Origin of the sequence: Pseudomonas sp. JAI120 (assembly GCF_014207255.1) — a bacterium.
Taxonomy (GTDB): Bacteria; Pseudomonadota; Gammaproteobacteria; order Pseudomonadales; family Pseudomonadaceae; genus Aquipseudomonas.
This window is the reverse complement of record NZ_JACHCZ010000002.1, coordinates 1,164,511-1,206,058: the sequence shown is the minus strand read 5'-3', so window position 1 is coordinate 1,206,058 and position 41,548 is coordinate 1,164,511. Positions and strand designations below refer to the sequence as shown.

The following is a 41,548-nucleotide window of genomic DNA, read 5'->3' as shown; positions in this document are numbered from 1 at the left end:
TTTCCCCATGTGAGAGTAGGTCATCGTCAAGATTAAATTCCGAAACCCCATTTGCGAAAGCAGATGGGGTTTTGTTTTGCGCGGTCGAAAAGTGCGGAAAGACGCACGACAAATTTGCACAGTTATTTCTGAACCAGACCACTAGAATAGCCACCTAACCTTTTTTAAAGTTTGAGCCCTATCTATGCCGGATCCGGTTGACGCCCTTGAGGTGTCGGATTTACCACTGGAGAACTTGGTGGCATGCCATGAGTGCGACTTGCTGATGCGCAAACCCGTGCTCGCCCTCGGTGAAAAAGCCCAATGCCCGCGTTGCGGTTATGAGCTCTACGCTCACCGCCATAACGTCGTTGAGCGCAGCCTCGCCCTGGTACTCGCCGCGCTGTTGCTGTACGTCCCCGCGAACTTTCTGCCCATTATGCAGCTCAATCTGCTCGGGCAGTCCTCAGAAGACACCGTGTGGAGTGGCGTAGTCGGCCTATTCGATACCGGGATGCAAGGCGTCGCCGCCGTGGTGTTCCTATGCAGCATGGGCATTCCGCTGCTCAAGCTGCTTTGCCAACTGGCGGTGCTGCTCAGTATTCGTTGGAAAATAGGCCGCAGTTACGGGTTGCTGTTGTACCGCATCTACCACCACATGAAGGATTGGGGGATGTTGGAGGTCTACTTGATGGGCGTACTGGTGGCGATCGTGAAACTCGCCGACATGGCCTCAATCACCATCGGCCTGGGTTTGGTCTGCTTCGTCAGCCTATTAATGGTTCAGGTTCTGCTTGAGGTGGTGATGTCGCCGCACCAGATCTGGCAAGCACTGTCAGGAGAAGATGATCATGCGGGCGATTGACGCAGGCATTCTGATTTGTACCGAATGTCATGAGCTGAACAAACAAGAGCCGGACACCGATGAGCAAACCTGCACTCGATGCGGTGCACTGATCCACGCCCGTCGCCCCAACAGCCTCGCGCGCACCTGGGCTTTACTGGTCACGGCGGCCATTCTGTATATCCCCGCCAATCTGTTGCCGATCATGACCGTCAACTCCCTTGGCCAGGGCGAGCCCAGCACCATCATGGCCGGTGTGATCCAGTTGGTGCAGCACGGTATGTTCCCGATTGCGGCTGTGGTGTTCATCGCCAGCATCCTGGTGCCGACGTTCAAGTTAGTGGGCATTGGCCTGTTACTGTTTTCCGTACAGCGTCACCAACCGCTTTCCGCGCAGCAACGCATTATCATGTACCGCTTTATCGAATTCATTGGCCGCTGGTCCATGCTGGATATCTTCGTGATCGCCATCCTGGTGGCGGTTGTAAATTTTGGACGGCTTGCCAGTGTCGAGGCTAACCTCGGTGCTGCAGCGTTCGCCAGTGTGGTGATCTTGACGATGCTTGCCGCAGTAACTTTTGATCCCCGACTGATTTGGGATAACACGGAGTCGGACGACGACCATGAGTGATTTGCCTAAAGCTAAAACCCGCCCGGCCTCCAACTGGTCAGCCATTTGGGTTCTTCCCCTGATTGCCTTGATCATTGGTGGTTGGCTGGGGTGGCGTGCCTATTCCCAGCAGGGTATTGAGATCCAGGTGCGCTTTGAAAGCGGCGAAGGCATCCAGGCCAACAAAACCGAAGTAGTCTACAAAGGCATGCCCGTGGGCAAGGTCAAGACCCTGGCTCTTGACGATGAGGGTAATAATCGCGGGGTGATCGCCACCATCGAGATGAACAAGGATGTCGACCAATACCTCAAGACCAACACCCGTTTCTGGCTGGTCAAGCCCAGCGTCAGCCTTGCCGGTATTACCGGCCTGGAAACCTTGGTCTCCGGTAACTACATCGCCGCGAGCCCTGGTGATGGTGAACCTACCCGTAAATTCAAGGCGCTCTCCGAAGAGCCTCCGTTATCTGACGCCAAGCCCGGTCTGCACCTGACCATCAAGGCCGACCGCCTCGGTTCGCTCAATCGCGGCAGCCCGGTGTTCTACAAGCAGATACAGGTCGGCCAGGTCAAAAGCTACTTGCTCTCCGAGGATCAGAGCACCGTCGAGATCAAGGTGTACATCGAGCCGACCTACGCCAGCCTGGTGCGCAAACACACGCGCTTCTGGAACGCCAGCGGCATCAGCATCGACGCCAATCTCTCCGGCGTGAAAGTGCGCAGCGAATCTCTTTCCAGCATCGTCGCCGGTGGCATCGCCTTCGCCACCCCAGAGAACCGCAAGGACAGTCCACCCACTGATCCGAGCCTGCCGTTCCGCTTGTACGAAGATTTCGACGCGGCCGCTGCCGGTATCAAGGCCAAGGTCAAGCTCACGGACTTCGAAGGTCTGCAGGCCGGGCGTACACCGGTGATGTACAAAGGCATTCAGGTGGGCAGCCTGAAAACCCTGAAGATCGACCCTGACCTGTCCAGCGCCAACGCCGAGCTGACCCTCGACCCATTGGCCGAAGACTACCTGGTTCAGGACACTCAGTTCTGGGTGGTCAAACCTTCCATCTCGCTGGCCGGTATTACCGGCCTGGAAGCCCTGGTCAAAGGTAATTACATCGCCATTCGCCCTGGCGACAAAGGCAGCGCCCCGCAACGCGAATTCGTCGCCCGTGCCAAGGCGCCGCCGCTGGACCTGCGCTCCCCAGGCCTGCACATGGTCCTATTTACCGACAACCTGGGCTCCCTGGATGTCGGCAGCCCGATTCTCTACAAGCAGGTCAAGGTCGGCTCGGTGCAGAGCTACCAGTTCTCGCGCAAGAACAAGCAACTGGTGATCGGCGTTCATATCGAGAAGGAATACGAAAACCTGGTCAACGGTTCGACACGTTTCTGGAATGCCAGCGGCGTCACCCTGACCGGCGGCCTTACCGGTGGTATCCAGGTGAAGAGTGAATCCCTGGCCAGCCTGATGGCCGGCGGTATTGCCTTCGAAACACCGCAGCCGAACGTACCGCTGAAAAAACGCATTCCACGTTTCCGCTTGTTTGCCGACCGTGAGGCTGCCAATCAGCATGGCACCCTGGTGACCATCAAGGTCGACCGTGCTGACGGTATGCGTCCAGGCACACCGGTACGTTTCAAAGGCCTGGATGTGGGCAAGATCGAGAGTGTGGACCTCAGTGCCGATATGCAGTCGGTGCTGCTCAGCGCACGTATCACCCAAGTGGCAGACCGCATCGCGCGCGTCGGCAGCCAGTTCTGGGTGGTCAAGCCAGAGCTGGGCCTGATGAAAACCTCCAACCTGGAAACACTGGTCACCGGGCAATACATTGAGGTGCAGCCGGCTGCGAAAAACGCCGGCCCGCAGAAGAGTTTCGTCGCACTGGACCAGCCCCCTGAAACTGTCCGTCAAGAGGCTGGCCTGAGCCTGACACTCAGCGCCGCACGCCGTGGCTCGTTGAAGGAAGGCGTACCGGTGACCTACCGTGAAGTCACCGTGGGCAAAGTGACCGGCTACGAGCTTGGCCAGACCGCCGACCGCGTGCTGATCCACATCCTGATCGAACCCAAGTACGCGCCGCTGGTACGCAGTGGCAGCCGCTTCTGGAACACCAGTGGCTTCGGCCTCGACTTCGGCCTGTTCAAGGGGGCGACGGTGCGTACCGAGTCCCTGGAGACGCTGGTGGCCGGCGGTATCGCATTTGCCACGCCAGACGGCGAGCGCATGGGGAACGCAGCGCGGCCGCAGCAAACCTTCCCGCTGTTCGACAAATTCGAAGAGGAATGGCTGACGTGGGCGCCTAAAATTCCACTCGGCAAATAAAGCTACAAAAAAGGCCGCGATCCAATGGATCGCGGCCTTTTTACATTTCAGCGCAAAGCGTCAGACTTCATCCAACTCCGGCTCATCCGCCTGCACATTCACCGTCGCCTTCACCCCATCATGGCGGCGGATGTACTTCCAGTCCGCCTCATCGATGTAGATCCCGTTCGGCCCGCTGCCGCCCTCCAGGTCGATTGCCACCTGGGCAGACACCTGCGGCTTCACACTGGCGAGGATCGGCACAAAGCCCAGTTGCAAGCTGGTCTCCAGCAACGCTGCCTGGTTCTTCTCATCGATATCCGCCGCCTCGTCGAGGTAGTACGGCAGGCGCACGCGGCCAGCCTGGTCGCGGTCCATCAAGTGCAGCAACAAGTACATGTTGGTCAGCGCCTTGATGGTCATGGTGGTGCCGTTGGACGCCGCACCGTCGATGTCGGTGTGGATCACCGGCTGACCGTGCACCTTGGTGATCTCGAAGGCCAGCTCGAACAGGTCCTTGAGGCCCAACTGGTTATGGTTGGCGGCCACCAGGCGGGCCAGGTATTCCTTGGCCTCTTCGTTCTTGTTGTCCTGCTCGGCACTTTGGCTCAGGTCGAACACCGACAGGGTTTCGCCTTCTTCGTACTGGCCAGCACTGTGGATGATCTGGTCGATATGCTTGAGGGCTTCCTTGTTCGGCGCGAGCACGATACGGAAGCTCTGCAGGTTGGACACCTGACGCTTGTTGATCTCGCGGTTGAACAGCGCCAACTGGTGTTCGAGGCTGTCGTAGTCGCTGCGGATATTGCGCAGGGTCCGCGCGATATCGGTGACCGCCGCACGGCGTGCCTTGCCCAGTGTCAGCGCCTCATCGGTGCGGTGCGCATAGGCGTTGATCAGCAATTGCAGGCGACGCTCCACGTCATCCTCGCTGTCGAACTTGGCCACGCCCTTGAGGCGCACCTGAGCGTACAGCGCCTCGATCTGGCCATCGGCACGCAGCAAGCCCTGCCAGCTGTCCTGATAGTCATTGAGCAGCGGCAGCAGGTTGTCCATGGAGTCATCGACCGGGTCCATGAACGGCGTGCCGAATGGCAAGTCGGCCGGCAACAGCTGCCGGCGGCGCAAGGCGTCATCCAGCGTGCGTTGCTTGGCTTCCATATCGCCGATCTGCCGGCCCACCAGTTGCAGCTTGGCGGACAGTTGCTGGACGCGTTCGGTAAAGGCGTCACTGGAACGCTTCAACTCATCCTGGGCCGCTTCCATCTGCGCCAGGTTTTCCAGTTTTTCGCCTTCCTCGGCACTCAGGGTTTGCGCGCGACGGAAATCTTCCAGCGCCTTTTGCGCGTCGAGCACTTGCTGGTACAGCGCTTCGGTCTGGGTCTTGCTTGCGGCACGGTCAGAGGCCACGGCTTGCTGGGTTTTCAGCTGCTTGAGTTCTTTTTCCAGGCGCTCTTTCTGGTCGCGCAACGCCGCACGATCCGCCAGGGCCTGCAACGCCGGTGGTTCGATGTGCGAGATGTCGATGGACAGCCCCGGCACTTCAAAACGCTCGCCCTTGAAGCCATCCAGGATCTGCTCCAGGGATTTGACCCACTGGCCGTCCTCGTCCAGCGTGATGCCGTGTTCACCCAATGGCAGGCTGAACAACGAGCTGTTGAACAGGCGCATCAGGCGCTCGACATCCTGCTGCGAAAACTCTTCGCGCAGCTTGGCGTAGCTGTTGTTATCCGCGTGATCAAGCTGCTGCTTGACCGACTTCAAGCGCTTTTCCAGGTCGCGCAAACGCTCGTCCAAATCCTCGGCGCTGAACTGTCGCGACTGCGCCAGGGCGCCCGCCAGTTCATCGTGAGCGTCCTTTGCCGCCAGCAGTTGCTGCTCCAGCACCTTGACGTCATCCACCAGGGCAAAGCGATGCTTGAGCACCGACAACTCGCCCAGCCAACGCTGGATACCACTGATTTCCCGCTCCAGGCGCATCAGCTCCTGGGTGCCGCCACGCTGATCGTTCTGCAGCGCATCCTGCTCGTTGCGGTAGTGCTCGGCCTGGATGGTCAGCTCTTCTTTGCGCGCACTCGCGTAGTCCGACCAGGTGCCCAGCAGCGAGTCCAGCAGCGGCGACAGGCGATGCAGCTTGCCGCGCAGGGCGTCGCGCTGTCGGACGCCATTGGCCAGGGCTTCGACCAGCGGGCCGGCAGCGACCAGGGCGTTGTAGTCCTGCTCCATACGTCGTACATCGCGGAAGGCCTCTTCGCACGCTGCGATGTAATCCACGCTACCCGAACGCAGGCTGTGCTCGAACGCATCGAGGAACAACTGCTTGAGCTTGGCCGCGGTGATTTCGCGCATGTGCAGCAGGTTGATAAACAACGCGCGGAAGGTCTTCAGGCTTTGCTCACTGGTGGAGCGCAGTGGGATCAACGTCAGGTCCAGCGGGATCGACGTGTGACCACCCACCAGCAAACGGCGCAGTTCATCCGGCTTGAGTTCGTAGGCTTTCAGGCCTTCGCGTTCCAGGTTGGTGAACAGCTCTTTCTGGCGCAGGCAGGTGTCGTTTTTCTGGTAGTGGGCCAGGTCCAGCTTGCCAGCATAGGCAAAGAACTGGTGACCAAAACCGCCGCCCGGGCCACGCCCGACCACGCCGATGACATGCGGGCCATGGGGCAGGGAGACTTCCACGAGGATGTAGCTGGTGTCGGTGGCGAAGTAGAATCGTCGCGATTGCTCCAGGGTGTACTTGCCGAAACTCATGTCCGACATGCGCGCCAGGATCGGGAACTGCAAGGCGTTGATCGACGCGGATTTACCCAGGTTGTTGGCGCCATACACCGACAGCGGTTCTTCCAGCGGGAATAAGCCCAAGCTGTAACCGGCAGTGTTCAATAGGGCGAAGCGGCGGATGCCGTAGCGTTCCTTACTCATGCGTCGGTCTCCTGTTCTTCGGCAATGGCGCGCGCCAAGGCGTCTTCTTCGCTTTCTTCAGCGAAGTCACTCAAGTCCAGCGGGTCATCGGTCTTCAGCAGCTTCTCATCGCTGTCTTCGTCGATGATCACCGGTGCCGGCAACGGCAACACGCTGTGCACGCTGGCCGCGAGGTCACGGTCTTGCTGCACCGACAGGCACACGTCGAGGAAGCGGTGCATCGGTGGCAGGAAGCGGTAAATGCCGTTGTCTTCGCTGGCAAAACCCAGTTGGGTCATGCGGCGCATGATTTTTTCTTCGAGTTCTTCCTGGGTCTGCACTTCGGCCTGGATAAACAGGTCGCGGTACTTTTCCAGCAGGGACGGCAGTTCATCACGACCGAGGCTGCCACCGTCGAGCACGGCAATCGGGTCGCGGCCCTGGTCGGCCAGGTGCTCGACGATGATGAAGGTGAACAGCGCCAGGCGCTGGGCGGTCTTGTTGACCTGCGCACTGGCAATCGCGGAGTCCGGCACGAAGTAATAGAAGCCACGGGTATCGCACACCAGCTCAAAGCCCAGGGCCTTGAACAGCGTGCGGTACTGGTCCTGGAAGTTCGACAGTTGCGCGTACAGTTCGGGGTCGCGGCGGCTGACGTGGTAACCCTTGAACAGCTCGCGAAAGATCGGCGCCAGCTGGGACAGTTCGGATAGATCAAGATGCATAAGGTGTACTCGCAGGATGCTCGGCGGCGTCGGTGCCGGCCGGGAGCAGGGCGAATGAGCGCAGGCTGACCTGGTGCTCGTGTGTGTGGTAATCGCGGCGTTCCAGGCGCTCGCGCTTGAAGCGTTTTTCGCGCGAGAGCCGTGAGAACCAGTACAGCAATTCGTCGGTGGCGCCGTCCGGCTCCTGCTCCAGCAGCCACGTCATCAGGTCCGGCATCGGCAGCGCGTCTTCGCAGCGCTCGAGCATTTCCTTGACCGTACGTGGCGCGCGCTGGGCTTCGCCCTTGTGGGATTTGTGCGCCTTGGGGAACCGTGCCGGTTTAGGCTCGAAGTTCGCCAGCGCATACACATAGGCCTCGACCTGGCTGGCACTGCCCAGGAAGGTACTTTGCGGCCGGGTGAACATCGGCATCGCCGCTTGCGGCACCGCGTCCAGGCCTTTACGGCGGATGGCCGACAGCGCGAGCGCCGCGCCACGGGTCACGGCGTTGTGCCGGCGTGCCTCTTCGCGCAGCGGCAACAGCAGCTCGCGGGCGTGACGCAGGGTCAGCTGGGCGCTGGTCTGCATTTCGAGGATGCGCGCGTGGGTGCGCAGCAGCATGTCGTCGTCCACCAGGTGGCCGAGGCGCTGTTGCTCGGTGAGCATGCGCAACAGCACGTTTTCTACCTTGCGCACGCCTTGTTCGAAGGCACCGTCGGCGTTCACCAGTTGAATCATCGGTTCGACGTATTCGTCCCAGGTCGCCAGGACTTCGGCGTAACGCTGGCGCAACGGGATCTGCCGGTCGCTGGTCTTGGCACGGTCGGCCACGGCCGCGAGGGCCTGTTCGTCGTTGGCGAGTTTTTTCAGTACGTCGCGTACGCGCATGTCGAGCAGGCGCAACTGGCGGGCCAGGTCGTGGCCATCACGGATGTCGAAGGCGTCCTGAATATAACCGGCCAAGCGCTCCAGATGGCGCAGGTAGGCTTCGATTTCCAGGCACAGGCCAAGCCGGTGCTCCTTGCGAAGATAAGCCAGGAAGTCGTGGATCTGCGCGTTGAGCTCGAAACGATTCGGGCTTTTGGCGACAGGCACCAGGATGTCCAGGCGAATCCACACGTCCAGCAGGCTGGTGATGTCCTGGGGCGTGCTGTCCAGTTGTTGGGCGGCCAGTTGTGCGCGCAACTCGCTCAGGCTGAGGGTGCCTTGGTCGAAGTGTTCGCACAGTGGCTCAAGTAAGGCCCAGTGTTCGGCGAGGGCGCGCAGGACGCGCTTGGGTTCGATCATGGGAATGGCCGGCTGGTTGGCTATTAAAAGTCGCGATTGTACTGCATCAGGCGCGGGATTTATCCACAGCCGGTCAGTGCACAGTGGGCGATTGTTACCGAACAGCGGTAGAATCCCCGCTCTTTACTTATCCACAAGTGGCCGAGCTGTGCTTATCGAGTCCCGACGTCGCGCTTACTTGACCGCCATGCAGGTGGTCAACTGGCTGCCCCGCACCGAACTGCCGTTCGCCGCCCCGTCGCGGCCCGAGCTGTTAGAAGCGCTTGAGCCCTATGAGGCGTTCGAGACCTCGGGCGAGGAGGCCGCCGCCCCGGTGGTGGTGGCCAAGCCCGTGCCGCCAGCGCGGCCGGCGGTCGAGCGGGCCAAGATCGAAGTGCCCCGCCCCTCGCCCATGGCCAAGCCGGTGGTAGCCGAAGAGGCAGCCCCGGTGGTCAAGGCCCCGGTGGTGCCGCCACCGCGTTTCGCCCTGCAACTGCTGCGGGCCGGGCGCTGCCTGCTGCTGGTGGAACTGCCCACCGGCGAGCGCTTCCAGACCCGCGACCCCGCCTACATGCTGCTCAAGGACATGCTGCGCGCCGCCGGCCTGCCCGACAGCCCGCAAATCGTCGGCGACCCGGTCCGTTGGCCGCTGCTGGTACGCGGCACTATGGACCAGGGCCCGGAAGCGGCGCGGGATTTTGTGCAAGGCTTCGTCTCGGCGCGCCTGGAAGACGAACCCTGCGTGTGCCTGTGGCTGATCGGCCTGCCCGCCGTACGGTTTGCCGGCGAAGCGAACGCCGAAGCCTGGTACCGCGAACTGCAGGTCGAGGGCCTGGGTGCTGTATGGGCCCTGCCGGGCCTGGAATTATTAATGGAAGAGCCACAGCGTAAGGCTGATGTCTGGCAAGCCATGCGCCGGCTGATGGCGCGCTGGAAAACAACCGATGAGTGAGGCTTTATCCTTCCGCCCGATGACCGAGGCCGACCTCGACGCGGTGCTGAAAATCGAATACGCGGCGTTCAGCCACCCCTGGACTCGCGGGATCTTTCTCGACGGGCTGGGCAAGTACCAGATCTGGCTGATGTTCGAAGGCGAGCAGCAGGTAGGCCACGGCGTGGTGCAGATCATCCTCGATGAAGCGCATTTGCTGAACATCACGGTCAAGCCGGAGAATCAGGGCCGTGGCCTGGGGTTGGCGCTGCTGGAGCACCTGATGTCCCGTGCCTATGCCGCCAACGCGCGGGAATGCTTCCTGGAAGTGCGCGACAGTAATACCGGTGCGTTCCGTCTGTATGAACGCTATGGCTTCAACGAGATTGGCCGTCGTCGGGATTACTATCCGGCTGTCGGTGGTCGTGAAGATGCGGTGGTCATGGCTTGCACCCTGGTCGACTGAGCACACAAAACCCATGTGGGAGAGGGCTTGCTCCCTCCCACATTCAGCTGTGCGGTGTGTCAGCGGTTACCGTCTACCGGGTCGATATCAGCCAACTCGGCCTCATCCAGCCCGTTCCCGCCGCCAATGTCATCTTCATCCACAATGCTCAGGTCAAAATCCGCCGGGTTGTCTTCACCCGCCTCCCGAGCATCCCGCGCACCATCTTCATGGATTAGCGTTTCCGGGCTCATATCATCATCGGTCGACTCATGATTATCGGTCGAAGCCCCGGTCATTCCGGCCTCGCGCACCCGTTCGTCGGGCATCAGGTGTTCACGCTCGCCACGCGGAATCTCATTGCCAATCTCCGCCGTCGGTTCTTCCTCGTCAAAATCCAGCTCGCGCATCGAGCCCATGCGATCTTCGTTGTCGTCAATCGGTTCGGGCTGTGTAGCGCCGTAGGGACGTCGTGATTCAGTCATGGCCAATCCTCATACTGTGGGGCTTATAGTGTGTGGACAGGCATATCCCCCCAAGATTCAAGTAATTGCCCGCCGGCTATCTTTATGATCGGCGTGACCCGGACGGGCGGTCGTCTGTCAAAGCTGCGCATCATTCCTGAGGCTTTCCCTGATGAACGAACTACAAGACCTGCTTGATAACAACGAACGCTGGGCGGATGCGATCAAACAGGAAGATCCCGAATTCTTCGCCAAGCTCGCCCGCCAGCAGACCCCTGAATACCTGTGGATCGGTTGTTCCGACGCCCGGGTACCGGCCAACGAGATCGTCGGCATGCTGCCCGGTGACCTGTTCGTGCACCGCAACGTGGCCAACGTGGTGCTGCACACCGACCTCAATTGCCTGTCGGTGATCCAGTACGCCGTCGATGTACTCAAGGTCAAACATATCCTCGTCACTGGCCACTACGGCTGCGGCGGCGTGCGTGCCTCGATGCAGGACCGCCAGTTCGGCCTGATCGACGGTTGGCTGCGCACCATTCGCGACCTCTACTACGAAAACCGTGACGTGCTGGCCCAATTGCCGACCGAAGAGGAACGTGTGGACCGCATGTGTGAGCTGAACGTGATCCAGCAGGTGGCCAACGTCGGCCACACCAGCATTGTGCAAAACGCCTGGCACCGTGGGCAGAGCCTGTCGATCCACGGCTGCATCTACGGCATCAAGGACGGCCGTTGGAAGAGCTTGAACACCACCATCAGTGGTTTTGAGCAGTTGCCGCCGCAGTATCGCCTGCGTCCGCTGGGCGAAGCCTAAGGCCGTTTGCGGTCGCGCCAGCGGGTCATGAATGCCTGGCCCTCGGCGTTCAAAAGCTCTGTGCTGCCGGTGATCCACCCCCGGCAGTTCAGCTCGCCGCATTGGCAGGCGAACTGCCGGAACAAGGCGTCCTCGGTGCTGGCGTAATCCAGGGTCAGCGGGGCGCCGGCGGCTATGGGCTGCACGGTCCATAGTTCCAGGTAGGTGGTGTCGAAAAACACATTCGGGTTGCAGGAATGCCGTAGCAGGCCGCAGAACCAGCTGTCGTACAGGTGGATGCGGGCGGACAGCTGCAACGTACGTGTGCGTCGCTCGTTCACGGCGTAACCGGACACTCGGGCAATGCGCACGCGGCCGTCGAAACTCACGCGAGCCCTGACGCCGCCGTCGTCGCGCTCAACCTTAAAGTGCTTGGCCGAGGGATAGCCCTGTTCAACGAGCAGTGTCTTGAACGGGTACAAACAATCACCCACAGCGGTTTTAGCCGGGTCCATGGCTTGAGTTTTCATAACTCTCCTTGGTGAGGCTGCATGGACCTGCGGGTGGTGGCTGACTACCAGTCTTGCAGCGGATGTGCCCGGCTCAAGACTCGCTGAACATGGAGCCGATTTCTACTGTCAACTTTGACAGTAGAAATCGGTTTTTTTTGGCTGTCTACAGCACAGGCGCCGTGATGGTGGGGGCGGGCGCTGTGTTCTTCAGCTGTTTGAGCTGCGTTTTGATCGCGGGCGTGGCGCATTTGGCGTTCGCCTGTTCCGGCGTCAGATTGCGCACCGAGGTGTAGAACAACTCACAGGTCTGCTCTTTGCGCGTGACCTGCCAGGTGTTCATGCAGGCCTTGAGCAGTACATTCGGATCGCTCGCCGGTTTCTGGCCCATTCCGGCCTGCCAGCAGGCGGCGCTCAAGTCCTGGCCCATCACTTTTAAACCCGCATCGTCGGCTTGCTGCTCGTTACCGTCATAGGTGTCCGGGCTGGCCGCGTACCAGATGTAGCTGGGGTGGTTGGCGCCCAGCACCGAGACGGTCTTGCCCGCGGCAGGGCTGATCTGCGCCAGGCCCAGCACACCCACGGTTTGCCCGTATTGTTGTTTGATCCAGCTGCGCACCGGCGCGCCGAACGCGACCATTGGCAGCGAGCCGTTGGGGTGCAGGCTCAGTTCGCTGACCATGCGGGTCTGGTAGTCGGTGAAGTAGCTATAGACGTTCTCCAGGTCCTTGCCCGCATTGGAAGGGGCGGCGATGGGCGCGATATCGATGATGGTCTGGTAGGCCGGGGTTTCGGTGGCCGGCACGCCGTTATCGGTAAGCAGGCTGGCCCAGCGGTCGGTGGTGGCCGACTCCAGGTAATCCTGGGCCTGGGTCAGCGAATAATCCGGCGGAAAATGCAGCAGCTCGATGCTCTTGCGGTTTTCCAGGGCCATGCCCAGTGGCAGGAACAGGTACCAGTTGTAAGCCCACTTGCCGTCGCTGTTGAGTTTGCTCGCGCCCTGGTAGGCCAGGTCAGCGGTATTGAGCAGCGCGGTCAGGGGCTGGCCGTAACTGTCGGGTACACCGCTGAAGGTCGCGGCGAGCTGCCCTTCATGGTTTTTGACGCTGACCTTGGCTCGGCTGTAGCCGTCACGCTGCAGGCTTTGGTTGAGGTAGTGCTCGGCGGTCTGCTCCAGCGTCCATGGCCGAAAGCAGACCACATTGCAGTTATTGGGGTAAGCGAACAACTGGGTGACACGTTGCGTGCTGCCCAGAGGGACTTCGATGTCGGCGTGTACGACCGCACTGCTCATCAGTGCGGCCAGGGTGAAGGACAACCTGGTCGGTTTGAACATACTCGATTCCTTGTCAGCGAAAGCCCGTCTGCGCGGGATGAAAGCCCACCCCCTCACAGTAGCGGTTGACCAGGAAAACCGCGTGCTAAATCGCCAGGCATGTCGCTATTGGATAAGCGTCCTACACGCTGAACTGCAACGCGTTGCTCAAATCCCCCATGGGTTTCTGGCCGCGGGCAATCATGGCGTCATCGCGTTGCTTGAGCCCGTCCAGGGTCTCCAGCTGGAAGACCCGCGTTATCAAGCGCAGGATCGACGCGGTGTCGTACACCGTATGGTCCACGGTGCCTTTGCGCGCGAAGGGCGAGACCACCAGCGCCGGGACCCGCGTGCCTGGGCCCCAGCGGTCGCCTTTGGGTGGGGCGACGTGGTCCCACCAGCCGCCGTTTTCATCGACGGTCACCACGACCACCATGTTTTTCCACTGCGGGCTTTCCTGCAGCACCTTCAAGGCGCGGACGATATGGCGGTCGCCCGAGGCAATGTCAGCGTAACCCGCGTGCATGTTCAGGTTGCCCTGTGGCTTGTAGAAACTCACGGCCGGCAGCTTGCCGGCCTGGGCATCGGCGAAGAACTTGTTGGTGCTCGCCTCATCGCCCAAACCGCCATCGCGCAGGCGCTTGTCACGCTCCGCACGGTTCTCGGGGCCTTGCTGCTTGAAATAGTTGAACGGCTGGTGGTGGTACTGGAAGTTTGGAATCTTCGGAATGCCGCCCGAATCCTTGAACTGATCCAGCGTTGCCTGCCATGCCCCGGCGTACCACGCCCAGTCGACGTTCTTTTTCGACAACTTGTCGCCGATATGTTCGTGGGTCTGCGGCACCAGCACGTTGGGCAGGTCGGCTTTTGCGTAGTCCGGGTTTTCCGGGTCACGAATCCAGGTCGGCCAGTAAGGCGGCGCCAGGGTGTTCACACCGTAGCCGTCCGGGGTCAGCGCGCTGGGGCCGAACTGCGGCGGGCCGGTCATGGCGCTGGCCGGGGATTTATCCAGCGGCTTGAGACGCGGGTCGGTGGGGTCATCGCTTTGCAGCGTGGCGATCTGCGCCTTGGCCACCGACTGCGCGGCATTCGGGTAAAACGGCGCGGTGGCGCTGATCAGGTATTGATGGTTGAGGAACGAGCCACCAAACGCTCCCTGGAAGAAGTTATCGCAGAGCACAAACTCCTTGGCCACGTCCCACAGGCGCAGGGAATAACGGCTCTGGGCGTAATGGCCCATGACCAGGCCACCGGAGTCGGCCCAGGCGACGAAACCGTCGTTCTTGCCGCCGTTGATCTGCATCTGGTTCTGGTAGAACACGTGCCACAAGTCGCGAGTGACGAGGCTCAAAGGCAGGTCTTCAGCGTTCGGGCCCTTGAGGGCGAACGGCGCGTTGGGCAGGTTTTCCTGGAATTGCACTTCGCTGGGGTAAGTCACCCCATCCACGCTTTGCGGGCCTACTTGCAGCACACCGCCCCAGGTCGGGGGCAGGGTGGTCAAGAGGCTGCCGTCGCGGTCGCGTTGCTGCGTGTCGGCGGCAGAAAGCGCCGACAGCGGTTTCTCAACGCCTGGGAAGTCCGCAAACAGGTTGTTGAAGCTGCGGTTCTCGGCATAGATCACCACCACGGTCTTCACCTGGTCGCGCAACGCCTTGTCCAGCTCCTGCGGCGTGAGCGGCCGCGGCACGGGCTTGCCGGGCGCCTCACTGCTATTGCCGCAGGCACTCAAGGTCGCGCCCACCCCCAACACCGCCGCGCCCCCCAGGAAGCGCCGACGGCCGGTGTCTACCGGCGGTTGGGCTATGGAATCGGGGGAAGGGCGGTCTTCGTGATCATCACTCATTGCGGGGAGTCCTTGCTGGCGAGATGTTGCAAGATATTTCGCAGGACGGTAGCAATGCAATGTGACGGAACGAAGACAGTCAGGTGATCACAGCAGACGCAGTGCCAATTGGCTGCCGGCGCGCAAGTACTCCACCTGAGCCGTCACGGCATCCTTGACGATTGCCTCGCCGGTGTCAGTCAGGGTGGCTTTTTTTGCATCGATAACGCTGGTCTGTAGCAGTTGCAGGGCCACATCTATGGCCTTCTGGAAGGCCGTCACGTTGTTATGCAGGCCGAATTCCTTGATAACAGCGTCCATGCGGCGATCGGCGTCGTCTCGCAGGGTCTTGTACTCGACGAACGATACGTTGTCGTCCTTGTAAATATCATCGAGCAACTGCTCCAGTGATTTGGATAAGGGTGTCATCGGATTTTCCTTGTGCTATGTGAGGAGGCAGCCAAGGTTAATCAAAGGGGCTGGCAGGAGGAGCCAGGGGTTGTCACCTTATTGAGTAGGACAACCCCGACGCACTTCATCAGAAACACCGTGCTCTAAGGCATGACGGGCGGCAAATACTTCAACGTCGTCCCCAATGCCCACAGCAGGAACAACACCAGCGGCGTATGCACCAGCAACTGCACAAACGAAAACCCGATCAAATCCCGCGCCTTCAACCCTAAAACCCCCAGCAACGGCAGCATATAGAACGGGTTGATCAGGTTCGGCAGCGCTTCGGCGGCGTTGTAGATCTGCACCGCCCAGCCCAGGTGGTATTGCAGGTCATTGGCCACTTGCATCACATAAGGCGCTTCGATAATCCACTTGCCGCCGCCCGACGGAATAAAGAAACCCAGCACCGCCGAGTACACGCCCATCAGCAGGGCATACGTGTCGTGGGAGGCGATGGAGGTGAAGAAGGTCGAGATATGGTGCGCCAGGGTCTGGCCGTCGCCGCCCTTGACCACGGTCATCAGTGCCGCAATCGAGCCGTACAACGGGAACTGGATCAATACGCCGGTGGTGGTCGGCACTGCACGGGCCACCGCATCGAGGAAGCTGCGCGGGCGCCAGTGCAGCAGGGCGCCGACCATGATGAACAGGAAGTTGTAGGTGTTCAGCCCTGAAATCGCGCTGATCGCCGGCTTGGTCGAGAATTCATGGAACAACCAGCCCGCCGCCAGCAATGCCAGCAGAATGGTCAGCAACGGGCTGTGTTCCAGCCATTCGCCGGGGCGGGTCGGTGGTTGCAGCTTGGGCAGGTTGAAGGCCGGGTCGACGCCACAGGCCTTGGCGTCACGGGCGCTGTTGGGGCCGGGCGCGGTGGCGTAGGCGATGATCAGCGACACCACGATCAGCGCCAGCAACAGCACGCCGGATTGCCACAGGAAGATGGTGTCGGTAAACGGGATCACCCCGGTGATCGACAGGATCGACGGCGGCAAACTGGCCGGGTTGGCCTGCAATTGTGCGGCCGAAGACGACAGCCCCAATGCCCACACCGCACCAAGGCCAAGGTAGGCCGCCGCACCCGCAGCACGGTAGTCCATGCGCAAATCCGTACGACGGGCCAGCGCACGCACCAGCAAACCGCCGAACACCAGGGACAGGCCCCAGTTGAGCAGCGACGCCACCATGGAAATCAACGCGACCCACGCCACGGCGGAGCGGCCGTTCTTCGGGATGCGTGCCAGGCGGTCGATCAGCTTGACCGCCGGCGGCGAGCTGGCGACCACGTAACCACCGATCACCACGAAGGCCATCTGCATGGTGAACGGGATCAGGCTCCAGAACCCGTCGCCAAAGGCCTTGGCGGCTTCGGTCGGCGCGGCGCCCATGCCCAGGGTCGCGACGGCGACGATGATCACGGCGAGGGCGGCGAACACCCAGGAGTCGGGGAACCAGCGCTCGGCAAAGTTCGAGCAGCGCAGGGCAAATCGGGCATAGCGGCTTTCTTCGATAGCATCGGCCACGAGTCTTTCCTCTTGTATTTATTATGGTGTCGGCAATTTTCCGGCATGTTCCGCTACGGCCATTGATATGGGAATGCAGTTATCTTCATCGATCCATGAGGAAAACAAATATATCTGCCGCGATTGCCATCAACCGGCTCAGCTCATAACCTGCACGCCATTTTGTTTGTCTGCCGAGCCTCCACATGACTGCCACCTCTGTTCCACAGGCGCAGCGTTTTTCCCGCTCCGACTACAAAACCCTGGGCCTGGCCGCCCTGGGCGGAGCCTTGGAAATCTACGACTTCATTATTTTCGTGTTCTTTGCGCTGACCCTCAGCCAACTGTTCTTCCCGCCAGAAATGCCCGAGTGGCTGCGCCTGCTGCAGAGCTTCGGCATCTTCGTCACCGGTTACCTGGCGCGCCCGCTGGGCGGCATCCTGATGGCGCACTTCGCCGATCACCTGGGGCGCAAGCGCGTGTTCAGCCTGAGCATCCTGATGATGGCATTGCCCTGCCTGCTGATCGGGATCATGCCCACCTACGCACAGATCGGCTACTTCGCACCACTGATCCTGCTGGTGCTGCGCGTGCTGCAAGGTGCAGCGGTGGGCGGTGAAGTGCCCAGCGCCTGGACCTTTGTCGCCGAACACGCACCGCGCAACCATCGTGGCTATGCCCTGGGCTTCCTGCAAGCGGGCCTGACCTTCGGCTACCTGCTCGGCGCCCTCACCGCCACGCTGCTGGCGCAGGTCTTCACCCCGGCCGAAATCCTCGACTACGCCTGGCGTTTCCCCTTCCTGCTCGGCGGTGTGTTCGGCGTGATCGGCGTGTGGCTGCGGCGCTGGCTCAGCGAAACCCCGGTATTTCTCGAAATGCAGGCCCGCCGCCAGGCCGCCGCCGAGATGCCGCTGCGCACCGTACTGCGTGACCATCGCGCCGTGCTGCTGCCGGCGATGATCCTCACCTGCGTGCTCACCTCCGCTGTGGTGGTGCTGGTGGTCATCACCCCGACCATGATGCAGAAAACCTTCGGCATGAGCCCCAGCCACACCTTTGCCTTGAGCGCCCTGGGCATCGTCTTCCTGAATATCGGCTGCGTCCTCGCCGGCCTGCTGGTGGACCGCATCGGTGCCTGGCGCGCGGTGCTGGTCTACAGCCTGCTGCTGCCAGTGGGTATTTTCCTGCTGTACGCCAGCCTGATCAGCGGCGGCATCTGGCTTGGTGCGGCGTACGCGGTAGCGGGCTTGAGTTGCGGGGTGGTCGGTGCGGTGCCGTCGGTGATGGTCGGCCTGTTTCCGGCGCAGGTGCGGGTGTCGGGCATTTCCTTCACCTACAACATCGCCTATGCGCTGTGGGCAAGTACTACGCCGCTGATGCTGATCGCGCTGATGCCGACCAGCCCGTGGATTTGCGTGGCGTATTGCGTGGTAATGGGCGCGGTGGGGGTGGCGAGTGTGGCGCTGTTTGGTAAGCGCCACACGTTGGCGGCCTGAAGGTCAGGTCAAGAAGTGCCACAGCACCAGCGTACCGACCAACCCGACGACCGAAACAATCGTCTGCAACACCGACCATACCCAAATCGTCTGTTTCAGCTGCAAGCCAAAGTACTCGCGCACCATCCAGAACCCCGCATCGTTGACGTGGCAGAAAAACACCGAGCCGGCGCCGATCGCCAGCGCCACCAGTGAGCTTTGCGTCGCCGCCAACCCGGCCATCATCGGCGCGAGGATGCCGGCGGTCGTGGTGGTGGCGACCGTGGCCGAGCCGGTGGCCTGGCGCAGCGCCACCGCGATCAACCAGGCCAGCAGCAGGTACGGCATGTGCGCGCCTTCGGCGACTTTGCTGATGGTCTGGCTGACGCCGGCGTCGAGCAGGGTTTGCTTGAGGCCGCCGCCGGCGCCGATGGTCAACAGCAACACGGCGATGGGCGCGAGGGCCTTGCGCAGGGTGTTGCCGACTTCGGCGCGCGGCATCCCGGCGGCCCAGCCCAGGCAGATCACGGCGGCGATCACCGCCAGGCCGAGGGCGATCAGTGGTTCGCCGAGGAATTTCAGAGTCAGGCCCACGCTGCTTTCCGCTGGCAGCGCGACTTTGGCCAAGGTACTGCCGAGCATCAGAATCACCGGCAACAGAATGATCAGCAATGACACGCCAAAGCTCGGCTGGCGCGGAGCCTTGGGCGGGGCGCTGAACAGCGCGCCGATGTCGGCCGGCTCATCCACATGCAGGCGCTTGGACAGCCAGTTGCCATAGAGCGGCCCGGCGAGGATCACCGCCGGCACCGCCAGGCAAAAGCCCAGCAACATGGTCAGGCCCAGATCGGCGTGCAACGCGCCCACCGCAATCAGCGGCCCCGGGTGCGGTGGCATCAAGGCGTGCAAGGTGGTCATGCCCGCCAGCGCCGGGATGGCGATTTTCAACAGCGGCTGGTTCGAACGTTTGGCCATCACAAAGATGATTGGCACCATCATCACCAGGCCCACTTCGAAGAACAGCGGCAGGCCGATCACCATCGCCACCAGCGCCATCACCCATGGCAACGACTTGCCCTTGCCCAGCCCGAGCAGGGTGGTGGCGATGCGATCGGCCGCGCCGGATTCTGCCATCAGCGCACCCAGCATCGAGCCCAGCGCAATGATGATCCCGGCTTCACCGAGGATCGCCCCGGCGCCCTTGCTGAAGGCCTTGGCCACCTCTTCCGCTGGCAGCCCGGCGCCGACCCCGGCGATAAAGGTGCCGATCAGGATCGACAGGAATGGCGGCAACTTGGTCGCGCTGATCAGCACGATGATGCTGGCGATGGCCAGTAGTACGCAGAGCATGAGGCGGGTGTCGTGAACCACCCACGCGGCAGTCGATAACGCCAATGCGGGACTCCTTATCGAACAGGTTGGAAAAATTGTTTCTTTTTGTTTCCTGCCCCAAAAGCATACCTGATAACGCCCGCCCCAGAGCCATTGCTGTCGGATTTGTAATCTTTGCTCCACCGCTCTGATAGGTCGCGAACGCTACATTGCCCCCGCTTGGACTTCTTGGGCGTGGAACTCTCGTATGGCAATTTCCGTTAAAAAACTCTTGGGCGCGGCGCTGTTGTGGGGAGCTGCCAGCATTGCCCAGGCACAAACCCTTACCCTCGACGCCGCCCTGCAAACCGCCTTCGCCAACAACCCCGACCTGGCGGCTGCGCAATGGGACATCGAGATCGCCGAGGGCGGTCGCCAGCAGGCCGGGCTGATCCCCAATCCGGTGGCGTCCTGGGATGCCGAAGACACACGTCGCGATACGCGCACCACCACCCTCAAGCTAAGCCAAACCCTGGAGCTGGGTGGCAAGCGCGGTGCCCGCATTGACGTAGCGACGCGTGCCCAGGACGCCGCCGCACTGACCTTGGAACAGCGCCGCAATACGTTGCGCGCCGAAGTGATCGACGGCTACTACGGTGCCCTGCGCGCCCAGCAACGTCTCGACCTGGCCCAGCGCTCCCTGGCCTTGGCCGAGCGCGGGCTGGTGGTCGCCAACGGCCGCGTGACCGCCGGCAAATCCTCACCGGTGGAAGCCACACGGGCCCAGGTGCAACTGTCGGAGATCCGCCTCGAATTCAACCGCGCGCAAATGGGCCTTACCGACGCCTATCGCCGCCTGGCCGCCAGTACCGGCAGCGCGGCGACCGACTTCCAGGCCGTCGCCACGCCAAGCCACTCCACACCGCCGTTGCCGTCCGCCACGCAACTGTTGGCGCGCCTTGAACAGACCGCCGAACTGCGCCTGGCCGCACTGCAGATCGTGCAGAACGAAGCCAGCGTGGGCCTGGAAAAAGCCCAGCGGATTCCCGACCTGGATGTGTCCATTGGCAGTCAATACGACGCCAGTGTGCGCGAGCGGGTGAACCTGGTCGGTGTATCGATGCCGATTCCGTTGTTCAACCGCAACCAGGGCAACGTACTTGCCGCCACGCGCCGTGCCGATCAGGCCCGCGACCTGCGCAACGCTGCCGAATTGCGCCTGCGTACCGAAACGCGCCAGGCCCTGGACCTGTGGCAAACCGCGAATACCGAAGTCCGCGCATTCAACCAGCAGATCCTGCCCGCCGCCCAAAGCGCGGTGGACAGCGCCACCCGCGGCTTCGAGATGGGCAAGTTCAACTTCCTCGACGTGCTCGACGCCCAACGCACACTCATCGCGGCGCGCACCCAATACCTTGCGGCTACCGCCCAGGCCACCGATGCCTGGCTGCGCATCGAACGGATTTACGGCGACCTCGCCCGGTTTTGATTTTTTCTGGAGTGCCTTATGAACAAACGACACGGCGTGGCGCTTGCCGTCGCCTTGGGCCTGATGCTGTCCGGCGTGGCCAACGCCGAGGAAGAAGAAGGCACGCTCGAGCTGACTGAACAGCAAATCCAGGCCGCTGGCATCGAACTCGCTGAGGCCCAACCCCGGTCGATCAGCACCCTGCTGACGCTGCCGGGGGAGGTGCGTTTCGACGAAGACCGCACCTCGCATATCGTCCCGCGCGCGGCCGGCGTGGTGGAGTCGGTGAAGGTCAATCTTGGCCAGGCAGTGAAGAAGGGCGAGCTGCTCGCGGTGATCGCCAGCCAGCAGATTTCCGACCAGCGCAGTGAGCTGGCGGCCAGCGAGCGTCGGGTTGAACTGGCGCGTATTACCTTCCAGCGTGAACGCCAGTTGTGGCAGGACAAGATCTCCGCCGAGCAGGATTACCTGCTGGCGCGCCAAACCCTGCAAGAAGCCGAAATCGCCTTGAACAATGCCCGCCAAAAAATGACCGCACTTAGCGGCAACACCGTGCTGGTCGGCGGCAATCGTTACGAACTGCGTGCGCCGTTCGCAGGCGTGGTGGTGGAAAAACACCTCGGTGTCGGCGAGGTGGTGAGTGAGACCAGCAATGCCTTCACGCTTTCTGACCTGTCACAGGTGTGGGTCACCTTCGGCGTATTTCCCAAGGATTTAAACAAGGTCCGGCTCGGCAAACCGGTGAAGGTCAGCTCCACGGAAATGGGCACAGATGTGCAGGGCACCGTGGCCTATGTCGGCAATTTGCTCGGCGAGCAAACGCGCACCGCCACCGTGCGCGTGACGGTGCCCAACCCCGATGACGCCTGGCGTCCAGGGCTGTTTGTCACCGTGCAATTGGCCACGGACACCTACCAGGCCAAGGTCACCGTGCCGCAAGCGGCGATCCAGACCGTCGAGGAAAAACCGTCGGTATTCGTGCGCACGCCAGACGGTTTTATCACCCGCCATCTCGAACTGGGCGCCAGTGAGAACGGCTACGTCGAAGTGCGCCAGGGCCTGGAGGCCGGTGCCCAGGTGGCCACCACCGGCAGCTTCATCCTCAAGTCCGAATTGGGCAAGGGCTCGGCTGAGCACGCCCATTGATCCTGCGAGTGATTTCTCATGTTTGAGCGCCTTATCCAATTCGCCATCGAGCAGCGCATCATCGTGCTGCTGGCAGTGCTGTTGATGGCCGGTGTCGGCATCGCCAGCTATCAGAAACTGCCCATCGACGCGGTGCCCGACATCACCAATGTGCAGGTGCAGATCAACTCGGCGGCGGCCGGTTTTTCGCCGCTGGAAACCGAGCAGCGCATTACCTTTCCCATCGAAACCGCGATGGCCGGTTTGCCGGGGCTGCAGCAGACCCGTTCGTTGTCACGCTCCGGCTTGTCCCAGGTGACGGTTATCTTCAAGGACGGCACCGACCTGTTCTTCGCCCGCCAGTTGGTCAACGAGCGCCTGCAGGTGGCCCGCGAGCAATTGCCTACGGGGATCGAAACCGCGATGGGGCCGATTTCCACCGGCCTCGGGGAAATTTTCCTGTGGACCGTGGAGGCCGAGGAGGGCGCCCGCAAGGACGACGGCACGCCCTATACCCCGACCGACTTGCGAGTGATCCAGGACTGGATTATCAAGCCGCAACTGCGCAACGTGCCCGGTGTGGCCGAGATCAACACCATCGGCGGCTTCGCCAAGGAATACCAGATCGCCCCGGACCCCAAGCGCCTGGCGGCCTACAACCTGACCTTGAACGATCTGGTCACGGCACTGGAGCGCAACAACGCCAACGTCGGCGCCGGGTACATCGAGCGCAGCGGCGAGCAATTGTTGATCCGCGCACCGGGGCAGGTGGCGTCCATCGACGACATCGCCAATATCGTCATCACCACGTCCGACGGCACGCCGATCCGCGTGCGCAATGTCGCCCAGGTCGAGATTGGCCGTGAGCTGCGTACCGGCGCCGCCACGGAAAACGGCCGCGAAGTGGTGCTGGGCACGGTGTTTATGTTGATCGGAGAAAACAGCCGCACCGTGTCCCAGGCGGTGGCTTCCAGACTCGAGCAAATCAACCTTTCGCTGCCCGACGGTGTGGTGGCGGTGACCGTCTACGACCGCACCAACCTCGTCGAAAAAGCCATTGCCACCGTGAAGAAAAATCTCTTCGAAGGTGCGCTGCTGGTGGTCGCGGTGCTGTTCCTGTTCCTCGGCAATATCCGCGCGGCGCTGATCACCGCGATGGTGATTCCCCTGGCAATGTTGTTCACCTTTACTGGCATGTTCACCAACAAAGTCAGCGCCAACCTGATGAGCCTCGGCGCGCTGGACTTCGGCATTATCGTCGACGGCGCAGTGGTGATCGTCGAGAACGCCATCCGCCGCCTGGCCCATGCGCAGCAGCGCCATGGTCGCTTGCTGACCCGCAGCGAGCGCCTGCACGAGGTGTTCGCGGCGGCCAAGGAAGCGCGGCGTGCGCTGATCTTCGGGCAACTGATCATCATGGTCGTGTACCTGCCGATCTTCGCCCTCACCGGCGTGGCCGGGAAGATGTTCCACCCCATGGCGTTTACCGTGGTGATCGCGCTGCTGGGGGCGATGATTTTGTCGGTGACCTTCGTACCGGCGGCGATTGCGCTGTTCGTCACCGGCAAGGTCAAGGAAGAAGAAAACCTGGTGATGCGTACCGCACGCCGGGCCTATGCGCCGGTGCTGGACTGGGTGATGACCCGCCGGCCGCTGGTGTTCGGTCTGGCCGTGCTGACCATCGTCACCTCGGGCGTGGTGGCCAGCCGCATGGGCAGTGAGTTTATCCCCAGCCTCAGTGAGGGCGACTTCGCCCAACAGGCCCTGCGCGTGCCCGGCACCAGCCTGACGCAATCGGTGCAGATGCAGCAGCAACTGGAAAAAACCTTGATGGCCCATGTGCCGGAAATCGAGCGGGTATTTGCACGTACCGGTACGGCGGAAATCGCCTCCGACCCGATGCCGCCGAATATTTCCGACAGCTACGTGATGCTCAAGCCGAAGGATCAATGGCCAAATCCGAGCAAGTCCCGCGAAGCCCTGATCGCCGATATCCAGCGCGCCAGTGCGATTGTGCCGGGCAGTGCGTACGAGTTGTCGCAACCGATCCAGCTGCGTTTCAACGAGCTGATTTCCGGGGTGCGCAGTGATATCGCGGTGAAGGTGTTTGGCGACGACATGGCGGTGCTCAACACCACCGCCGCAGACATTGCCGAGACCTTGCAAGGCCTCGAGGGGGCTTCGGAAGTGAAGGTCGAACAGACGTCCGGCCTGCCGGTGCTGACCATCAATATCGACCGTGACAAGGCCGCGCGCTTTGGCCTGAATGTCGGCGATGTGCAGGACACCATTGCCGTCGCCGTCGGTGGGCGCCAGGCCGGTACGCTGTATGAAGGTGACCGCCGCTTCGACATGGTCGTGCGCTTGTCCGACGCGCTGCGTACGGATATCGACGGCTTGTCGCGGCTGCTGATTCCGGTGCCGGCGCTGGCCGGGAATGCGGCGGGGCAGTTGGGGTTTATTGCGTTGTCCCAGGTCGCCAGCCTGGACCTGGTGCTCGGCCCGAACCAGATCAGCCGCGAGAACGGCAAGCGCCTGGTGATCGTCAGTGCCAACGTGCGCGGGCGGGATATGGGGTCGTTCGTGGAGGAGGCCGAGGCGGCGATCACGGCGCAGGTGAAAGTCCCGGCAGGTTACTGGACCACATGGGGCGGCCAGTTCGAACAACTGAAGGAAGCCTCCGAGCGTTTGCAAATCGTGGTGCCGGTGGCGTTGCTGCTGGTGTTCGGGTTGTTGTTCATGATGTTCAACAACCTCAAGGACGGGCTGCTGGTGTTTACCGGGATTCCGTTCGCGTTGACCGGTGGGATCATGGCGCTGTGGCTGCGCGATATTCCGCTGTCGATCTCCGCAGGCGTGGGCTTTATCGCCTTGTCCGGCGTGGCGGTGCTCAACGGCCTGGTGATGATTGCCTTCATCCGCAACCTGCGCGAGGAAGGGCGCTCGCTGTCGGTGGCCATCCACGAGGGTGCGCTGACTCGCCTGCGCCCGGTATTGATGACCGCACTGGTGGCCTCCCTGGGGTTTATCCCCATGGCCCTGGCCACCGGCACCGGCGCCGAAGTGCAGCGTCCGTTGGCGACGGTGGTGATCGGCGGGATCATTTCTTCTACGTTGCTGACCTTGCTGGTGCTGCCGGCGCTGTACCAGTGGGCGCATCGCAAGGAAGAGGAAATACCAGGCTGAACCGTGTAAACCGGCCTGGCTGGCTGCTGACGTCGGCGTGCCCCTGATGCAGGTGCATGATCGACTGCACAATGGCCAGCCCCAGCCCGGTGCCACCTTCGGCGCGGGTACGGCTGCTGTCGGCGCGGTAGAAACGTTCGAACAGATGCGGCAGGTGGTGCGCTTCGATGCCACGCCCGGGGTTGCCCACCGACAACGACACGCTCTGGTCGTAGGTCTCCACCAGCAGCAGCACGCTGGAACCTTCGGGCGTGTGGCGGATGGCATTGGACAGCAGGTTGGAAATGGCCCGCTGGATCATCAGGCGATCACCCGTCACCCAGGCGTCGCCGCGCAGGTTGAGGGTCACGTGTTTGTCTTCGGCGCTCAGGGCGAACAGTTCCATCACCCGTTGTGCTTCCGCGCCCAGCGACACCGTGCCGAACCCGGCTCGCGCCGCCGGATGGCTGACTTGAGCGAGAAACAGCATGTCGGAGACCATGCGCGACAGGCGCTCCATTTCCTCGGTGCAGGATTCCAGTCCGGCCTTGTATTCCTCACTGGGCCGTTCACGGGACAGGGTCACCTGGGCCTTGCCCATCAGGTTGGTCAGCGGTGCACGCAGTTCGTGAGCGAGGTCGTCGGAGAACTGCGACAACTGCTGCACGCCGGCGTCCAGGCGATTCAGCATTACGTTGATGCTTTGCGCCAACTCGCCCAGCTCCTTGGGCAGGTTGTCGATGGATAAGCGGTGTGTCAGGTCCTGGGTCGTCACTTGGGCGGCGATATGGCTGAACTGCTTCAAGGGCGCCAACCCGCGTTGCACCAGCCCCCAGGCGCCCATGCCGATAAGAATCAGCAGCATCGGCAGGGCGATGAGGGTGGCGCGCAGGTAGGCACTGAGCAGCGCCTGGTCATCCCTGCGGTCCAGCGACAGCAACACGCGCACGCGCTCGCCGCTGGCCAGGCGCATCAGGCTGGAGGCACTGAGTACCTGGTTGCCGTCTTGGTCTTCCCAGTTGAGGTAGCCGAGGGTTTCCCGGGGGGAAAAGTCGGTCAGTAACGGTTCCTGGGGTTTGGCGCCGACACTGAGCAGCACGGCGTTATCGGGCGCGGTGCCGACGATGGTCAGGTAGAAATTGTCATGGCCCATCACCAGGTCCAGCAACGAGTGGGGGCGGGCTTTGATTCCGTGGGTGTCCAGGCCCATCGCCAGGCTGTGCTGGATCTGTTCCATCTTGCTTTCCAGGCCCTTGCGCGCGAGCTTTTCCAGCTCATGGGTCAAGGCCAGGTAGGCCAGGGTCGCCAGCAGTACGACCAGCCCCGCGCCCATGAGGCTGACCGTCAGCCCCAGGCGCATCGACAGGCTGCTGGTCCTCATTGGCGCGCCTCCAGCACATAACCCACGCCGCGAATGGTATGGATCAGCTTGACCTCGCTCTGGTCATCGACCTTGCCGCGCAGGCGGCTGATGGAGACCTCGACCACGTTGGTGTCGCAGTCGAAGTTCATGTCCCACACCAGCGAGATGATCTGCGTGCGGGTCATCACCTCGCCGGCCTGGCGCATCAACACATGCAGCAGGGCGAATTCCTTGGTGGTCAGGTCGATGCGCCGGTCGCCGCGATAGGCGCGATGACGACGCGGGTCCAACTCCAGGTCCGCGACGCGCAGCACATCCGGCAGCGGGATATGTTCGCTGCGGCGCAGCAAGGTGCGCACACGGGCCAGCAGTTCGGGGAACTCGAAGGGTTTGACCAGGTAATCGTCGGCGCCCATGTCCAGGCCCTTGATCTTGTCGGCCAGGCGGCCGCGCGCGGTCAGCATCATCACGCGCTGGTTGCCGTCACGGCGCAGTTGCTCAAGTACTTCCCAGCCGTCGGTGTTGGGCAGGTTGACGTCGAGGATCACCAGTTCATAGGTGTGCTGCCTGGCCAGGTGCAGCCCGTCGATGCCGCTGGCGGCGCAATCGACGACGTAGCCACTTTCGGTCAGGCCTTGCTGCAAGTAGTCGGCGGTTTTCTGCTCGTCCTCAACCACAAGGATACGCATGGGGATTTACCTTCAAGGAAAACGAAAGGAGATGGCCTCATAGAGGCTGAATAGGCTGTAGGAAAACTCTGGAGCCTGAAGTAGCTTTAAGGTCAAGCCGCGTCAGGCCGGTGCGACGATTCGTCACTGACCGGGCACACAAAAAAAACGCCCCGGCTGGGGCGTATAAAATTCATCTCTGTTCCAAAGGAGCTACACAAAAGCTGCAGAGATGAGATGTGTTCGATGCGCAGTATAAAAAGTGCAACTTAACGAGAAGGTGAGGCCGATATTACAGTTCTGACAGACTTCAACCTGTGAAGAGATGTAGGGCATCGGCAAGTGAATGTAAGCGCGTCTTAAAGAATCGCCAGTGGGTATTCGACAATGACGCGGACTTCTTCAAGGTCGGATTCAAATGAACTTGAGCGCACGGTGGCCTGGCGCAGTCGCAGCGATAAATCCTTCAAGTTGCCGCTTTGCACCACGTACTTGGCTTCGATATCCCGCTCCCAGCGGCGTTGGTCGGTGAGCGGATCGCCGGCGGCATCGCGGCGCATATACACCGCGTTGGCATTGCTGTAGTCGGCGCCGATGCCCTTGCCGTAGCGGGTCATGAACGACAGGCCGGGAATGCCGAATGGCTGCATGTCCAGGTCGTAGCGCAGCATCCACGAGCGCTCCTTGGGCGAGTTGAAGTCGCTGTACTGGATTGAGTTGTTGAGGAAAATCGAGTCCGACTGACGCAGGTAATCGAAGTCGTCATCGCCGTTGTTGCGCTGGTGCGACACAGCCAGGCTGTGGGCGCCCACCTTCACGCCGAGCCGGGCGCTCCAGATGGTGTTGTCGAATTCACCCAGCAGCTTTTTGCCTTCGTCCACAGCCTTGTAGTAGTTGACGTCGCCGAACAGCGAGACGTCTTCGTTCAGCGGGTAACTGGCGGCGCTGCCGACGTAGTACTGGTCCCAGGCGTCCTTCAGGCGGCTGCTGTACAGGCTCAGGCTCAGGTGTTTGTTCAGGGTGTAGTCGCCGCCGAAGTAGCCGATCCAAGGTGAATCGACCGGGCCGGCGTAAAACGTTGCGAACCCTTTGTTCATGCCGCTTTCGTTGGGTTGGCTCATGCCGCTCAAACGCCCGCCCTGCAAGGTCAGGCCTTCCAGGCTGGTGTTCAGCAGGGTCACGCCACGGAAGCTTTCCGGCAACACCCGCGAATCGCCGTAGGCCACCACGGGGGTCAGCGGGAACACGTCGCCGGCCTTGATCACCGTGTCCAATACCCGCAGTTTCGCCGCGCCGCCGACCTTGCTGTAGTTGTCCTCGGGATGGTTGTTGCTGTCCACCGGCAGCACGCCGAACGAGCCCTTGCCGCCGCTGCGGCCGGTACCCGAGTCGAGCTTCACGCCGACCATGGCGAAGGCGTCCAGGCCAAACCCCACGGTGCCCTGGGTAAAGCCGGATTCGAATTTACCGATCATTCCCTGGGCCCAGGCTTCGGAATAGCCATTCCCGGTGGGGCTGGATTGGCCCTTGCGGTCATCGCGGTTGAAGTAAAAGTTGCGCGCCAGCACGTTCACGCTGCTGCCTTCGATAAACCCTTCAGGTTTGTCTTCCGCGGCCACGGCTGCCAGGGGCAATGTGGCGATCAGTGAAAGGGGAAGGGTGTAATAACGGATCCGCATGTTTCGCTCCTCGGTATTGGCAGTTATCAGCTTCTTATGGAGGCGGGCGTTCTTATTGATCTGGCCCGGGCTGATAGTTGCAAACCGTGGATAACGATTGGGTGGCGTGAACATTACAATTCTGGAAGCTCGCCACCACCTAACAAATAAGTAATGTTCTGGTGAACATCGCGTCAGGGTTCGTTCGTTAGTCTCGGCACTGAACTTTCAGTCGAGGAACAGGTGATGAACTTTTATAAAACCGCTCTGGGTGTATTAACGGCCGTCCTGTCTTTCGGTGCATTGGCCGAAGGCGGCGGTGATCGCACCTTTGCCCTGATGATGGAGCGCAATGAAAAGGCCATGGCCGATTACGCCGTGAGAAACGGCAAGCCGGTGCCTAAAGTGCAGGCCTATCGCTATGGAATGAAGCTGGACATTGCCAAGGTGGTCAACGTGACGCCGCCGATCCGCGCGTGCAACACCGTGCCTTCGCGCATGACCTATGAAGACTCCAGCGGCAAGCTCACGACTTTGGAGTACCAAGTCATGGGCGTGTGTCGAAATAACGGCAGTTAAATGTGCTGGCGCTCAACGGGTAGGGCGATTCGCTAACCAACTGTCGAGCTGATCCATAGGACTCATGCTTAATGTCGCCTGCTGCCCGAACCTCACAACCAGCAGACCTATGACCTGTTCCTCGGCGAAGTGGTCGCAGCCTATGCCGATGAGCGGGTGTTCAGCGAAGGCCACTGGCACTTCGAAGGGCATGATGAATTACGGACTTTGCATCATGTGGCGGGAGGGCATTTCCTGACCATCGGCGAGCCCATCGATGGGCACTCGCTCTAAGCGTACTCAGCGCCCGAGCATCTTCACCCAACGCGACGGCGGCATACCGTAGGTGCTGCGAAATTGCCGGGTCATATGACTCTGGTCGGTGAAGCCGGCGATCAGCGCGGCGTCCACCAGCGACTGTCCCTGCGCGAGCAGACTGCGCACCAGGTCCAGCCGACGCATCGTCAGGTAGCGGTAGGGGCTGGTGCCGAACAGCACGCGAAAATCCCGCGACAATGCCCAGCGGTCGCGGCCGGCGTGGTCGGCGATTTCATCCAGGGTGATGCTGCGGCCCAGGGCGCTGTGGATAAACTCCCGGGCGCGTTCGGCGGCGACGTAATCGAACGCCTTGCGGCTGACGAGGGCGCCAGCGGCGTTGCTCAGCGCGTGGGCCAGGTCGAACATCGCGTCCTGTTCCTGCAACGGGTCAATCGGATGATCGAGGTTCTGCAGCAGCACTTCGCTGGCGCGGAACAGCCTGGGGTCAGTGGACAAACCACTGGGGATAAACGGCAACGGCTTACCGCCGAGGATCTGCTGGATCAGCGACGGCTCCACGTAAATCATCCGGTATTTGAAACCCTCGTCACTGCCGGCGTGGCCGTCGTGGGTTTCATCGGGATGAAGCACCATGGTCGTGCCGGGCAGGCTGTGGATCATGTCGCCGCGATAGTGAAAACTCTGCACGCCAGACAAGGTACGCCCGATGGCGTAGGTGTCATGGCGATGCGGGTCGAAGGCAAAGCCTGCAAAGTACGCCTCGATACGGTCCAGGCCGCTGGCATGCGGGGCACGGTGCAGCCAGTCGAAGTTGCGGGTCGGTTTGCCCATGGCGGCTTGTCACAAGGAGAGGTGGAAATACGTTAACCCAGTCTGCAACCCTTGTCTGCCGGGGTCTTGTACGATTGTGCGGGCGGTGGGCGAGGTCTATGCTCCTTGCTCGTGCCCTGCGCTGATGGAGCTGCCCAATGGAATTTATCAACCCCGCCTACGTGGCTCCCCTGGTCTCGCTGGCCCTGCTGTGGACAGTGGCGGTGGTGACGCCCGGGCCCAACTTCTTCAACACGGCACAGTTGGCTGCCAGTTGTTCGCGCCGCCATGGCGTGGTGGCTTCGGCGGGCGTGTCCACTGGCACGATCATGTGGGGGCTGGCGGGTGGCCTGGGCATCAAGTCGCTGTTTACCGCCGCCCCCATGTTGTACCTGGCGTTCAAGATCATCGGCGGCTGCTACCTGATTTACCTGGGGCTGAAACTGTTCAAACGCTCGGCGCCAGCCATGGGCCAGAGCCTGTTGCCGGAGGAAGCGCGCCGCTCGTTGTTTTCCGCCTGGCGCCTGGGGTTGTTGGGCAACCTGTCCAACCCCAAGGCCGCGTTGTTCGTCGCCACCATCTTCGCCTCCACCATGCCGCCGTCGCCGTCGCCGATGCTGCTGACCCTGGCGGTGATCACCATGGCCACCCTGTCGTTCAGCTGGTATTCCTGCGTGGCCCTGGTGTTTTCCAGTGCGCACATGGCCAACCTCTACAGCCGCTCGCGCAAATGGCTCGACCGTTTTGCCGGCGGTTGCTACGTGTTGTTCGGCGCACACCTGGTAGCGAATCGCTGACCGTCCGTGGTAAGAAGCCTTACTTTCGACAGTGAGGCCGAGTCATGAGCAAGGTGCGGGTGGGGATTATTTTTGGTGGTCGTTCGGCCGAGCACGAAGTCTCGTTGCAGTCGGCGCGCAATATTGTCGATGCACTCGACCGCACACGCTTCGAGCCAGTCCTGATCGGCATCGACAAGGCCGGCCACTGGCACCTCAACGACACCTCGAACTTCCTGATCAACCAGGAAAACCCGGCACTCATCGCCCTTAACCAATCCAACCGTGAACTGGCGGTGGTGCCCGGCAAGGCCAGCCAGCAGGTGGTGGAAACCTCCGGCAACGGCCTGCTGGCACACATCGACGTGATCTTCCCCATCGTCCACGGCACCCTCGGCGAAGACGGCTGCCTGCAAGGCCTGCTGCGCATGGCTGACCTGCCTTTCGTCGGCTCCGACGTGCTCGGCTCGGCGGTGTGCATGGACAAGGACATCAGCAAACGTCTGCTGCGCGACGCCGGCATTGCCGTGACGCCGTTCATCACCCTGACCCGCAGCAACGTCGCGCGTACTTCCTTTGACACTGCGGTGAATAAACTCGGCCTGCCAATGTTCGTCAAACCGGCCAACCAGGGTTCTTCGGTGGGTGTGAGCAAGGTGGGCAACGAGGCTGAGTACCACGCCGCGGTTGAACTGGCCCTGGGTTTTGATCAAAAGGTGCTGGTGGAATCGGCCGTGCGCGGCCGCGAAATAGAATGCGCTGTGCTGGGTAACGAAAACCCGGTCGCCAGCGGCTGCGGCGAGATTGTGGTGAGCAGCGGTTTCTACTCCTACGACAGCAAATACATCGACGGGCAGGCGGCCCAGGTGGTGGTGCCGGCTGATATCAGCCATGAAGCCAGTGAGCGGATTCGCCGCTTGGCCCTCGAGGCGTTTGACGTGCTGGGTTGCGCGGGGTTGGCGCGGGTCGATGTATTCCTGACCGACGATGGCGAAGTGCTGATCAACGAAATTAACTCACTGCCCGGCTTCACTCGCATCAGCATGTACCCCAAGCTGTGGCAGGCAGCGGGCATGAGCTACAGCGAGTTGGTGAGCCGATTGATCGAGCTGGCGCTGGAGCGGCATGCGGGGCGTAAGGGGTTGAAGATCAGCCGTTGATCCTCAGGGAGTGGCCAGTAACGCCATCAGGCGTTACTGAGGACTTCCCGAAAAACGTCTGGTCTTATGGCCGCAATATGCAGCAGTGAGCGTGCTGCGCCGGAGGGGGAACGACGCCCCTGTTCCCACTCTTGAAGGGTTCTTACCGAAACCCCCAAAAGCTCGGCAAATTTGTGTTGCGACAGTCCTGTCTTGCTTCTTGCTTCGGCAGCTTGAGTGATTTCGATCTGCTGCACGGCGCCGTAGCGTCCTGCTTTAACATCCTGAATAGCGCTCAGTAATTCTTCGCCGATATTGCGTTTGGCGTCACGTTCCTTCAGTTGTTTATCAGTGAGTGGCATGGTTCATCTCCTTCGCAATTTTGTACAGGATGTGCGCTGGAATATTCTCCGTAGCGCCCTTGCCGTAAATCAGTAGGGCTACTATTGCTCCGCAAGCCAATTGAGTGGTGTAGATGACTCGCACTGCCCCCCTTTTGCCCTGACCCTCCAAGCACCAGCGTACTTTTCGGCAACCGCCCGAGCCAGGAATAACATTCCCGGCATCGGGATGGCTGGCAAGAAACGCCATGAAAATACCCTTTTCATCTTCGCTCCAATAGTCAGGCCATAGTTTGCTGAACAATGGAGATTCTATGATCGTTAACACGAGAAATTCTACGTCTTTGACGTAGCCCCTGGCAAGAAAGTGCGGGCCAGAAAATCGCAGGTGAAAAGGCGCCGCTCAAGAGGGGGTTTATCGCAAAAAATGACATGGCATTTTGCGATCTGAAGACATGTAGAGGATTTGAGAAAGAGTGTTGTAGGCCTTCTCGTGTCAGTCTGTACGAGCAATCCACGAATAAATCAACGTCTTCGCTTCCTCCGGCTGATGCGTCCTTCTGCGGTAGCTGGCAAACGTCGGCGACGTGCAGTAGGTGCACACCTCGCTCACTTCGATCTGCTCACGCTTGACGCCCGCCGCTTGCAGCAGCAACAACCCATACCCGCTCAAATCAAACCACGCACTGCCTGCTTGCCGTGCATGGGGCGGGGCCATCTGCGGGGATTGCAGCGGTGCTGGTTGCACGAAGCTCCACGGTGCCTGGGCGTGTTGCCACAGGTGCCCTTGGTCACTCTGGAAGTCGGCGATAAAGCCTTCGCTCACTTCATAACAGCACGGCTTGATCGATGGGCCGATAGCTACTTGCAGTTGGTCGGCTGCAATCCCTTCGGCGGCAAAGCGCTGCATGACGTTGGCGATAATCCCGCGTTGCAGCCCCTTCCAGCCGCCATGGACTGCGGCCACCCGTTCGCCCGTTTTCGACGCGAACAGAATGGGCAGGCAATCTGCGGTGATCACCGCGATCGGGTGAGCGTGGTGCGTCAACACACCATCGGCCTCGATCGTATTGGCCACCTGGCCCGCCTGCCATTCAATCACCGAGGCGCTGTGCACTTGCTTGCAGATGAACACCTCATCCGGGCGCAGCGGGTCATCGATCGAACAGAAACCGTGGTCGACGCCAGGGATGGCAGCGAGATTTTCAGCCTGATGCAAGGGCTTACCTCCGTTCAATAAAGTCAGTCGCCGAGCGCTTCGCCTTCGCGCCGAGGGTCGGCGCCGCCGCTCAGCGACACCTTGCCCTGGGCGTCCCGCTTGAGCACGATGGCCTGGATACCGCTGGTCATGTCGATCTCGCTCAGCTCATGGCCCTTGTCCTTCAACGCCTGCTTCAGGCCTGGGCTGAACAAGCCCGCTTCCAGCTCGGTAGCCCCATTGCGGCTGCCGAAATTGGGCAGGCCGATGGCGGCTTGCGGGTCGAGGTTCCAGTCGAGCATCGCCACCAGGGATTTGCTCACGTACTCGATGATTTGCGAGCCGCCCGGCGAACCGACCGCGGCCAGCAACTCACCGCTCTTGCGGTCGAACACCAGGGTCGGCGCCATGGCCGAGCGCGGGCGTTTGCCAGGTTGCACGCGGTTGGCTACCGGCTGGCCGTTTTCTTCGGGGATGAATGAGAAGTCGGTCATCTGGTTATTGAGCAAGAAGCCCTGGACCATCACATGGGCGCCAAACGCGGCTTCCACCGTGGTGGTCATCGACACGGCGCCGCCCAGGTCATCTACGGCGACCACTTGTGAGGTGGAGATTCGCAGCGGCGAACGGTCCGGTGCGTACGCGACTTGAATACCGGCCGGTCGGCCTGGCTTGGCGATGCCCATGCTGCGCTCGCCGATCAGCGTGGCACGCTGTGCCAGGTAGTTCGGGGCCACGAGGCCGGCCACCGGCACCGGTGTGAAGTCCGCATCGGCCACGTACAGCGCGCGGTCGGCAAAGGCCAGGCGACCGGCTTCGGCGAGCAGGTGCACGGCCTCGGGCGTGGGTTCAAGCCCGGCAGGCGAGGCGCTTTTTATCGGTGTCATCGGCGCGATGGCCAGGCTTGGGTCGCGGGCTTCCAGGGCCTGCAATGTGCCGAGCATCTGCGCGACCGCAATCCCGCCTGAGGACGGCGGCGGCATGCCACAGACTCTCCAGCGCTTGTAATCGGTGCACAGCGGCGCGCGTTCCTTGGCGACGTAGCCCTTGAGATCCGCTTGAGTCAGGCTGCCCGCATTGCGGTTGCCCTGCACCTTGCGCGCAATTTCATCGGCAATCGGCCCGTGGTACAGGGCGTCCGGTCCTTCCTTGGCAATGCGTTTGAACACAGCGGCCAGCGCCGGGTTTTTCAGCCGTGTACCGGCGGCTTTTGGCGTGCCATCGGCATTCAGAAAGTAGGCTGCCATCTCCGGCGATTGCGGGATAAAGCGGTCAGCGGCGATCAGGCTGTGCAAGCGCGGTGAAATCGCGAAGCCCTGCTCCGACAAACGAATCGCTGGCTCGAACAGCTTGGCCCATTGCAGGCGGCCGGTCTTCTTATGGGCCATTTCCAGGGCCCGCAGCACCCCTGGCGTGCCCACCGAGCGCCCGCCGATCTGCGCGTCGGTGAAGGCCATCGGCGTGCCGTCGGTGTTCAGGAACAACCGCTCGGTCGCCCCCGCCGGCGCCGTTTCGCGGCCGTCATAGGCGTGCACGTTTTTCCCATCCCACAACATGATGAACGCACCACCGCCAATGCCGGAAGATTGTGGTTCCACCAGGGTCAACACCGCCTGCATCGCAATGGCAGCGTCAATTGCCGACCCGCCCTGGCGCAACATCTCGCGTCCGGCCTCGGCCGCCAGCGGGTTGGCGGCGGCGGCCATATGGCGCTCGGCATGGCGGGTGCTGAGGTCGGTGCGATAGCCCGAGCCCAACTCCGGTGCCGGTGGCTGTTCGTTGACCGGCGTGTGGCAGGCAGCCAGGCTCAGGGCTGCCGCCATGAGCGACAGTTGGCGGAGGGAAATCGAAAACACGTGCTGAACTCCGTTCATTTTGCGAATGATCTGTTGTCCTGGGGGCGCTGCGGTTTACAGGTAAATCGTGCCTTGCATGTACAACACTGCCTTGCCGGAAATAATCACGCGGTCGCCCTGCAGCTCGCAGTGCAACTGGCCCTTGCGCTGGCCCCCTTGTTCGGCCGTCAAGTGCGATTTGCCCAGGCGCTCGGCCCAGAACGGTGCCAGCGAGGTATGCGCCGAACCGGTGACCGGGTCTTCATCGACCCCCACATTCGGCCCGAACCAGCGCGAAATGAAATCAAACCGGGTGCTCTTGGCGGTGACTGCAATCCCGCGCTTGGGCAGGCCCTTGAGCCGCGCAAAGTCAGGTGTCAGCGCTGCGACCTGGGCTTCGTCGTCCACCAGCACGATGTAGTCATCGGTGCCGAACACGTCGGCGCTCTCGATCCCCAGGGCACTCAACATTCCGGCAGGCGGTTCGCAGCGTTGTGGTTGCCGGGCAGGAAAATCCATCGCCAGCTCATCGCCATTGCACGTTACCCGAAGCTCGCCGCTGCGGGTGGCAAAGCGCAGCACCTGCGGTGCGTCTGCCAGCACGTGAGTCAACACCCAGGCCGTCGCCAGCGTGGCATGGCCACACAGGTCGACTTCGACTTGCGGGGTAAACCAGCGCAACTCATAGAACCCATCGCGGGGCACGAAGTAGGCGGTTTCGGAGAGGTTGTTTTCGGCGGCGATATGCTGCAGTTGCTCATCGGGCAGCCACTCGGTGAGCGGGCACACCGCGGCAGGGTTGCCGCCGAAGGCATGTTGGCTGAAGGCGTCGACTTGGTAGATGTCCAGTTTCACCGTGAAGCACTCCGTGTATGGGGAAGGCTGGACACTAACAGTGGCAAGGGAGGGCGTCAAAAACGGCCTACCTCGTGATAGGCCGTGTGGCTCAGGCAGTCAGAAGTCCCAGCGCGTGGTCAGCATGAAGTGACGCGGTGCGCCGTAGATGGCGGAGTTGTAGAAGCCCACGTTGGTGTAATAGGGCTTATCGAACACGTTATTGAGGTTCAGCGTGGTCGACAGGTTTTTCGTGAATTGGTAGCGCGTCATCAAGTCCACCACCCAGTAGGCCTCCTGGGAAAATTTCTCGGTCGTATTCCTGGGGCTGTTGTAGATGTCCTGCCACACCGTGTTCTGCCAGCGCAGGCCACCGCCGACGCTGACTTTGTCCAGCTCGCCCTTGAGCTTGTAGATCGTGAACATGCTCACCTGATCCTCGGGCTCAAAGGTCGAGACTTTTTTGCCGGCATCGTCGCGCACCACTTTGTGGGTGTAGCCACCCTGCAACTGCCAGCCGGGGGCGATTTCGCCGGACAGTTCCAGTTCATAGCCTTTGGTTGTCGCATCGGTGCCCTTGAAGGCAAAGTTGGGCGGTGTCGGCGTCTGGTTGTTGTACGCATCGTCGGGCAGGGAGCGGTTGCTTTCCTTCACCTCGAAGTACGCCAGACTGGCGTTAAGGCGCCCATCGAGGAACTCACCCTTGAGGCCCACTTCATAGTTCTCGCCTTCGTCCGGGTCAATCAGCTTGCGGTTACGGTCGAGGTTGTAGCTTTCCTGGGGCATGAAGACATCGGTGTAGCTGACATAGGCCGACAGGTTGTCCGTGAGGTCATAGATGGCCCCGGCATAGGGAATGAAGCGTCCGGTTTCACGGTAGGTGTCGGTGCTGCCGGTCAGGGTGTAGTCGACCACGCGCCCGCCGAGCAACAGTTTCAGGTCGTCGGTGAGGTTCCAGCGGGTGGTGACGTACATGCCGGTCTGGCGAATGGTGTCGTCGGTGACTTGGGAGGCCACGCCCCAGTCGGGCTTGGCCAGGTTGCCATGCCAGTTGAAGTAGTCGACCAGGTTGGCGGTGGGGAAGGTTTCGTCCCAATAACCCTTGCCCTTCCAATGGGCGGTGCTGATGGATCCACCGACCACCAGGTCATGTTCACGGCCGAGAAAATTGAACGGGCCGCTGATATACAGATCGGCCGAGTCGCTGGTGGTTTCGCCCTTGTAGCGCTGGGCGTTGATATTTGCGGTGCCGTCCGCCGCCGGCTGGTAGAACTGGATCGCACCCATCTGGGCGTCGTAGCCGTTGAGCTTGTGGTCCAGTTGCAGTTTGGTCACCCAGCCGTCGCCGAGGTCGTGCTCCAGGTTCGCGAACACCGTGCGGGTGTATTGCTGCCAACTGCTCCAGTCAGTGGCATTGCTGAAGGAGCGCTTGGCATTGTTCAACTCGCCGGCATAGTTGAACAGCGGGAAGCTGCCGGACCAGGTGGAGCCTTTGGGTTTGCTGTCCTGATAATCGGCGCCCACGGTGAGCAAGGTGTCGGGTGACAGGTCGAATTCGAGAATGCCGTAGAACACCGAGCTTTTGTTCGAGTAGCGGTCGACCCACGATTTGTTGTCCTGATAGGCCGCCACGGCACGCCCACGCACATTGCCGGTTTCGGTCAGCGGGCCGCTGACGTCCACTTCCGTGCGGTAGTGATCCCAGGTGCCCGCCGCCGTGGTGATGTGGCCGAGAAATTCCGCCGTAGGTTTCTTGCGCACCAGGTTGATGGTGCCGCCCAGGGAGCCGGCGCCGCTGAGCAGGCCGGAGGCGCCCTTGAGCACTTCGACCCGGTCATAGATCGCCATGTCGCTCAGGGTGTTGCCCGCCGAATAGGCCACGTTGCGCACGGCCGAGGGGATACCGTCGTACTGGAAATTGTTGATCGAAAAACCACGCGAGTAGTAATTGCTACGGTCGGTGTCGTAGGCCGACACGGTAATGCCAGGGGTATGGCGCATCACGTCGTCGACACTGTCGAGGGCAAAGTCATCCATGTGCTGGCGCGTGACGACGCTGATGGACTGCGGCGTTTCGCGCGGGGTCAGCACCAGGCGCGTGGCCGTGGCGATGGTGCCCGGGGTGTAGGAACCGGTGCCTTCGGTGACTGTGCCCAACTGGTTGCTGATGACGGTGGTGGTGCCCAGTTGCAAGGCCGCGCCGGGTTGTTCGGTGCGGGTCAGCATGACTGCGTCAGGGCCGTTGCGCTCGAAGCTCAGGGGCGTGCCTTTGAGCAATCGGGTCAGCGCCTCCAGGGCGGTCATGCGGCCGCTGACGCCAGGCGATTCGACGCCTTGGGCCAGGTCAGCCGCATAGGCAATTTGCAGCCCGCTCTGCACACTCAATTGATCCAAGGCATTGACCAACGACTGACGCGCGATGGCAAAGCTGCGGGTATCTGCTGCTTCACGAATGGCCGGTTTGCCCGCCGGTTCCACGGCAACCGCAGTGCTGCACGCCAGGCAGATGGCGAGCGCAAGAATGCTGCGGGCGTGGGTCGGATTGAGTGCTGGGAAGTGCATGTGAGCCCCGTTAGAAATAGGAATGATTTGCAAAGGCAAAGTTCTTGACGGGTTGAAGCTTCGAAAGCCGTAAAACTTTTTTCGACGGTGTCAGGTGGGCTGTGTCAGCGAATTACCAGGATGCCGCCAGGCAGGCGCTGGACCCGGGTTGAAGTGACTTTACCCAACGCCTGCACGATCGCCTGGGGATCATCCAACTGGTAATTGCCGCTGACCCGCTCCCCGGCGGCGGTATCGTTCAATAACAGGATCGGTGCGGGGTAATAGCGGCGGATTTCTGCCAACACCTGCGCCAGCGGCGCGTTCTGGAACGACAGCCGTCCGTTGATCCAGGCCATCTGTCGTTCACCACCGTCCAGGGACAGCGGTTGCAGATGCCCACCCAGCAACTGTTGCCAGTTGCCCGCCTGCAACAGGCTCTGTTCGCCCTTGCGGTTGGCGAAGCGTACCTGGCCTTGGCGCACGGCGACGGTGACGCCCGCGTCGCGCTGGCTGACGCTGAATTGCGTGCCGACTACGGTGACGCGGGCCTCGGTGGTTTCGATGCTAAGGGGGCGGTCTGAGTCATGGGCGGCTTCGACATAGAGTTCACCGCGCAGCAGCTTGATGCGGCGATGGGCACCGTCGAAAGCGATGCTGATGGCGCTGTGGCTGCCCAGCACGATGTGCGAGCCGTCCTCCAAGTCAAAGCGTTCCAACTGCGCAATGTCGGTCATGTGGTCAGCCTGCAGGCGCATCGGCACATCGGTCATCCAGCCGATGCCCAGCGTGATCAACACGGCAGCGGCGGCAGCCACGAAGCGTGTCTTGCGGTGCGTGGCGGCTTGCGGGGCAGGGGGCAACTCCAGGTCGCCGGCGAGGTTTTTCAAGGCTTGCTCGAAGGCACGGCTTTCCCACATCGCGGTCAGTTCCGCATACGCCGTGGCGTGCCGGGGATCCGCATCGCGCCACCGCTCAAAGCGCTGGCGGGTGATGGGGTTGCGCACCGTCTCATCGCGCTGGGCGAACCAGTCGGTCGCCTGCTTACGTATGGCATCGGGGATATCGGCACGATCAATCATGGTCGGTCGTTTGCTTGACGCAGGCAGTGAGGGCTTGGCGCAGATCTTTTTCCACCGTGCTCAACGACACCTGCAGACGTTGGGCGATCTCGCTTTGGGACAGGTCATGCAGTCGATGCAATACCAGGATTTGTTGCTGGCGTTTGGGCAAGGTAGCGAGCACCTGTTGAAACTGCAGCAGTTGCTGTTGGCCCTGGACCTGGCTCTCCGGTCCGGGTGCCGTGGTGGGCACCTCGACAACCAGGCTTTCGGCCAAATGGCACTCATAGCGCCTTTTGCTGCGCACACTGCGCAGATGATCAAAGGCCAGGTACTGCGCGGTTTGATAAAGAAACGGCTTCAGGTGTTCGATAGGGCGGGCGTACAGCGCTTTCGCCACCTTCAGGTAGGTTTCCTGGGCCAGGTCCTCCGCCTGGCTCGAACAGCCGACGACGCGCGACAGCATACGGATTAACGCACTGCGCTGCCCGATAAAAACGGCGCTGAGTTTTTCCTGATCCCCTGGCGTCCCTGTCTCCATGGCCCCGATACCCTGATGCGGCGTTGCGCGAATAGCAGGCATATTAATGAGAGGTGGTCTCATTTGATAGGGTGGCGGGGGATTTGTTTGGAGTGCAGCCCTGCCGGGCATGTCATGGGTTTGACCGGCGCGTCAGCCCAGTCGCAACACCATCGCCCCGCCGGCAATGATGCACGCGGCCATGATCCGGCGGCGGGTCAGCTGTTCTTTGAGCACCAGTGCCGAGATCACCACGCCAAACAGAATCGACGTTTCCCTGAGCGCCGAAACTGTGGCGATCGGTGCCGCCGTCATTGCCCAAAGCGCCAGGCCGTAGGACACGACGGTGCCGAAGCCGCCGATAACGCCAGGACGCCAGTGGCGCGCCAGATAGCGCCAGAACTCCCGCCGCCTGACGGCACATGCCCATAGGGCAAGCGCGATGCCGGTGAGCAGGAATATCCACAGCGTATAGGCCGCAGGCGCGCCGGATTTGCGCACACCCACACCGTCGATAAGGGTGTAGCCGGCAATGACTGCCGCGTTGACCAGCGCCAGGAGCAGCCCTTTTCGCTGACCGATGCCGGG

35 protein-coding genes and 1 pseudogene (1 of these 36 cut by a window edge) are annotated in these 41,548 nt (G+C 61.6%); 14 read left to right on the top strand and 22 right to left on the bottom strand.

Going from position 1 to position 41,548, the window contains the following annotated elements:
* The first annotated feature begins 184 nt into the window (after positions 1-184).
* From HDC32_RS17530 to HDC32_RS17520, 3 genes are read left to right on the top strand one after another with little or no spacing between them, the layout of a single operon-like run.
* Positions 185-844, top strand: coding sequence for a paraquat-inducible protein A (locus HDC32_RS17530; RefSeq protein ID WP_131700459.1), 660 nt, complete (start codon positions 185-187; stop codon positions 842-844).
* Entirely contained in the window at positions 831-1,454 is a 624-nt protein-coding gene (locus HDC32_RS17525) for a paraquat-inducible protein A (RefSeq protein ID WP_131700458.1), read from the top strand. The genes HDC32_RS17530 and HDC32_RS17525 overlap by 14 nt, the downstream gene beginning before the upstream one ends.
* Positions 1,447-3,750 (top strand): PqiB family protein, encoded by a 2,304-nt coding sequence (locus tag HDC32_RS17520; RefSeq protein WP_167657055.1) that lies wholly within the window; start codon positions 1,447-1,449, stop codon positions 3,748-3,750. Before HDC32_RS17525 ends, HDC32_RS17520 begins: the two co-directional genes overlap by 8 nt.
* A 60-nt stretch (positions 3,751-3,810) precedes the next feature.
* Here the strand turns inward: HDC32_RS17520 and mksF are convergent, their stop codons facing one another.
* Genes mksF through mksB form a run of 3 tightly spaced genes read right to left on the bottom strand, consistent with a single transcriptional unit; the run spans position 3,811 to position 8,622 of the window.
* Positions 3,811-6,651 (bottom strand): Mks condensin complex protein MksF, encoded by a 2,841-nt coding sequence (gene mksF / locus HDC32_RS17515; protein WP_145335636.1) that lies wholly within the window; start codon positions 6,649-6,651, stop codon positions 3,811-3,813.
* The gene (gene mksE, locus HDC32_RS17510; RefSeq protein WP_027606956.1) at positions 6,648-7,355 is read right to left on the bottom strand and encodes an Mks condensin complex protein MksE; all 708 of its coding nucleotides are present in this window, start codon (positions 7,353-7,355) and stop codon (positions 6,648-6,650) included. Before mksE ends, mksF begins: the two co-directional genes overlap by 4 nt.
* The gene (gene mksB, locus HDC32_RS17505) at positions 7,345-8,622 is read right to left on the bottom strand and encodes an Mks condensin complex protein MksB (RefSeq protein WP_053134085.1); all 1,278 of its coding nucleotides are present in this window, start codon (positions 8,620-8,622) and stop codon (positions 7,345-7,347) included. The genes mksE and mksB overlap by 11 nt, the downstream gene beginning before the upstream one ends.
* 187 nt (positions 8,623-8,809) lie before the next feature.
* Here mksB and HDC32_RS17500 point away from each other — a divergent pair, with 187 nt between their 5' ends.
* Together HDC32_RS17500 and rimI are read left to right on the top strand one after the other, a co-directional pair.
* Entirely contained in the window at positions 8,810-9,553 is a 744-nt protein-coding gene (locus HDC32_RS17500) for an energy transducer TonB (protein WP_131700462.1), read from the top strand.
* Positions 9,546-9,998: a ribosomal protein S18-alanine N-acetyltransferase gene (gene rimI, locus HDC32_RS17495; protein WP_003188286.1), complete on the top strand. Its 453-nt coding sequence runs from the start codon at positions 9,546-9,548 to the stop codon at positions 9,996-9,998. The genes HDC32_RS17500 and rimI overlap by 8 nt, the downstream gene beginning before the upstream one ends.
* Before the next feature lie 59 nt (positions 9,999-10,057).
* On the opposite strand, the gene HDC32_RS17490 is transcribed toward rimI, so the two are convergent.
* Entirely contained in the window at positions 10,058-10,462 is a 405-nt protein-coding gene (locus HDC32_RS17490) for a serine kinase/phosphatase (protein WP_131700454.1), read from the bottom strand.
* 151 nt (positions 10,463-10,613) lie between these two features.
* On the opposite strand from HDC32_RS17490, the gene can reads away from it, so the two are divergent.
* Positions 10,614-11,258: a carbonate dehydratase gene (gene can, locus HDC32_RS17485; protein WP_003188288.1), complete on the top strand. Its 645-nt coding sequence runs from the start codon at positions 10,614-10,616 to the stop codon at positions 11,256-11,258.
* Here can and HDC32_RS17480 read toward each other — a convergent pair.
* From HDC32_RS17480 to HDC32_RS17460, 5 genes are all read right to left on the bottom strand, one after another.
* Complete coding sequence (locus HDC32_RS17480) at positions 11,255-11,767, bottom strand: SET domain-containing protein-lysine N-methyltransferase (RefSeq protein WP_131700453.1); 513 nt, start codon at positions 11,765-11,767, stop codon at positions 11,255-11,257. The two genes, can and HDC32_RS17480, sit on opposite strands and share 4 nt — an antisense overlap.
* Before the next feature lie 145 nt (positions 11,768-11,912).
* Complete coding sequence (locus HDC32_RS17475; RefSeq protein WP_184744912.1) at positions 11,913-13,082, bottom strand: hypothetical protein; 1,170 nt, start codon at positions 13,080-13,082, stop codon at positions 11,913-11,915.
* A gap of 121 nt (positions 13,083-13,203) precedes the next feature.
* The gene (locus HDC32_RS17470) at positions 13,204-14,904 is read right to left on the bottom strand and encodes an acid phosphatase (RefSeq protein WP_167657052.1); all 1,701 of its coding nucleotides are present in this window, start codon (positions 14,902-14,904) and stop codon (positions 13,204-13,206) included.
* 87 nt (positions 14,905-14,991) lie between these two features.
* Positions 14,992-15,312: a hypothetical protein gene (locus HDC32_RS17465; RefSeq protein WP_131700451.1), complete on the bottom strand. Its 321-nt coding sequence runs from the start codon at positions 15,310-15,312 to the stop codon at positions 14,992-14,994.
* 125 nt (positions 15,313-15,437) lie between these two features.
* Positions 15,438-16,856, bottom strand: a complete 1,419-nt coding sequence (locus HDC32_RS17460; RefSeq protein WP_090409727.1) for a short-chain fatty acid transporter — start codon at positions 16,854-16,856, stop codon at positions 15,438-15,440.
* A 185-nt stretch (positions 16,857-17,041) separates the two neighbouring features.
* On the opposite strand from HDC32_RS17460, the gene HDC32_RS17455 reads away from it, so the two are divergent.
* Complete coding sequence (locus HDC32_RS17455) at positions 17,042-18,331, top strand: MFS transporter (RefSeq protein ID WP_184744910.1); 1,290 nt, start codon at positions 17,042-17,044, stop codon at positions 18,329-18,331.
* A 3-nt stretch (positions 18,332-18,334) separates the two neighbouring features.
* Here the strand turns inward: HDC32_RS17455 and HDC32_RS17450 are convergent, their stop codons facing one another.
* Positions 18,335-19,705: a gluconate:H+ symporter gene (locus HDC32_RS17450; protein WP_184744908.1), complete on the bottom strand. Its 1,371-nt coding sequence runs from the start codon at positions 19,703-19,705 to the stop codon at positions 18,335-18,337.
* A 184-nt stretch (positions 19,706-19,889) separates the two neighbouring features.
* Between HDC32_RS17450 and HDC32_RS17445 the strand changes: the two genes are divergently transcribed.
* Genes HDC32_RS17445 through HDC32_RS17435 form a run of 3 tightly spaced genes read left to right on the top strand, consistent with a single transcriptional unit; the run spans position 19,890 to position 25,400 of the window.
* Positions 19,890-21,110, top strand: coding sequence for a TolC family protein (locus HDC32_RS17445; RefSeq protein ID WP_184744906.1), 1,221 nt, complete (start codon positions 19,890-19,892; stop codon positions 21,108-21,110).
* Positions 21,111-21,128: 18 nt separating this feature from the next.
* Positions 21,129-22,235, top strand: a complete 1,107-nt coding sequence (locus HDC32_RS17440; protein WP_184744904.1) for an efflux RND transporter periplasmic adaptor subunit — start codon at positions 21,129-21,131, stop codon at positions 22,233-22,235.
* Between the two features lie 18 nt (positions 22,236-22,253).
* Positions 22,254-25,400: a CusA/CzcA family heavy metal efflux RND transporter gene (locus HDC32_RS17435; RefSeq protein WP_184744902.1), complete on the top strand. Its 3,147-nt coding sequence runs from the start codon at positions 22,254-22,256 to the stop codon at positions 25,398-25,400.
* On the opposite strand, the gene HDC32_RS17430 is transcribed toward HDC32_RS17435, so the two are convergent.
* The 3 genes from HDC32_RS17430 to HDC32_RS17420 all read right to left on the bottom strand — a co-directional run bounded on the left by HDC32_RS17430 (position 25,324) and on the right by HDC32_RS17420 (position 29,089).
* Positions 25,324-26,760, bottom strand: coding sequence for a heavy metal sensor histidine kinase (locus tag HDC32_RS17430; protein ID WP_184744900.1), 1,437 nt, complete (start codon positions 26,758-26,760; stop codon positions 25,324-25,326). The genes HDC32_RS17435 and HDC32_RS17430 overlap by 77 nt on opposite strands.
* Positions 26,757-27,431, bottom strand: coding sequence for a heavy metal response regulator transcription factor (locus HDC32_RS17425; RefSeq protein ID WP_131700444.1), 675 nt, complete (start codon positions 27,429-27,431; stop codon positions 26,757-26,759). Before HDC32_RS17425 ends, HDC32_RS17430 begins: the two co-directional genes overlap by 4 nt.
* Before the next feature lie 338 nt (positions 27,432-27,769).
* Positions 27,770-29,089: an OprD family porin gene (locus HDC32_RS17420; protein ID WP_184744898.1), complete on the bottom strand. Its 1,320-nt coding sequence runs from the start codon at positions 29,087-29,089 to the stop codon at positions 27,770-27,772.
* Between the two features lie 225 nt (positions 29,090-29,314).
* Here HDC32_RS17420 and HDC32_RS17415 point away from each other — a divergent pair, with 225 nt between their 5' ends.
* Positions 29,315-29,647 (top strand): DUF2790 domain-containing protein, encoded by a 333-nt coding sequence (locus tag HDC32_RS17415; RefSeq protein WP_145335611.1) that lies wholly within the window; start codon positions 29,315-29,317, stop codon positions 29,645-29,647.
* 72 nt (positions 29,648-29,719) lie between these two features.
* Positions 29,720-29,920: pseudogene (locus HDC32_RS17410) on the top strand (flavin reductase); the annotation flags it as partial.
* A gap of 6 nt (positions 29,921-29,926) precedes the next feature.
* On the opposite strand, the gene HDC32_RS17405 reads toward HDC32_RS17410, so the two are convergent.
* Positions 29,927-30,736, bottom strand: coding sequence for an AraC family transcriptional regulator (locus HDC32_RS17405; protein ID WP_131700442.1), 810 nt, complete (start codon positions 30,734-30,736; stop codon positions 29,927-29,929).
* 137 nt (positions 30,737-30,873) lie between these two features.
* Between HDC32_RS17405 and HDC32_RS17400 the strand changes: the two genes are divergently transcribed.
* Complete coding sequence (locus tag HDC32_RS17400) at positions 30,874-31,512, top strand: LysE family transporter (protein ID WP_184744896.1); 639 nt, start codon at positions 30,874-30,876, stop codon at positions 31,510-31,512.
* Positions 31,513-31,556: 44 nt separating this feature from the next.
* Positions 31,557-32,651, top strand: a complete 1,095-nt coding sequence (gene ddlA, locus HDC32_RS17395; RefSeq protein WP_184744894.1) for a D-alanine--D-alanine ligase — start codon at positions 31,557-31,559, stop codon at positions 32,649-32,651.
* Between the two features lie 26 nt (positions 32,652-32,677).
* On the opposite strand, the gene HDC32_RS17390 is transcribed toward ddlA, so the two are convergent.
* The 8 genes from HDC32_RS17390 to HDC32_RS17355 all read right to left on the bottom strand — a co-directional run.
* Positions 32,678-32,992: a DNA-binding transcriptional regulator gene (locus tag HDC32_RS17390; RefSeq protein ID WP_184744892.1), complete on the bottom strand. Its 315-nt coding sequence runs from the start codon at positions 32,990-32,992 to the stop codon at positions 32,678-32,680.
* 475 nt (positions 32,993-33,467) lie between these two features.
* Positions 33,468-34,190, bottom strand: a complete 723-nt coding sequence (gene pgeF / locus HDC32_RS17385; RefSeq protein ID WP_184744890.1) for a peptidoglycan editing factor PgeF — start codon at positions 34,188-34,190, stop codon at positions 33,468-33,470.
* Between the two features lie 23 nt (positions 34,191-34,213).
* The gene (ggt, locus tag HDC32_RS17380; RefSeq protein ID WP_184744888.1) at positions 34,214-36,043 is read right to left on the bottom strand and encodes a gamma-glutamyltransferase; all 1,830 of its coding nucleotides are present in this window, start codon (positions 36,041-36,043) and stop codon (positions 34,214-34,216) included.
* A gap of 36 nt (positions 36,044-36,079) precedes the next feature.
* Positions 36,080-36,859: a PhzF family phenazine biosynthesis protein gene (locus HDC32_RS17375; protein WP_184744887.1), complete on the bottom strand. Its 780-nt coding sequence runs from the start codon at positions 36,857-36,859 to the stop codon at positions 36,080-36,082.
* Positions 36,860-36,958: 99 nt separating this feature from the next.
* A complete protein-coding gene (locus HDC32_RS17370; protein WP_184744885.1) occupies positions 36,959-39,400 on the bottom strand; it encodes a TonB-dependent siderophore receptor in 2,442 nt (813 codons plus the stop codon).
* Positions 39,401-39,504: 104 nt separating this feature from the next.
* The gene (locus HDC32_RS17365) at positions 39,505-40,461 is read right to left on the bottom strand and encodes a FecR family protein (protein WP_184744883.1); all 957 of its coding nucleotides are present in this window, start codon (positions 40,459-40,461) and stop codon (positions 39,505-39,507) included.
* Positions 40,454-40,981 carry an RNA polymerase sigma factor gene (locus HDC32_RS17360; protein ID WP_131700433.1) on the bottom strand — a complete coding sequence of 176 codons (528 nt, stop codon included), beginning with the start codon at positions 40,979-40,981 and terminating at the stop codon, positions 40,454-40,456. Before HDC32_RS17360 ends, HDC32_RS17365 begins: the two co-directional genes overlap by 8 nt.
* A gap of 132 nt (positions 40,982-41,113) precedes the next feature.
* Positions 41,114-41,548, bottom strand: the 3' portion of a protein-coding gene (locus HDC32_RS17355) for an EamA family transporter (RefSeq protein WP_131700432.1). It continues 399 nt past the right edge of the window; only the last 435 of its 834 coding nucleotides appear in the window; the start codon falls outside the window, past its right edge — the gene reads right to left on this strand; the stop codon is at positions 41,114-41,116.

Bases quoted from the DNA above. Each gene is read 5' to 3' on its own strand.
- HDC32_RS17530 (WP_131700459.1), top strand. From the start codon at position 185: ATGCCGGATCCGGTTGACGCCCTTGAGGTGTCGGATTTACCACTGGAG.
- HDC32_RS17525 (WP_131700458.1), top strand. From the start codon at position 831: ATGCGGGCGATTGACGCAGGCATTCTGATTTGTACCGAATGTCATGAG.
- HDC32_RS17520 (WP_167657055.1), top strand. From the start codon at position 1,447: ATGAGTGATTTGCCTAAAGCTAAAACCCGCCCGGCCTCCAACTGGTCA.
- mksF (WP_145335636.1), bottom strand. From the start codon at position 6,651: ATGAGTAAGGAACGCTACGGCATCCGCCGCTTCGCCCTATTGAACACT.
- mksE (WP_027606956.1), bottom strand. From the start codon at position 7,355: ATGCATCTTGATCTATCCGAACTGTCCCAGCTGGCGCCGATCTTTCGC.
- mksB (WP_053134085.1), bottom strand. From the start codon at position 8,622: ATGATCGAACCCAAGCGCGTCCTGCGCGCCCTCGCCGAACACTGGGCC.
- HDC32_RS17500 (WP_131700462.1), top strand. From the start codon at position 8,810: ATGCAGGTGGTCAACTGGCTGCCCCGCACCGAACTGCCGTTCGCCGCC.
- rimI (WP_003188286.1), top strand. From the start codon at position 9,546: ATGAGTGAGGCTTTATCCTTCCGCCCGATGACCGAGGCCGACCTCGAC.
- HDC32_RS17490 (WP_131700454.1), bottom strand. From the start codon at position 10,462: ATGACTGAATCACGACGTCCCTACGGCGCTACACAGCCCGAACCGATT.
- can (WP_003188288.1), top strand. From the start codon at position 10,614: ATGAACGAACTACAAGACCTGCTTGATAACAACGAACGCTGGGCGGAT.
- HDC32_RS17480 (WP_131700453.1), bottom strand. From the start codon at position 11,767: ATGAAAACTCAAGCCATGGACCCGGCTAAAACCGCTGTGGGTGATTGT.
- HDC32_RS17475 (WP_184744912.1), bottom strand. From the start codon at position 13,082: ATGTTCAAACCGACCAGGTTGTCCTTCACCCTGGCCGCACTGATGAGC.
- HDC32_RS17470 (WP_167657052.1), bottom strand. From the start codon at position 14,904: ATGAGTGATGATCACGAAGACCGCCCTTCCCCCGATTCCATAGCCCAA.
- HDC32_RS17465 (WP_131700451.1), bottom strand. From the start codon at position 15,312: ATGACACCCTTATCCAAATCACTGGAGCAGTTGCTCGATGATATTTAC.
- HDC32_RS17455 (WP_184744910.1), top strand. From the start codon at position 17,042: ATGACTGCCACCTCTGTTCCACAGGCGCAGCGTTTTTCCCGCTCCGAC.
- HDC32_RS17445 (WP_184744906.1), top strand. From the start codon at position 19,890: ATGGCAATTTCCGTTAAAAAACTCTTGGGCGCGGCGCTGTTGTGGGGA.
- HDC32_RS17440 (WP_184744904.1), top strand. From the start codon at position 21,129: ATGAACAAACGACACGGCGTGGCGCTTGCCGTCGCCTTGGGCCTGATG.
- HDC32_RS17435 (WP_184744902.1), top strand. From the start codon at position 22,254: ATGTTTGAGCGCCTTATCCAATTCGCCATCGAGCAGCGCATCATCGTG.
- HDC32_RS17430 (WP_184744900.1), bottom strand. From the start codon at position 26,760: ATGAGGACCAGCAGCCTGTCGATGCGCCTGGGGCTGACGGTCAGCCTC.
- HDC32_RS17425 (WP_131700444.1), bottom strand. From the start codon at position 27,431: ATGCGTATCCTTGTGGTTGAGGACGAGCAGAAAACCGCCGACTACTTG.
- HDC32_RS17420 (WP_184744898.1), bottom strand. From the start codon at position 29,089: ATGCGGATCCGTTATTACACCCTTCCCCTTTCACTGATCGCCACATTG.
- HDC32_RS17415 (WP_145335611.1), top strand. From the start codon at position 29,315: ATGAACTTTTATAAAACCGCTCTGGGTGTATTAACGGCCGTCCTGTCT.
- HDC32_RS17405 (WP_131700442.1), bottom strand. From the start codon at position 30,736: ATGGGCAAACCGACCCGCAACTTCGACTGGCTGCACCGTGCCCCGCAT.
- HDC32_RS17400 (WP_184744896.1), top strand. From the start codon at position 30,874: ATGGAATTTATCAACCCCGCCTACGTGGCTCCCCTGGTCTCGCTGGCC.
- ddlA (WP_184744894.1), top strand. From the start codon at position 31,557: ATGAGCAAGGTGCGGGTGGGGATTATTTTTGGTGGTCGTTCGGCCGAG.
- HDC32_RS17390 (WP_184744892.1), bottom strand. From the start codon at position 32,992: ATGCCACTCACTGATAAACAACTGAAGGAACGTGACGCCAAACGCAAT.
- ggt (WP_184744888.1), bottom strand. From the start codon at position 36,043: ATGAACGGAGTTCAGCACGTGTTTTCGATTTCCCTCCGCCAACTGTCG.
- HDC32_RS17370 (WP_184744885.1), bottom strand. From the start codon at position 39,400: ATGCACTTCCCAGCACTCAATCCGACCCACGCCCGCAGCATTCTTGCG.
- HDC32_RS17365 (WP_184744883.1), bottom strand. From the start codon at position 40,461: ATGATTGATCGTGCCGATATCCCCGATGCCATACGTAAGCAGGCGACC.
- HDC32_RS17360 (WP_131700433.1), bottom strand. From the start codon at position 40,981: ATGGAGACAGGGACGCCAGGGGATCAGGAAAAACTCAGCGCCGTTTTT.